Source organism: Robiginitalea myxolifaciens (assembly GCF_900115205.1).
In the GTDB taxonomy this organism is placed as follows: Bacteria; Bacteroidota; Bacteroidia; order Flavobacteriales; family Flavobacteriaceae; genus Robiginitalea; species Robiginitalea myxolifaciens.
On sequence record NZ_FOYQ01000001.1, the window covers coordinates 461,240 to 518,910 of the forward strand.

Sequence of the window (57,671 nt, forward strand, 5' to 3'; positions counted from 1 at the left end):
AGTGTAGATATCAGCGGGGTTAGTACAGATGATCAGACTCTAGGCCTGGCCGGTAATACGCTGACTCTTGAAAACGGAGGAACCGTAGACCTTTCTTCTTACCTTGACAATACCGACAGCCAAGATCTCGAAGCAGTACTGAACCAAGGAAATAATGCTGCTGGAAATCAAATTTCCAATCTAGCCAATCCTACTGCTGCACAGGACGCCACTACCAAAGACTATGTAGATAATCTGCCGCGGGTCTATATGGGTGTTTTCCAAATTACAAGTTCTGGGTTACAATCGATAACGGGGATTCCCTTTCAACCGAGCAGTATCAGTTTCCAGGCACACGCCAATGTAGACAGCTTTAATTTGAATGCTGACAATGGGATACGCAACAATGAAAGGGGCCTAGAAAACTCCTATGGAAGCATGAATGGTTTCGTTCAGGACACGGGTAGCGGCCTGAATCAGCAGGTAATCTATGTCGGAGGTCATGGTAATTCTATAAACGATATATCGCGATATGCATCGAATTCCCACTGTATTGGATTACGGTATGGAAATCAGAATGGGGATAACCTTGGCCTGACCACCGCGCGAGTTACTTCACTAAATTCGGATGGATTCACTGTTGAAGCAGATCAATTTGCCGATGGGGTAATCGTAATGTTTCAAGCCTACCGATAAACCATGAAACGCAATATCTACAACTATTTCGGCACGCTGATTCCGGTGTTCCTCCTATACTCAACGAGTTGGGCCCAGGAAGGGATAGCGAATTTTACCGATATCGAAATGCATGGGGCGGGATCGCTCGGAATTCATACGAATTTTGAGAACCATGCCTCCTTTGTCAATGCCGAAGGCTTGACCGGATTTTATGGCGGCACCGGTTCTATAAAAGTTAGCGGCTCTCAAATCCCCTATTTCTTTGATGTAGAATTTGCATCAGACCAGGGCGTGCGCCTGGAATTACCAGTAGAAATTGAGAACAATGCAAATCTGATTCGCGGCGATTTGCTCACTTCCCGTCAGGAACTCAATGGATACCCCTTATTTAATTTCGATTCCTTCTACACAGGAGAAAGTAACAGCTCCAAAGTAGATGGATTTGTACGGGTACACAACAAATCCTCCTTTGTATTCCCGGTGGGTAGAGCAGGGAAATTAAGGGTGGTGGAAATTGAATCGGACGCAATCAATGCAGAGATAACCTGTGCTTATTTCTACGAGAACCCGGCACTTTACAGCGGTTTTCTAACTCGGGATACGCCCAGGCCCTTCGATAACCGATCTACACTGGAAACCACGACCGGTTTGCGGGTGAGCGGACTTGAATTTTGGTTCCTCGATGCAGCTTTACCTTCGCGGGTGAAACTGACCTGGGATGAAATTAGCAATGTCAGTAGTCTAGCGCAGTTTCTCGATGACCTGCGGGTGGTTGGAAAAAACAAGGCTACCGGTCAATGGGAAGATTTGGGAAACACTGAAATCTCCGGGGGTAAGGATAAGGGCTGGATTATCTCCGAGACATTCCTGCCTCAGGATTATGCAATTATTACTTTAGGAGGAACCCGAGAAACTGAAGCCTACACTACTGTTAATCTCGACAACTACTATATCTCTCCAAATAGCGACGGTGTAAACGAGAACTTAAAACTGGATCTTACCACGGAATACCGGAATAATTCCATTCAGATTTACGACCGAAATGGCCTGATGGTTTATAAAAAAGATCAATATCAAGGGGAATTCGTGGGCATAGCCAACGTAGACATGACCTACAGGAGAAATTCAGGATTGGAATCAGGAATTTACTTCTACATCATTACCTTCCACGATCTGAGGGAGAAACACCACGGTTATCTATACCTGACCGATTAAAAGACTACTCACGCTATTTTTAGTAAATTCGGGTTGCGGATAATTGCGCAAACTATGAAGCGAAGAAAATTTATACAGCAAACCGGGATAGCTTCCCTTGCCTTAGGGCTACCCGCAGTGGATTGGGCAAATTCAGGATTGCGACCCCAGGAATTATTCTCTGAGGCAGAACTCATGGGAAAAGCAGACATTCAGCTATTTGGCGAAGGCATTCAATTGCGGGAGGAAGCCCACGATTCCTTTGTGGAGATGAAACGGGCCGCCTACCAGGATGGCATCGACATAAAAGTGGTAAGCAGTTTTCGGAGTTATGAACGCCAGCGACAGATCTTTGAGCGGAAGTACATCCAATTTACCGATGTCGATGGCCTGAGTCCTATGGAAGCAATCGATAAAATTGTGGAGTATTCCACAATTCCCGGTACCAGTCGGCACCATTGGGGTACCGATGTAGACCTGATCGATGGAAATAAACGTGCCGAAGGCGACGTACTGGTTGCCGAAAAATTTGAAGCGGGAGGACCTTTCGCAGACTTTAAGGCCTGGATGGACGAGCATAGCGAGGACTATGGTTTTTATCTGGTCTATACCGATGATCCGAAACGCCGCGGTTTCAAATTCGAGCCCTGGCACTATTCCTATGCCCCAATTTCAATTTCCATGCTGGAGGAAATGCGCCGGATTAACCTGGTGCGCATTATGGAAAAGGAAGATTTCGAGGGCAGCGAACACTTTACAACTGGTTTCCTCAGGAATTATATCCAGGATAATATTCTGGATATCAATCCTTCCTTACTTTAAGATTTTCGTACCTTAAAAGGCGTCTTAAATCAGTATTACCATGCGTAGAGGGAGTTGGAAAATCCGCATCTTTATCGGTCTGGCAATCGTAGCCTTTGCCTTTATTCAGCGCTGCAGCAATAAAGAAGAAAACCCCTATACGGGAAGGGTCCAAACCATTAATATGACCGCGGATCAGGAGATTGCCATCGGTTTGCAAACCGCCCCGGAGATGGCACAACAACACGGTGGGCTCTACCCGGATGAGCGCCTTCAGAATTTTGTAGACAATGTTGGCCGGCGCCTGGTCCAGAATAGCATTGCACGGGAAACCCCATACAAATACGACTTCCACCTACTGGCCGATGACCGGACCATTAACGCCTTTGCACTTCCGGGAGGCCAAATTTTTATCACCTACGCCCTGTTCGCCAGACTGAACGAAGCCCAACTGGCTGGAGTGCTTGGCCATGAAATCGGTCACGTAATCGGGCGTCATTCTGCGGAACGTATTGCCGAGAGCAGTTTTTGGAAAACCCTCTCCATGGGTGCCTCCGTTGGTGCAGATATGGGGAACGTGGTAGCCGGTATAGGTCAGAATACCTTACTGAGCAATGGTCGGGGCGATGAACTGGAGAGCGACGAGCTGGGGGTGGTATTTATGATTCAAGCCGGATATAACCCGGAAGAATTAATCGAAGTAATGCGGATTCTGGCGGAAGCAGCCGGCCCGAATCGCGTGCCGGAATTCCAGAGTACCCACCCGGATCCGGAAAATCGCATCGAGAAAATCCGGGAGGCTATCGAGAAATATCGCTCCTGAACGAATAAACGGTGACCCGACTTGGGCGCCTCGCCAATTTTTGTACCTTGGGAGTACCCAATTCTTATTACTTACCTTGATTTTAGCCCTTATAGCTGTGTCTAAACGAGAACAACTATATGGGAACACTATTACATTTTAAGGACATTTATACAGACGCTTTTGACGACCTGAAGCCAGGTGCGATCAAGATTATACTGAAAGGTTACTCTGTATTTTGCGCGATAATGCTCAGCATGGCATTTTACGCATTCATGTACCGGGTTTTTACCGGTTTCGACTTTTGATTACCCTTTTATGAGAACACTGCACCGGCCCTGAGAAAGCTGGTAGACTTTAACGATAAAAGCCCCGGCTGCATAGCCGGGGCTTTTATTTGACTGATGAACAAACCCGCTGGTTTCTTCAAAATTTCATAGCGCTTTTCTAAATCTGCTCCCCGAAAGGAGCTCTGGCATTTTTTATGCCTTCAATACTTTGGTAAAGAGTGCCTGTGCCTCCTTAGCCCCTGAAAGTTTGGCGTGATGGATCACATCGTGCCCTCCATCACAGCGAATCTCCGGATCCGCCCCATGCTTCAGCAACACTTTGGCGATTTCTACCCGATTATAGCGGGCTGCAAAAATCAATGGGGTTTTACCCAGGGATTTCTGATTGACATCTACCCCTGTAGCGAGTAAGGCATACACCTTTTCTTTGTCTCCCTTCAGGATAGCCTCACAAAGTGGGCTGAGGCGGGCCAGATCTAATTCCATAAAGGAATCATAGTGCGCGGCTTCAGTAAAATCGGCCGGTAGGACCACAGTATCAAAATTGTGGGTTAATACAGGAATTGCACTGCCCGGACCCTTTGGCACCTCAGCAGCAGTCAATGGCAGGGTCGCACAGCAAAGCAGCGCAACCCCTAAGGAAATTAATCGTTTCATGACGCGTCGTTTTTGATTGATGATTGATGATTGATGATTGATGATTGATGATTGATGATGAATAAGTAATTACTATATAAATATAGACGATGCCAATAGTAAAATGTTTCACGATTAACAGAACCCTAACTAAAGTTTAACACCTGAACTAAAGTTTGCCCTGTCGCTGCGGGACTTCCAATTAAGCTGTATTTTTGCATTATGAATCAGAAAGCCATCTTGATGATCCTCGACGGTTGGGGGATCGCACAGAATCCAGAGGTCTCGGCAATTGACCAGGCCCATACACCTTTTATTGACTCCCTTTACGACAATTATGCGCATGCTACCCTGCGGACGGACGGCATGAACGTTGGTCTGCCGGATGGCCAAATGGGGAATTCCGAAGTAGGACACATGAACCTGGGTGCAGGACGCGTGGTTTATCAGGACCTTGCAAAAATCAATAAGGCCGTTGCTGAAGACAGCCTTAAAGAGGAGGGCGTACTGCAAAAGGCTTTAACTTATGCGAAAGAGTCCGGGAAACCCGTACACTTTTTGGGATTGCTGAGCGATGGTGGGGTACACAGTCATATCGACCATCTGAAGGGTCTGATCAGCACTGCCGCAAAAGCGGGAGTCCCCCAGAGTTATATACATGCCTTTACGGATGGACGGGATGTGGATCCGAAGAGCGGCGCTGGTTTTGTGTCGGATCTTGTGAATTTCATCGCAGACAAACCTTGCGACCTGGCCACTATCGTTGGGCGGTATTACGCCATGGATCGGGATAAACGCTGGGAACGGGTAAAGGAGGCCTATGACCTCCTCGTAAATGGCAAAGGGAAACTAACCGCAGATGCCGTTACCGCCCTGGAAGAAAGTTATTCCACCGGGACCACAGACGAATTTATAAAGCCCCTGGCGATAAGTGCCTCCGGAGAGGCTCCGATCGCGACGATACAAGATGGCGATGTCGTGATATTCTTTAATTTTCGTACCGATCGCGGCCGGGAACTAACCCAGGTATTGAGCCAGCAAGCTTTCCCGGAATACGATATGAAGCCCTTAGACCTCTATTATGTAACCCTTACCAATTACGACGAAACCTTCAAGGGAGTACACGTAGTCTATGACAAAGACAATATCGAAAATACACTCGGTGAGGTGCTCTCCCGAGCCGGAAAGAAGCAAATCCGAATTGCGGAAACCGAAAAATACCCGCATGTAACCTTCTTTTTTAATGGAGGACGGGAAACCCCCTTTGAAGGGGAAGAGCGAATCCTGTGCCCTTCACCCAAAGTGGCTACCTATGACCTGCAGCCCGAAATGAGCGCTCCGGATATTCGGGATGCCATTGTGGACGAATTACAAAATGCCGAAGCCGACTTTGTCTGTTTGAATTTTGCGAATCCGGATATGGTGGGGCATACCGGCGATATGGCCGCTGCCATCAAAGCCTGTGAAACTGTAGATGCCTGTGCCCGGGATGTAATTAACGCAGGCCTGGCCAATGGTTACAGTACCCTGGTGATCGCTGACCACGGGAATTGCGACATCATGATCAACCCCGACGGCAGCCCGAATACAGCGCATACCACAAACCCTGTCCCCCTAATCCTGGTAGACCCGGATCGCAAACAAATCAAAGCAGGGGTATTGGGGGATATTGCTCCTACCCTGCTGGAAATAATCGGTGTGCCCGCACCTGAAGCCATGACCGGAAAATCCCTGATATGATTCGAAGTTTATTTTTGATTGGCATTCTGGGTATTCTTTTGCTTGGCTGCAAAGCGCAACCCAAGCACACTGCCGTTCGCATGCCCGATACTGAGAGTGATACCCTAATGCTCGTGGGCACGGCTTCCCTGGATTCTTTGGCGGTGGCTCCTTATTCGGGATGGTATCATGAGAACCGGGAGGCCTATGCGCCGTCGGATGAAAAAATAGAAGCCCTCAAACCGCTATTGAAAAAAGTCAAAATCCAGGTATTCCTGGGAACCTGGTGCAAGGATAGCAAGCGGGAGGTCCCTCGTTTTACAAAGATCCTGGAGGAAGCGGGTTATGATCCCTCCCGGGTCGAAGTAATTGCCGTGGATCGGGAAAAGATTGCTCCTGAGGAACATGTAGCTGGAATGTCGCTCATTAATGTTCCTACCTTCATTTTCTATAAAAACAAGGAAGAGCTCGGACGCATCGTGGAGTTCCCGATAGAAGACCTGGAATCTGATATGCTCAAGATCTTAAGCGGGGAGCCCTATCGCCACGCCTACGACTGGGATTAGTATATTTGCGGCATGGTTCACCTGAAGACTGCAGAAGAAATAGAATTGATGCGGGAAAGCGCCCTGGTGGTGTCTCGTACCCTGGGAATGATCGCCTCGGAGATCAAACCGGGAGTATCCGGCCTGTATCTCGACAAATTAGCCGAAACCTTTATCCGTGACCATGGGGCGGAGCCCGGGTTTCTGGGAATGTACGATTTCCCGAATACCCTGAATATCAGCCCGAACGCCCAGGTTGTCCATGGTATTCCCAACGACGAACCTTTTGAGGATGGAGACATCGTATCTGTAGATTGCGGAGCCCTTAAAAATGGCTTCTACGGGGATCACGCCTACACGTTTGCCCTTGGGGAAGTAGCTCCTGCTACCCTGAAACTTCTGGAGGTAACCAAAGCTTCTCTTTATGAAGGTATCCGCCAATTTAAGGCTGGTAACCGCGTTGGCGATGTAGGCTATACGATCCAACATTATTGTGAGTCCCACGGATACGGGGTGGTTCGCGAACTGGTAGGCCACGGCCTGGGGCGCAAACTTCACGAATCCCCGGAAATGCCCAATTACGGCAAACGCGGAAGGGGCAAAAAATTTCAGGACGGAATGGTCGTTGCCATCGAGCCCATGATCAATATGGGAACGCGACGGATCAAACAATTACGCGACGGTTGGACCATACTCACAGCCGATGGTCAACCCAGTGCCCACTTTGAGCACGACGTGGCCCTTATCGACGGTAAGCCCGAATTGCTTTCCACCTTCGGTTTCATTTACGAAGCGCTGGGGATTGAGTCCGATGAAGAAAAGGAATTTAGGCACAATGTACCTGCTTCTTAAGTCGTGAAAAAAATCTTCAAATGGGTATTGGGAATCGTGCCCAGGCCATTACTCATTCGCCTGAGTTATCTCGTTCGCCCGTTTTTTGCCCTGATATATAAGGGAGATCGGTATACCGATCCGATAGACGGGCGCAGCTTTCGCACTTTCCTGCCCTATGGCTATGAAGTGCAACGGGAAGCCGTCCTCTCCCCCTCTACCCTCAGTTTGGAAAGGCATCGCTTGCTTTGGCTGTATCTGGAACGAGAAACCAATTTCTTTACCCAACCTTCCCGCGTCCTGCATTTTGCTCCTGAGCAGTCCTTTTACAAGCGCTTTCGAAAACTCGAGCACACCGAATATTTGACTACAGATCTGAACTCCCCTTTGGCCGATGTACACGCCGACATCTGCGACCTGCCGTTTGCAGACAATTCCTATGATATTATCCTGTGCAACCATGTTCTCGAGCACATCCCCGATGATCGCAAGGCCATGCGGGAGCTCTACAGGGTTATGGCTCCGGGCGGATGGGGGGTATTTCAAATCCCCCAGGATCTAAAACGGGAACACACCTTCGAAGATTCAAGCATCACAGACCCAACGGAACGCCGTCGTATTTTCGGGCAGTACGATCACTTGCGGGTATACGGCAGGGATTACTTTGAAATTCTGGAAGCAGCCGGATTTCAGGTGGAGGCTGTGGATTATACCAAATCCCTGACTGCTGAAGAAGTCGAACGTTATCGCTTGGCCCAAGGAGAATTGATTCCCGTGGTGCGCAAACCGTTATCTGTTTAATCCGTTTCTACACGCTTTAGGAAACCCCTGGTCATATACTCCCGGGTTGTACCTGTTGAATCCAGGTAAATGATATACCCTTCGAGGTCTGCATGGTCTGCCAACAGGCCTTTTGTCGTTTCCAGATCCATAGCCATCCCGGCTGTGGCAAAGGCATCGGCCCGCATACAGGTTGGTGCGAGGACAGATACTGCCAGAACGTTTGAGTTCCGGGTGTATCCGCTTAAGGGATCTATGGTGTGCACGAATTTCTCACCCGTGAGGGAATCGATCCTGAACTTACGGTAGTTCCCGGAAGAAGCCATGGCAATGTCCGCCAAAGCCACTGTTTTCTTTATACTACGGGTGCCTTCTGCCTGTGGGTCATCAATACCAATGCGCCAGGGAGATCCATCTTCCGGATGATTGCCGCGAACGCGGACTTCCCCACCAACCTCCACCAGATAGTTTTCAACTCCGCGGGATTCCAGCAGGGTTGCCAGGCGATCAATCGCATACCCTTTGGCAATAGCGTTGAAATCGAAACGCAATCCCGGAGGGTTCATACGTACCGTGCCGTCGGAAAGTAATTCCACCTTGTCAAAACCTACGTATTGCAACAAGCTATCTACACGTGTACTGTCCATGGAAAGGGTGCCCTCGGGTCCAAAACCCCAGGCGTTGACCAGCACTCCTACTGTGGGGTCAAAATAGCCGCCGGTAGCGGAATACACGTAGGCCGATTCTTCAAAGACTTCGCGGAACATGGCATCGACCTGAATGGTAGTATCCCCCCGGTTGATTTTGCTGATGTCGGAATCCGGCCAGTAGGTAGACATACTCTGGTTAATTACTTCAAACGTGGAATCGATCGCCATCTGCATGGCTTCTGGGTTTTCGCTGAACTCCGAAGGGGTTGGGCCATAAAAAATGATCCCGTACCCTGTCCCCAGGGCCTCTCCTCCATAGGTGAATTTGCCTGTTTGGGTCGCTTCCGGTCCGCAGGCTACGAGCATCGCGCCCATCAGCACCGTTGCAACCAGCACACGAATCGGGAAGAAGCACTTATTGAATTTCGATAAGGCCATGGTAGTCTACGATATAGGGTTGATTCAGGTACACCGGCTCGTTACGGTTTTCTGCATTGGACAATCCCACACCGGCATAAAAGGTCCGTGCCTCAAATTTTAATGCGTGATCTTTAATTTTATCGAGAAGCTTCTCGTCGTAGACCGTTGGATCCTCCGGGAAGGGAACCGGCCGTACCACAATAAAATGCAAGTTCTTGTCCTTGAGACAGACAAATTGGGGATCCTGCTTCATGTCACTCTTAACCCCCATGAATTCAAAACCATCGGCCACCAACTGTCGCCCGACAATGTTCATAGCCAGGTTATGTAATTCCTGTTTGGATAATTCCTTCATCTGTTCCGGATTAAAAAAACCGATATGAGGTCATATCGGTTTTTAAGTTCAAAGTTCCTGGATTATCCTCCGAAATCGTCGAAGCGAATATGCTCATCCGGGATTCCAAAGTCCTCGCCCATTTTCTGAACCGCCTTGTTCATCAAGGGTGGTCCACAGAAATAGAGTTCAATGTCTTCAGGAGACTCGTGATCATTCAGGTAGTAATCAATCACAGAGTTGTGAATGAATCCTACGAATCCGTCACCGGGAGCATCCAAACTTTCCTTAACCTTCCAGTTATCTTCTTCCAGAGGCTCAGAGAGGGCCATGTAGAACTTAAAGTTCGGGAATTCCTTCTCCAGCTGCTTGAAGTGATCGATATAGAAGAGTTCGCGCTTGGAACGTCCTCCGTACCAGTAGGTCACTTTACGGTTTGTTTTCAAAGTCTTGAAGAGGTGGTACAGGTGGGACCGCATCGGTGCCATTCCTGCTCCTCCCCCTACATACAACATCTCGGATTCCGAATGGTTGATGAAGAATTCTCCATAAGGCCCGGAAATAGTAACCTTATCTCCTTTTTTCAGGGAAAAGATATAGGAGGAAGCTACTCCGGGGTTCACATCCATCCACCCATTCTTGGAACGATCCCATGGCGGCGTCGCAATACGTACGTTAAGCATGATCTCACGTCCTTCAGCAGGGAAGGAAGCCATGGAGTAGGCACGCTCTACGGTTTCCGGGTTCTTCATGACCAACGGCCAGAGGTTGAACTTATCCCATTCGGCCTGGAACTTGTCCGGGGAATCGTGTTCTTCCGGGTGGGCCGTAATGTCGATATCCTTGTAAGGAACCTCACAGGGAGGAATCTCAATCTGGATGTATCCTCCTGCCTTGTAGTTCATGTCCTCAGGAATTTCCACTACGAATTCCTTGATGAAGGAAGCCACATTGTAGTTACGCACCACGGTGCCCTCCCATTTTTTGATTCCGAAGACTTCTTCAGGAATGGTGATTTCCATGTCCTGCTTCACCTTTACCTGGCAAGCCAAGCGCGCGCCTTCGTTGAGTTCCCTCTTGGAGAAGTGGGGCGTCTCGGTTGGCAAGGCTTCCCCACCACCGGAGATTACGTGGCATTCGCATTGGATACAGGTTCCACCTCCACCACAGGCAGAGGGCAAAAATATTTTCTCACCACCCAGGGTAGACAATAAGGTGCTTCCCGAGGCTACTTCTACCTCCTTCTCTCCATTAATAGTTATGGTAACCGGCCCGGAAGGGGACAGCTTTTCCTTGGTGAAAAGCAGCAGCGCTACCAGAAGGAGGACCAGGATTAAAAATGCAATTACTGTGATCAGGATTGTTCCTGAAGTTGTCGCTAATAACATCTATTACGATTTTACGAGATCATTATACGATACGGCCTCACCGGCTTCGGCTGCCGCTTTTGTGGTTTGGTCTTCTGGATTGGTTGTTGTTTTATCTGCCTCAGGAGCGTAAGTCTCCGGAGTTGCCTCGACCTGTTGGGTAGCCGGCACCTCCACCGCCTGCTCTTCAGCTGCAGCTTCGTCTCCTCCGGTAAGCATTCCTCCGAAACTCTGGAAACCAATTCCCATGAGTCCGGTTATGATAAAGGTAATCCCTAAACCTCGCAGAGGTGGTGGCACTTTGGAATACCGGATTTTTTCACGGATCGCAGCAATGGCCAGAATTGCCAGGAACCATCCGATTCCGGAACTGATTCCATAGTTCACTGCCAGACCCAGAGAAGGGATCTCCCGTGCCTGCATAAAGAGCGATCCTCCCAGGATCGCGCAGTTTACTGCAATTAGGGGCAGGAAAATACCCAGGGAATTATACAGGGAAGGCGAAAATTTTTCCACCACAATCTCTACCAACTGCACCATGGTAGCAATGGTCGCGATAAAGAGGATAAAGGACAAAAAGCTCAGGTCGTAGCTGGCGTATTCTTCACCGAGCCAGGTCAGGGCTCCTTCCTGTAATAAATACTGATCTAACAGCCAATTCAACGGAACGGTCACCCCCAATACGAAGATTACCGCAGCTCCCAGGCCCACAGCCGTGCTTACCTTCTTGGATACGGCCAAATAGGAACACATCCCGAGGAATACGGCAAAGACCATATTGTCGATAAAGATTGACTTGAAAAATAATTCTACGTGTTCTAACATCTTACAGCTGCTTAGTTTTCTTCAATTAAGGCACGGTTGCGCGAACGTTGTACCCAGATAATTACACCTACCACAATCAGGGCCGCAGGGGGAATGATCATGAAACCATTGTTCTCGTATCCGGTGGAATATAAACCGGTTTTGGCGATGGGGTCTCCCAGCACAGGGATGCCGAATAGCGTTCCGGATCCCAGCAATTCTCGGAAAAACCCGACAATGATCAGAATCACCCCATATCCAAGGGCATTACCAATACCATCGAGGAAGGATCTCCATAACCCGTTTCCAAGGGCAAAGGCTTCGAAGCGTCCCATGATGATACAGTTGGTAATGATCAGACCCACAAATACCGCAAGCGTTTTGCTGAGTTCATAGGCAAATGCCTTGAGCACCTGATCCACGATAATTACCAGGGTAGCTACCACGATCAATTGAACAATAATCCGGATTTTGGAAGGGATGATATTCCTTAAGAGGGATATCACAACATTCCCAACCCCCATTACGAAGATTACCGAAATGGCCATAACCAGAGATGCCTTTAACTCGGCGGTAATGGCTAGGGCGGAACAAATTCCCAATACCTGAATGGTGATGGGGTTATTGTCGGCCAGCGGATCTAAAATGAGATTGGCGTCTTTTTTACTGAGTAGTGCCATATTATTGTTTTCTGATGGATTCGAGGTAGTTCTTGTACAGATTAACCGTCTGTGATATCATGGCGGAAACACCGTTTCCGGTAATGGTTGCACCGGCAAGGGCGTCGACTTCGTTATCGTCCTTATCCTGGTTCAGGGGATCGTTGTTTCCTTTGGCTACGTTAATCCCTGCATAACGCGTTCCGTCAAGGATTGACTCCCCGGAAAAATCGTCCATGAAGTAACGGGCTTTAATATTCGCCCCCAGTCCTGGCGTCTCTGCCTTGTGGTCAAAGTACACGCCCTGGACAACGAGGTTCTCGTCAATAGCGATGTGGCCCCAGATGGCATCCCAAAGCCCTTTTCCGTACATGGGAATAATATAATAGGTCTTCCCGTCCTTCTCACCAACCATGATTGGCAGTCGGGCATCTTCCCCGTTCTTAATCTTGGCGAGTTGTTGTTTCATGTCGATCAGGTAAGCCTCATCGTCTTCCAGGATTTGACCATTTTCCAGTACTAGCTGCTGCTTGATGTACTGGGTAAATGTGGCTTCAACTTCTGATTTGGCAACGAAGTTTACGGAGCCATCGTCGTCGTTCTCATTGACTCCCATGGCATAGAGGATATTCTGTTGCTTCTCAAAACGCTCGTTCTCCTTGATCATCGGTTTCAGACCCGATGCCAGGAAAGCGAGGATAGATCCCACCACTACCACCATGATACTGGCGAAGATGACGGTATAGACGTTGTTACTTGTGTTTATGGCCATAACTATGCAGTTTCAGCTTGTAATTCCTGGGCTATGCCATCCGTGGTTTTAGGCAGGATGGTAGCCGTTTTTAATCGTTTCAATCGTCTTTTAACATTGCCCTGGATAACATAGTGGTCAATGGTAGGAGCAAAGACGTTCATCAGGAGGATTGCGAGGAATACCCCTTCCGGATAGGCCGGATTAAATACCCGGATCATAACGGAAATAAATCCGATAAAGAAGCCGTAGATCCATTTACCCCGGTTGGTCTGTGACCCGGTTACCGGGTCGGTGGCCATATAAACAATACCAAAGGCCAGGCCTCCCACTATGAGGTGCTTCCAGAATTCAAAACTCATTAGCCCGTAGAAACTGCTGGTTTCTCCGATCCATCCCTGGGCAACTACTCCGTTAAATATTAGTCCCATAACCAGGGCACCAATCACGGCGCTGAGCATGATTCGCCAGCTGGCGATTTTACTGAAGATCAAAAACAGACCCCCGATCAGGATTAAAAAAGCAGAGGTTTCTCCGACAGATCCCGGGATGAATCCAAAGAACATGTCCGAAACGCTGTAATCGTATGAGGCATTCTGCGCCAGGGATCCCAGAATGGTTTCCCCACTAATAGCGTCCGGCGTACCTGCGCGATCAACGGCCTGGTGCACCCACACTTTATCCCCACTCATCCAGGTTGGATAGGCAAAGAACAGGAAGGCGCGAATGGTAAGGGCCGGGTTCAGGATATTCATTCCTGTTCCTCCAAATACCTCTTTACCGATAACCACCCCAAAGACAACAGCTACAGCCAGCATCCAAAGCGGTGTATCCACAGGGACAATCAACGGAACAAGCATCCCGGTGACCAGGTAACCTTCTTCCACCTCATGCCCTTTGATCACGGCGAAAATAAATTCAACGATCAATCCTACCGCATAGCTGACCACAACCAGTGGCATTACCTGGGTAAAGCCCAACCAGAAATTCTCCCAGGTCAGGAAGTTACCGAAGAGGTCAACCGTACGGGGAACTCCGTTAGCGGCGTCGATGGCAGCGTAGTACTGGTATCCCGTGTTGAAAAAGGAAAATATCAGTACCGGGATCAAAGCCATGATAACGGTATTCATCGTGCGCTTTAAATCATCTACGGCCCGTACATGGCCCCCGCTATGGGTGGTTTCGTCCGGTGTAAATAAAAAGGTGTGAAAAGCATTAAAGGCAGGTGCCATTTTCTTGCCCCGGAAACGGTGCTTGATAATGTGCATCCTTTTTTTCAATGTGAGTCTTTTGTCGCTCATAATTATTATCCTATTTCCTTGTGTAAAAGATCGAGTCCTTGTCGAATAATTTCTTGGTGCGGTTGCTTGGAAATACAAATGAATTCGGTCAGGGAGAAATCCTCTGGGATTACCTCATAAAGACCGAGCTGTTCCATTTCGTCTATATCCTGGTACATGCAGGCCTTGAGCAACTGCATTGGGTAAATATCCAGGGGGAATACTTTTTCGTACTGTCCGGTAACCACAAAAGCGCGGTGCTCTCCGTTGGTGTTGGTATCCAGATCGTATTTCTTGTTTGGCTGTAACCAGTGAAAGGTCAAGGCACGGGTAGTGGATACTTTATTGAATACCGGTTTATTCCACCCAAATAGCTCGTAATCGTCTCCTTCGGGGATTACCGAAACCGTATTGTTATAAAATCCGAGATGGCCATCGGGTCGCGATTTACTTCCGGTAAGTACATCTCCGTTGATTACCCGCATATTCTCTTCGTTCACGCCACTGGCGTAGAGGAAGGTCGAAATCTCAGCGCCAATTCGGGTGCTGTAATATTTCGGCGTCTTGACGCAGGAACCGGCCAGCGCAATGATACGCTCCGGATTGAATACCCCGGTAAGCAGGGCCTCCCCGATAATTACCAGATCGGCTGGGGAAACAGTCCAAACCCGCTCTCCTTTGTTGATCGGGTCAATTTTATTGATCTGGGTTCCCACTAACCCGGCAGGGTGCGGGCCGCTTACTACATGCTTTTCAAATCCAGATAGGGCATTGAATGGAGAATCTGCTCCTTTTCCGACACTCACGTGCACTTTGCCCGGAGTGAGTTTACCCAGCGCATCAATAGCCGCTTGCAACTCCTTCTCTTTACCCTTCAGGGTATAATTGATATCAGCAGCCAGCGGGGCAGTGACATAGGCCGAGATAAAGATAGCCTTCGGTTGGTCCTCAGGATCTGCAATCAGATCGTAGGGGCGTTGCTTGATGAAAGGCCAGCATCCGGAAGCCAGGAGGAAGGCACGCAAATCGCTCGCGTCTGCCTTTTCCAGGTCCAGTGGCTTGTGCTTTACTTGTTGCTGCTCTTTATCTGCGAGGATTTTGAGCTTGAGGATGCGACGGCGCGCTCCCCGCTCAATTTCCACGAGTTCCCCGCTAACCGGGGAAACAAAAAGCATATCGCGATTGTTCTTGTTGTAGAATAAGGCTTCTCCCGCCTTAACTTCCTCTCCTTCTTTGAGAAGCATTTTAGGAGTAAGTCCGTGAAAATCGTCGAGATTAATCACGTATACGTTACTGGAAACTGCTTTGGATGTGGAAAATTCTGCGGCGCCTACGAGGTTAATATTCAGCCCCTTTTTGATGCGGATGTCCCTGGACATATTGTAGTTGACCTTAGGTTAAAAAGTACGTGCAAAAATAGTGACAAATAGACTTAGATCATAATAATTGACCCATTTTTTGGTCATAGGTCGAAGGGAATTCCCCACCTTGTGTTTTTGTTTACCTTTGCCCTTGTAATTGGCCGAAAATGCGGACGAAAATTAAACAATGCTACCCTTTTTACCTGTGGATTTTACTCCTGTTGGGTAACTGTTTGGCGGCATGGGCCCAACCGATGGAGGAAGTAGCCCCACCTGAGCACATAAAGTCGGTAATTTTTACCGGTCCAACCGAGGACCAGTTTCCAATTATCCGCCTCGGGCAAAGCTTTACCCTGGAATTCGATGACCTCTCGGCCAGCGAACAGGATTTCTACTATAAAATTACCCATTGCGACTACGACTGGCAACCTTCCCAATTATTGAAGTCCCAGTACCTCAATGGTATGGATAACCAGCGGATCATTACCTATTCCAATAGTTATACCACGCTGCAGCCTTATTCGAACTACCGCCTGAGGATTCCCAATGAGCAGGTAGGCCTGAAGGTCAGTGGAAACTACATCATTGAAATTTTTAACTCGGTAGGAGAATTGCAATTCTCCCGGCGGTTTGTCGTTTATCAGGATCGGGTTCAGGTACCTGCCTTGGTAAGACGATCGCGGGATATTCAGTTTATGGACGAGAAGCAATCCGTCCATTTCCGCATTATCCCGACCAATATTCAACTGATCAATCCCAAGAAGGAAGTCCGGGTTGCCATCTTACAGAATTACCACTGGCCCACTGCCCTGTACGACATCGCTCCGCAATTTACCATAGGTACCGAGCTCGTTTACCGCTACGACCAGGAAACGGCCTTCTTTGGAGGTAATGAATACCTGAATTTTGATACCAGTGACCTGCGGGCGCCCACGGCTGCAATTTCACGGATCGAACTGGGGGATCTTTACGAGCATCACCTCTTTCCAAATCGCTATCGGTTTGATGTCCCTTATACCTATTTTCCAGACATCAACGGGGATTTTCGAATCCGCACGCTGCAGGGGAATGATGCCTCCCGGGAGGGGGAATATACCCGGGTTCATTTCCGCCTGCCCTACACCGGGATGATTGGCCTGGACAACGTTTACATTTTTGGGAAATACAACAATTACGAGCTGGAACCCCAGAATGCGATGACCTATAATTCCGAAACCGGAAATCTGGAAGGAATGCTCTTGCTCAAGCAGGGCTTTTACAACTTCAAATACGTTATCCAGCGCGAAGATGGTACTGTGGAGCTCAATGAGATTGGCGGGAATTTCCACTTTACTGAAAACACCTATACCATACTTGTATATTACCGCGATTTCGGGGATCTTTACGATGGTGTGATCGGTGTGGGCACCGCAAATTCGAGTACGATCAGCAACTAAACTTTCGAACCCATGAGCGATCAGGAATTCATGGACCAACAGGAGATCAGTGATGATCAGAAGATCCGGGACGAGCAGGTAGCCCTGGAGAACAAACCCGTTCGAAAAGCCAGCAGGTACCAGTTAAAATTCCGTGGGACGGAATGCCTGAACTGCGGACATCCCCTGGACCTGAGCGATCGTTTTTGCCCTCAGTGCGGACAAGCCAACAGCGTAAAAAAACTCGGGATGAAGGACTTTGTGGAAGAGTTCTTCGGAAGTATCATCGACTACGATTCCCGCTTGATACGTACCATGTCGGCCCTGGTGTTACGGCCCGGACGCATTACCCTCGACTATGTAAAGGGAAGGCGGATCTCCTACACGAATCCCTTTCGATTCCTCCTGAGCTTAGCGGTGATTTACTTCCTCTTACTGAGTATTGGCGGCGACTTCGGGGAATTGGATCGTTTGAACCTCGACGATAAGGTCAGTACGGCCGAGAGCGATTTTACCTTTACCCTGGAGAACACCGATAATTTGCCGGAAGAGATTCCTGCAGAGGCGCGAGCCGTGATGGATTCCCTGGGCCGCAAGGATTCTTTGAACCTGATCCAGCAATACGCCGCGGAGCAACGCCGGAAGGATTCCCTTTTAATCGCCAATCCCAAGGCCTATTTTGACCAGGTCGAAGGGGGAATGCTCGGCAGGTTGAGCACCAAGGCAAAGGCATTCTATAATCTGACGCACAAAGACACCATCTATACCTTCGAAGAAGCCACCGAAAAATACAAGCTGGAAGATACGGGAGAAAACAAGGTGAGCTTTGGCCTGGCGAAGTCCCTGACACGTGCCCTGAAGCAGCCGGGGAACTTTCTGGACGATCTCATCGCGAAGCTACCTTTTGCCACCTTCTTCTTTTTACCGGTATTCGCAGTCTTTGTTTATCTGGTGTACATCAGGAAAAACTATACCTACACCGATAATCTGGTCTTTTGTTTCCACAATCAGGCGCTCTTCTTTATCTTGCTGATCGTCAGTTTTTTGATCGACAGTATTTTCGGGATTGACTCAGCCTGGTTCTTCCTTTTGGCCTTTTGTATTTACCTGTACAAAGCCATGAGGAATTTTTATAAACAGGGGAGGTTTAAAACAATCTTAAAATACCTGTTTCTCAATACTGTTTTTGTTATTTTAGCATGGGTATCCGCAATTACCCTGTTATTAGCCAGCGTATTTACGTATTAGGTATGATTACACAAGTTACCAAAGGGATAAAAATCTCGGTCGATACCAGCTTCGAAGGCACCTTCTTCAAGAATTACAAGATGCACTTCGCATTTGGCTATACAATCACGATCGAGAACCAGAGTAAGGACTCTGTGCAGCTTACTTCGCGGCACTGGAGGATTTACGATGCCCTGAACGACATGGAGCTTCTCGACGGCGAAGGCGTTATCGGTAAAAAGCCGGTAATCCGCCCTGGGGAAACACATACCTATAGCTCAGGATGTCTGTTGGCCTCCCCTATCGGAGCCATGAAAGGCCATTATAATATGGTTAACTTCAGTTCTACGGAACAGTTTCGCGTTTATGTACCTACCTTCAAACTCAGTGCTCCCTTCGCACTGAACTAGTCTAAATCGCCGACGCGACTGACCCGGATTCCTTCCGCTTAATTCCTTTTTTTTGGGCCTGCCCTTTTCGTACCTTTGTGGCCCAAACGAAAACAAGAAACAGCGATCATGGCTAACGGATTTTTCAATGTCCCCCCGGCCTTTAATGAGCCGGTCAAAAGCTACGCCCCGGGTTCTCCCGAACGCGAAGCAGTACAACAACAATACAAAGCATATTACAACGGTCAGGCCGATATCCCCATGTGGATTGGAGGCGAAGAGGTGCGCACGGGTAACACCCGGGATATCGCTCCTCCGCATGATCACCAGCACAAGGTGGGTCAGTATCATTTGGCCGGGAAAGCCGAGGCCGAAAAAGCCATTTCAACTGCTTTGGAGGCACGAGACTCATGGGCTGCCCTTCCGTGGGAGGAGCGCGCTGCAGTTTTCCTCAAAGCCGCTGAACTGATTGCCGGACCGTACCGGGCCCGTATCAATGCTGCAACCATGATGGCCCAATCCAAAACCATCCACCAGGCCGAGATCGACGCGGCTTGTGAATTGATTGATTTCCTGCGCTTCAATGTGGAATTCATGGCAGGGATCTACAAAGACCAGCCAGAATCTGCCGAAGGGATCTGGAACCGTGTGGAATACCGTGCATTGGAAGGCTTTGTATACGCCATTACCCCGTTTAACTTCACCGCTATTGCCGGGAACCTTCCTGCATCTGCTGCGCTTATGGGAAATGCAGTGGTCTGGAAACCGAGCGACCATCAGGTGTTTTCAGCTCAGGTAATCGTCGAGGTATTCCGCGAAGCAGGTTTACCAGGCGGCGTAATCAATACAGTATTTGGCGATCCTGTTATGATCACCAACACGGTGTTGGAACATCCTGATTTCTCCGGTTTACACTTTACAGGAAGTACTCAGGTATTCAAGAACCTCTGGAAACAAATCGGGACCAATATCGAGCGCTATAAAACCTATCCGCGCATCGTTGGGGAAACCGGAGGAAAAGATTTCATCATTGCCCACCCGACAGCCCCGGTTGCTCAGGTGGCTACCGCCATTACTCGCGGCGCCTTTGAATTGCAAGGACAGAAATGTAGTGCCGCGTCACGTGTTTACCTGCCGAAAAGCACTGCGAATGCCATCCTGGATCGCGTGAAGGCAGATATTGCCTCTTTCAACAAGCCCGGTTCTCCGGAAGACATGAGCAACTTTGTCACTGCAGTAATCCACGAGGGAGCTTTTGACAAACTGGCCTCTTATATCGACAGGGCAAAAGCCGATGCGGATGCCGAAATTTTTGCTGGCGGTGGATATGACAAGTCTGTCGGATACTTTATTGAACCGACTGTAATCCTGACCACAGACCCACACTACGTAACTATGGAAACGGAACTTTTTGGTCCGGTGGTAACGGTATATGTCTATGAGGATGACCAATGGGAAGCTACGCTGAAGTTAGTCGATGAAACCTCGGAGTATGCCCTTACAGGAGCCGTGCTCTCAGGAGATCGCTACGCGATTGCCCAGGCTACCCGAGCCCTTGAGAATTGTGCCGGTAACTTCTATGTGAACGACAAGCCAACAGGTGCCGTAGTAGGACAGCAACCCTTTGGAGGAGCCAGGGCTTCAGGAACCAACGATAAGGCTGGTTCAGCTCAGAACCTGCTGCGCTGGGTGAGCCCGAGACTGATCAAGGAAACCTTTGTAAGTCCGGAGGATTACCGCTATCCCTTTTTAGGATAAGGCAGGTACACCACCTTCTTTGTTTCGAAGAACGGATTGTCAAATTCCTCGTTCAATGGGTAAATTTTAGCCTGGGGATATGGGGCCAGTTCTTCGGTGAGGTCGCCCCCTTTAAGATAGAGGATGCCACCCTGGCCATCCGGAGCAGGAGCCTTAATGCGATCCTTGACCCAGTGTACAAAGGTCGGCATGGCAGCCACCGCCCGACTGACCACGTAGTCAAATTTCCGGTCCATATCCTCGGCACGGATGTGGTGCGCTTCGGCATTGGTAAGTCCAAGGCCCTGGATTACGTCCTGGACCACACGGATTTTTTTCCCAATGGCATCGACCAGTGTAAAATGGACTTCTGGAAAGCATATGGCCAAGGGTATTCCCGGGAAGCCACCACCTGTTCCTACGTCCAGAATTTGCGCCCCGGCTTTGAATTGCCAAACGCGCGCAATCCCAAGGGAATGCAGTACATGGCGCAGATATAGTTCCTCTACATCCTTGCGGCTGACCACATTGATTTTGGAATTCCAATCCTGGTAAAGCGGGCCCAATTTTTCGAATTGCCGTTTTTGACTATCGGTCAATCCCGGGAAGTGATCGAAGACTATTTGAGGATTCATCCTTATCTTTGTAAAGAGTGCACAAAAGTACTACTAATTTCAGGGGGACAACCTTTAACATCCCTCAAGTATTAATGACACGAATTTCTACGTTCTAATTCTGGAACAAGTTTACACAAACATGGAACATTCCACTATTCGCTTTTCAAGAACAGAATCTGCCCAATTTTTCAGAACCCTCAATAAAAGGGTTAATGCATACTTCAAGGAGAACGGAATCAAAAAAACAGGTAACTGGAAACTCTACCTGAAGTCTGCTGTAATGCTCTCCCTCTTTTTTGCTCCCTATTTCCTGATCCTTACCCTGGGATTGCCGAACTGGGCCAACTTACTGCTAACGATCCTCATGGGTGTTGGTATGGCCGGGGTTGGTATGAACGTAATGCACGATGGAAACCACGGGACCTTCTCCTCCAAAAAATGGGTGAATAAACTCATGGGAGGAAGTATCTACATCCTCGCTGGCAACGTGTATAACTGGCAGGTACAGCATAATGTCCTGCACCATACCTACACGAATATCCACGAGCACGACGAAGATCTCGAGGCGGGCCGGATCATGCGTTTTTCAAAACATTCCAAATGGCGTCGTTTCCACAGGTTCCAGCACTATTATTCTATTTTCCTCTATGGGCTGCTGACCTTTAATTGGGCCATTACTACAGACTTTCAACAGATGTATCGCTACACCAAGAGAAAGTTGTCTTACGGGAAGTTTCCGAATCCTATCGTGAACTGGAGCGTGCTGGTCATTACCAAAATCATCTATGCCTTTATCTGGATCATTATCCCCATGCTTGTCCTGGACATCGCCTGGTATAAAGTATTGCTCGGGTTCTTTATCATGCATTACACGGCCGGAGTTATCCTCAGTGTGGTATTCCAGTTGGCCCATGTGGTTGACCATGCCGATATGCCCTTACCGGAAAAAGACGGTACCATGAAAAATAGCTGGGCCATCCACCAGCTCAAGACAACCGTTAATTTCGGTACAAAAAACCGGATTGTGAACTGGTTTACCGGCGGGTTGAACCATCAGGTAGAGCACCACATCTTCCCCAATATTTCGCATATCCACTACACAAAAATTGCCAAAATTGTGAAACAGACTGCCCGGGAATTTAATTTGCCGTACAACGAGTACAAAACTACCCGGAAAGCTATACTTTCGCACTTCAGACATCTCAAGGAGCTGGGTCAAAAACCCACCCTTCAAATGCAATAATCAGGCAAACCGACATGAAGGAACACTTATCTGACCGGATCAATGCAATGGCAACTTCGGCCACCCTGGCTATGGCCGCCAAGGCGCGGGAACTCCGCGGTGCAGGAAAAGACATTATTGGCTTAAGTCTGGGGGAACCCGACTTCAATATTCCTGATTTTATCAAGGAAGCCGCCAAAGAAGCCGTAGATCAGAACTACAGCAGCTATTCGCCCGTCGATGGGTATCAGGACCTGAAAGCCGCCATAAGCCGGAAATTTAAGCGGGATAACAAGCTCGACTACGGCCTGGATCAAATTGTGGTATCGACCGGTGCCAAACAATCCCTGGCCAACGTAGCCATGGTAATGCTCAACAAAGGCGATGAAGTAATCTTGCCGGCGCCATTCTGGGTTAGCTACAGCGATATCGTAAAGCTCGCGGAAGGGGTTCCTGTGGAAGTCCCTACCAGTATCGAGACCGATTTCAAAATGACGCCTGAGCAGTTGCGTAAGGCGATTACCCCCAAAACCAAAATGCTTTGGTTTTCTTCCCCCTGCAATCCCAGTGGATCGGTCTACAGCCAGGAGGAATTAGAAGGGCTGGTGGAAGTGCTAAAGGAACATCCGAATATCTACGTGGTTTCCGACGAAATCTACGAGCATATCAATTTTCGGGGAGGCCATGTCAGTATTGCTGCGATCGACGGCATGTACGACCGCACGGTTACCGTAAACGGGGTATCCAAGGCCTATGCAATGACGGGATGGCGAATCGGTTTTATCGGCGCACCGGCATGGATTGCAAAAGCCTGTACAAAATTCCAGGGACAAATTACCAGTGGTGCAAACGCCATTGGCCAGCGCGCAACCATTGCTGCCCTGGATGCTCCTCTGGAAAAAATTGCGTTCATGATCGAAAAGTTCCACCAGCGCCGGGACCTCATCCTGGGTCTGTTGGGGGAAATTCCCGGCTTCCGGCTCAATGTCCCTGAGGGCGCTTTTTATGTGTTCCCGGATATTTCAGACTATTTCGGCAAGACCATCAAGGGGACGACGATCGCAAATGCTTCTGATTTTGCACTATTCCTACTGGAAGAAGCTAATGTCGCCACCGTAACCGGGGAAGCTTTTGGGAACCCCAATTGTATCCGGATAAGTTATGCGGCTTCCGAGGATGAAATCAAAGAGGCTGTAGCGCGGATCAAGAAGGCGCTATCCTAGGTTCTTTTCCAGAAAGCTGGGGTCAGGAGGATCAGTACCGTAAAAAGTTCAAGGCGTCCGGCCAGCATTAAAAAGCCACACCACCATTTCGCAAGATCGGGCAGGCCACTGAAGTTATTCAGCGGGCTCAACGAACCAAATGCCGGTCCCACATTGCCGAGGGCAGAGGCGGCCCCTCCAATGGCGGATACGAAATCCAAGCCGAGAATCCCCAGTACAAAGGCCCCGATAATGAACAACAACATGTAGAGCACGAAAAAGGCGATGATGTTGTAAACGATGTGTTCGCTAACCGTTTTGTTGTTAAAACGCACCGGGATAATCGCACTGGGATGCAGGGTGCGTTTGAACTCCAGCAGACCATTCTTAATGATCAGGATATGGCGCATGACCTTGATTCCCCCTGAAGTGGATCCCGCGGATCCTCCGGCAAACATGAGTCCAAAGAAAAACACGGTCAGAAAGGGGGTCCAGGCCGTGAAATCGGCCGTTACGAAACCAGTGGTAGTTACGACAGCCAGTACCTGAAATAACCCGTGGCGAAAAGCACTTTCCGCTTCGCCCCAGACTTGCGGATGATACTCGGAAACCGGGACGTCGGCTCGGAAAAAAACGACAAGTGCCACCAGGATGGTGAACAGGAGAATAAAAATCCGGTAGAACTTAAACTCCTCGTCCCGCAATACTTTCTGAACCTTCCCCTTGAACGCAAAGTAACTCACCACAAAGTTGGTCCCCGCAAGAAACATAAACAGGATAATGATATACTGAATCAGCGGTTTATCCGACCAATACGCTATGCTGGCGTTCTTGGTGGAAAACCCCCCGGTGGAAAGCGTGGATAAAGCGTGGTTTATGGCATCGAAGAAGGACATGCCCGCGAGCTTGAGCAGGATGGTCTCCGCTACGGTATACCCCAGGTAAATAAACCATAGGCGCTTGGCCGTATCGGTGATCCGCGGGTGTAATTTATCCCCACCCGGGCCGGGTGCTTCGGCCGCAAAGAGCTGCATTCCCCCGATACCTAGGAGCGGTAATATGGCGATAGCCAGCACGATTATCCCCATACCCCCAATCCAATGCGTCAGACTACGCCAGAATAGCACACCTTCCGGAAGGGCCTCGATATCATTAAGGATAGAAGCTCCTGTAGTAGTGTACCCGGATATGGTTTCAAAAAAAGCATCAGTAACTGAAGGAATGGAATCCGTAAAGAGGTACGGCAACACCCCGGAAGCCGACATCACCAGCCAGCCAAAAGTCACGATAATATAGCCTTCCCTGCGCTTGACCTCTTTTTTGTGGCCACGGGTAAAATACATCGCCACAGTCCCGGCAAAAAGCGTAGTAATCGCCGCCAGGGCTATCTGGTAGGTAACTCCATCCGCATAGATCCCGCTGATCAGGGCCGCCAGTAACATGAACCCCCCATTAAAGAGGAGCAAGAGCCCCATCAGGTGAATAATGATGCGGGAGTTCAGACCCATCTAGATGAAAAGTTTTTCCACTTTGGAAATGGCGCTTGGCAAACAACAAACCACTACCCTATCGCCTTCAGCGATGCGGAAGTCTCCCAGGGCAATGATTCCCTTTCCTTCGCGGATAACGCCGCCGATAATCGCTGCGCGAGGAAAATCGAGTTCCTTGATCAACACCCCGTTTACCTCGGAAGAGCCCTTCACTACAAACTCCAGGATCTCGGCATTGAGGTTGTTCAGGCGGGTCAGGGCAACCACTTCCCCCTTGCGAATGTGCCGGAATATATTGTTGGCCGCCAACAGCTTCTTATTGATAAGCGTATCGACTCCAATAGAGTGGGAAAGCTGGAAGTAATCCATGTTTTCGACCAGGGCAATGGTCTTTTTGATGTGTTTGGATTTCGCTACCAAACAGGACATGATATTGGTTTCGGAATTCCCGGTTACTGCGATAAACGCATCCATGGAATCCAGGGATTCTTCCTCCAGCAATTCCACATTGCGGCAGTCCCCATTGATGACCAGGGCGTTGGGCAGCAAGTCGGCTACCTCAAAAGCCTTGATCTTATCCTTTTCTATGAGTTTGACATTGAATTTCTTATCGCAGAGATCCCGCGCCGCCTTAACACCTACCTTACTTCCGCCGAGGATCATGATATTGCGAATCTCCTCCTTCTTCTTTCCCGTTAGCTTGTAGAGCTCGTCTACCCCTTTGCGGTCGGTGATAAAGTACACCTGATCTTCCTCCATAAATTCGGTATCACCGCGGGGGATTAAGGTGTATTGGGTTCCACGCCGCTGCAAAGCAATGGGCATAAAATGCAACTCCGGGAATATCCGGGCGGCTTCTTTAACCATTTTACCTACAAAAGGAGCCCCTTTCGGCAAGCTAACCCCAACCATGATCAGGAGGCCTTCCTCGAACTCATAGGTGTCGTTGAAGGCAGACTGGTTAAGCAGCAACTGAATTTCCGAAGCTGCCAGTTCTTCCGGTGAGATAAGTTCATCGATCCCAAGTTCATTGAATTCGATTTCGTCTTTATACTCCACGAACTCTGTGTTGGAAATCCTGGCAATCGTTCGCCTGGACCCCAACTGCTTGGCAAGCATGCAAAGGGTAATATTTGTGGTTTCCGAGGAGGTTACCCCGATAACCAGATCCGCGCCTTCTACCTGGGCGTCGCGAAGGACAGATATACTGGTGGCATCCCCTTTCAAAACCCGTATATCCAAGTGGCTTTCGGCATAGGCAAGGCTTTCCTTCCGGGTATCGATTAAGGTGATGTCCTGAGATTCGTAAGAGAGTAGTTTAGCCAGGTGGAATCCAACCTCTCCGGCTCCGGCAATGATGATCTTCATTCAGTGGTGCATTGAATCCGGGAAAAGTAAAGCCCGGATTACGTCTTTTGCGCAGTGCAAAATTACGAAATTTCCAATTCTTACCGCTTTACAAGTCGTATCTTTGCACCCGTAAATACGGATGGTCCCCGTTACGCTAGAAAACACCTATGTCAAAACCAGTAGTCCCATATAAAGATTCCAAGCTCGGCAAGAAGCAGCAGGTACGCCAGATGTTCGATAACATCTCGGGTCGCTATGACGGGCTCAACCGAATTATCACCTTTGGAATAGACCAGAAATGGAGGAGGCGACTGGTTCGTTTGGTGGGTAAAACCAAGCCAAAAAGCGTTCTGGATATCGCTACGGGAACCGGAGACCTGGCCCTTGCCCTTACCCAAACAGGCGCTGATCGTATCGTAGGACTCGACCTGGCACCGGGCATGCTGGAAGTTGGCCGCAAAAAAGTCTCCGAAAAGAATCTGGACGCGCGCATTGAAATGGTACTTGGCGACAGCGAAGCCCTCGAGTTTCCCGACGCTAGTTTTGACGCTGCAACCGTGGCCTTCGGGGTACGGAATTTCGAGGATCTCGAAAAGGGATTAGCTGAAATTTACCGGGTACTTAAACCTGGTGGATTCCTGGCAATCCTGGAGACTTCAGTCCCCAGCAAACAACCCATGAAATTGGGCTATCGCATATATTCCAAGTACATACTCCCCCTAATGGGCAAACTCTTTTCACGGGAGGCTAGCGCATACCACTATCTTTCCGAGTCCGCAGCTGCCTTCCCAAGTGGGGAGAACTTCAACAATATTTTGGGCAAAATCGGGTTTATAGGTATGAAACATCGACCCCAAACCTTCGGTGTTGCTGCGATTTACACCGCCACAAAATAGGGCATGAAGCACATCCTGACTTTTTTCCTGGCACTGGTCTGCCTTAGCGCCAGCCAGGCTCAATTTAAAAAAGACCCCATCCTCAATTTGCAGAATGAGGACAAGCGCCTGTTGAATTGGGGCTATTACCTGGGCTTTAATTCCTTCGACTTTAAATTCGAATACCGCAACGACTTGCCTATCGTGGAGGTGGAAACCAACCTGGGGTTTAATGTAGGCCTGATCGGGGAATTGCGATTGAACGAGTTTTTAGATGTGCGTTTCGAACCCGGCCTGTTCTACAGCAAACGATTACTGACATTCCCCAGCGCTCCTATGGACGACCAACTGCGGGAAGTAAATTCCACCTACATCAGTTTTCCATTGCTTTTAAAAATGAGTGCCAGACGCTTCGGCAACTGGAAGCCCTTTGTGATTGCAGGAGGAAGCACGGCGATTAATCTGGGAGCCAATGAAGCCTCCTTAGACGACAACAGCAGTGGTAATTTCAGGATGAAACAGCAGGTCTACGCCTATGAATTGGGCTTTGGAATTGACTTTTACCTGGAATACTTCAAATTCTCCCCGTCGATCCGGGGCGTCTTTACCCTCAACAATGAGCTGGTGCCAGACGTGGATCCAGCCAGTCCCTGGACCGGAAACATCGAAGCGATGCGTACCCGGGGTATCTTCGTGAATTTTACTTTCGAATAACGCTACCGACGCAGCTCGTAGAGCAGTATACCGGCAGCCATAGCCACGTTGAGGCTTTCCGCCTTTCCGTGGGAGGGTATGGCAACTGTTGCCGAGAGGTGCTCTCGTACCTGAGCCGACACGCCGTGGGATTCACTTCCCATTACCAGTATTCCTTCTTTCCCGAAGGCTAATCCAGGGGCAGCTTCCCCCTCCATACTGGCCCCTATTGCTGGCAGGCCACAGGTGCGAAGGAACTCAGGTAATTCCACAGCATGCACGCGTACCCGCGCCAGGGATCCCATGGCAGCCTGGACCACTTTTGGATTATACGCCTCCACAGTATCCTGACTACATAATAATTGCGGGATTCCAAACCAATCGCAAAGTCGAATCAAGGTGCCTAAATTACCGGGATCCCGCACCCCATCCAGGGCCAGGGACCAGCCTTCAAGAACAGGCTTCCCGATATCCGGTACCGGGAAAACCCCTAAAACTTCATTGGGTTGCACCAGAGTACTGATTTTGTCCAACTCCGTCGGGGTAATTGCCTGTGCGTCCGGATAATTTTCAGGATTCACGCTATACAACATGCGGGGTTGCCAGCCTGCTTCGAGGAACTCCCCAACGACCTTGGGACCTTCGGCCAAAAACAAGCCCTCCTGATTTCGGTACTTTTTTTGATGTAAGCGCTTTATAAATTTTAATTCGCTTTTGGCAACCATCCAAATAATGTAATTTTGGTTTTTATGAAGGTCAGGGTACCTGTTGTCTTTCGCTCCCCAAAAATAGGGCTTATTCTACTGGGGGCCAGCATTTGGTCTTGCAATACCCTCAAGCGCGTTGCCCCCGACCAGCAATTGCTCACCCAATACAAGATTTTTACCGACAGTACCGAGGTACGGGATCCTCAGGTCCGCGATCTGGTCTTGCAACGGCCCAATGCCAAAATTGCGGGTATCCCCTTGCGCCTCCATCTGTATAATATGGCCAAGCAGGACGCCGATTCCTCCTTTCAGGCCTGGCTTTACGCCAAAGAAGGCCGGAAGGACCGTTGGGAAAAGCTGCTTTCCAGGAAACAGGTAGAGCGCATGGGCGAATCCTTCCTGGTCAGTGGATACAGCCGTTGGCTGAAACGCATCGGAGAACCCCCAGCCGTTATCGATACCAGCATTACTGAAAAGTCCTTGCAGCGCCTCCAGGCGTACTACTACAATAGGGGATATTTTAATCAGGAAGCGGATTTTGAGGTAAACCCGACCAGTGATCGACGTGCGGAAGTCCTTTATCGCCTGAAATTGGGGGAACCCTACCGGATCGACTCCCTGAGTTGGCGGATTTCTTCGGCCGATGTGGACTCCATTTACCGGGAGTATCAGGATGCTTCCCGGGTCAAGGCCGGCAAGCAGTACGATCTGGTGGATTTTACTTCGGAACGGGAACGCCTGACCCAGCTATTCCGCAATCGCGGTATCTGGAATTTCCAGGAAAGCTCGGTCAATTTTGACATCCTGAGGGATACCACCAGTCGCCAGGATCAGTCCATGATGGTAGAATTGGTTATCGACGACCAGAGGCGCCGTGGCGATAGTGTCATCAGCACCCAGCCCTATCGGGTTCGGCGGATGGGAGATATCAACGTATTTGCCGACTACGACGTGCTCAGCGGGGAACAAGGCCTAAAAGTTGTGCGGGAAGGGGATCTCACCATCTTTTACCGGGACAAGCTTAAATATAAACCGCGCACCCTGGCCAATACCATAGCCATGCGCCGGGATAGTGTATACCGGGATATTGATCGCCTGCGGACCTATAGGCAGATCACCAACCTGAATACCTTCCGTTATCCCAACATTGAACTGATCGAATCCGGGGATGATTACCTGGACGCCAACATTTATCTCTCCGCACGTCCCAAAAACTCCCTGGGGGTGGATTTTGATCTTACGCATTCTAACATCCAGCGTATCGGTGTCGGATTGGGGGTTTCGCTAATTACCCGGAATGTCTTTGGCGGGGCCGAGACGTTGAGCCTGTCGGGCAGGGGCAGTTTCGGGTTGCTTAGCGACGATATTCAGGGTGAAGATTTTTTCTCTGAATTCGGTGGTGACATCAACCTTAATTTTCCGCGGATCTGGTTAATGCCCTTTGTAAACAACAAGAACATTATTCCCTACTACATGCAACCGCAAACGCGGGTATCCCTGGGGGCAAACTTCCAGAAGAACATTGGGCTGGACAAACAAACCTTCAACAATATCCTGGGCTATAGCTGGTCCCCCGACGACACCAAGAACAACCAGTTGGAGTTGCTTAATGTGGAGTTCGTGCGCAATGTAAACATAGACCGGTTCTACGATGTGTACCAGAGTACCTACCAGCGCCTGGACGATGTGGCCGATGACTTCGAAGATAATCCTGCCGTAGCTGGCTTTTATGAGCCGGACCCTGACAATCCCGATGAACTCGTGCTGACCATTCCTGAGGGCACTGCAGGCTTTACCGAAGAAGTTCTTGTTAACGGTTTGGTACCTACCAATTCGGATACCTATGCAGAGGTATTCCGAATCGAGGAGCGCCGGCAGCGTCTGACGGAAAATAACCTGATTTTTGCCTCAAATTTTACCCATACCAAGAACACCAAAACCGACATCAACGACAATAGTTTTTACCAGCTGCGTTGGAAGTTGGAAAGTGCGGGAGGGCTGCTTTCGGCCATTTCGAGTATTTTCCCTTTTGAAGAAAACGATCAGGGTCAAAACCTGGTTTTTAACGTCCCCTATTCCCAATATGTCAAAGGGGAAATCGACTATATCCGCCACTGGTCCCTGAGCCAGGACAACACCCTGGCCTTCCATTCGTTTGTTGGCCTGGCCGTTCCCTTTGGCAATGCAGATAACATCCCTTTTGTCCGTTCTTATTTTGCAGGGGGATCCAACGATAACCGCGCCTGGTTTCCCTATTCACTGGGGCCCGGCAGTACCCGGAACCTCAACGACTTTAACGAAGCAAACTTCAAAATTGCCCTGAACCTGGAATATCGCTTCCCCGTAGTAGGCGACCTGAAAGGCGCTATTTTCTCCGATTTGGGGAATATCTGGAACCTTTGGGACAACGAGGAAGATCCTGCAGCGACCTTCAGCGGCTTCGATTCCCTGCAAGACATTGCCCTGGGTACGGGCTTTGGTCTGCGGTACGATTTTACCTATTTTGTTTTTCGCGCTGATTTGGGATTCAAGACGTACGATCCGTCCAAACCTTTGGCGAATCGCTGGTTCAGTGAGTATAACTTTGCCAATTCCGTACTTCAGATCGGAATTAATTATCCGTTTTAAGCGGTATTATTCTTATTTTTGCCCCGAACCAACAGCATAATCTAAGACCAATAAAGAATGGCTCATTCCATTAAACCCGGCGTTGCAACGGGAGATCATGTACAGGAAATATTTAATTACGCCAAGGAAAAGGCATTTGCCCTTCCCGCTGTAAACGTAATCGGATCGGATAGTATTAACGCCGTAATGGAGACGGCTGCGAAGCTCAACTCCCCGGTTATTATCCAGTTTTCGAACGGGGGTGCCCAGTTCAATGCGGGTAAAGGACTCTCGAATGAGAATCAGCAGGCGGCTATTCAGGGTGCAATTGCCGGCGCCAAGCATGTCCATCAATTGGCGGAGGCTTACGGGGCAACTGTAATCCTGCACACGGATCACTGCGCCAAGAAATTACTTCCCTGGATCGACGGTTTACTCGACGCCAGTGAAGCACATTACAATGCCACTGGAAAATCCTTGTTTTCCTCCCATATGATCGACCTTTCTGAGGAGCCTCTGGAGGAGAATATCGAAATCTGCAAGGAGTATCTGGCCCGCATGAGCAAAATGGATATGACCCTGGAAATTGAATTGGGGATTACCGGAGGAGAAGAAGATGGCGTGGATAATACCGACGTAGACGACTCCAAGCTGTATACCCAACCCGAGGAGGTGGCCTATGCCTATGAGGAACTTTCCAAAGTAAGTCATCGTTTTACGATTGCCGCGGCCTTCGGAAACGTACACGGTGTATACAAGCCGGGTAACGTGAAACTTACCCCAAAAATCCTGAAGAATTCCCAGGAATACATCTCTGAGAAATACAAGGTGGAGCACAACCATATCGACTTTGTTTTCCACGGAGGTTCTGGTTCTACCCTGGAGGAAATTCGGGAAGCCATCGGATATGGGGTGATCAAAATGAACATCGATACGGATTTGCAATACGCTTTCCTGACCGGAGTTCGCGATTACATCCAGGGAAAGGCAGCTTACCTGCAGTCCCAGATTGGAAACCCGGAAGGCGACGACCAACCCAACAAGAAATACTACGATCCCAGGGTTTGGCTTCGCGAAGGGGAAAAAACCTTTATCGACCGCCTGACGAAGGCCTTCGAAGATTTGAATAACGTAAATACGCTTTAATAAGCGCTCAATATAACGCCCGTGACCCGGGCGTTCTGTTTTATACAAGCAGAAGGCTACGGGTAGAGCGACGAGAACTAAAAACACCGATCATGTCCTGGTTTAAACGCAAGGAAAAAGGAATACAAACAGCCACAGAGGAGAAAAAAGACACCCCCAAGGGGCTCTGGTATAAGTCCCCTACAGGTAAGATTGTCGAAAGTGAGGAGTTGGCAAAGAATTTTTATGTCAGCCCTGAGGACGACTACCACGTGCGCATTGGCAGTAAGGAGTATTTCTCCATCCTCTTTGACGATAATAATTTCACCGAACTCGATCAGGGGCTCAAGTCCAAGGATCCACTGAAGTTCGAGGATACCAAAAAATACACGGATCGGCTGAAAGCCGCGGAAAAGAAAACCGGACTCAATGATGCGGTGCGTACCGCCGTTGGTAAATCCATGGGTCGCGATTTGGTAATTGCCTGTATGGATTTCAGCTTTATCGGAGGATCCATGGGAAGTGTTGTAGGTGAAAAAATTGCCCGCGCCATCGATTATGCAATCGCGCATGAATTGCCCTTTATGATGATCTCCAAGAGTGGGGGCGCCCGAATGATGGAAGCCGCGCTTTCGCTGATGCAACTGGCAAAGACGTCGGCCAAGCTGGCACAGCTTTCAGAAGCAGGCTTGCCTTATATTTCCCTGTGTACTGATCCTACCACCGGGGGGACTACGGCTTCTTATGCCATGCTCGGAGACATCAATATCGCCGAGCCGGGAGCTTTAATTGGCTTTGCAGGTCCTCGTGTAGTTAAAGAGGCTACCGGGAAGGATTTACCGCCCGATTTCCAAACAGCTGAGTTTGTCAAAGAGCACGGGTTCCTGGATTTTATCGTTCACCGGCGTGAACTGAAAAAGACGGTGAATCGCTACCTGGACCTGATTCAGAATAAACCACTGAGAAAAGGATTGCTGGCAGACGCTTAGGACCCGAAACAAACAATAATAAAACAGCCTGTTCCCGTATTTTCAGAAGCAGGCTGTTTCTCATTCTATGGAGATTTCCTAAACCTTAGTAAGTTTAGTAGAGGCCTATCGCCGGGCACGACGTAAGCGGATCTCCTCTTCGGTACCATTGGGCAGGGTAAGGGTTCCGAATCCATCGCAGCTTCCATCACCAAAATTGAGTTCGGCTTGCTGACCATCACGGCTGAGCTGTAACAGACCACTCACAATAAAGCGGCAGGACCATTCCCTTCTCAAGGATTCGAGTACAGTGCGCTCGAAAGTGTGTCCCTGACGGTTAATAAAGGTCCTGGAGCCGGTAATCAAGAAGACATTGTCGGCCCAGAATCCACTACCAAACCCTTCGATCCATTCCCGGGTTCGGTTCCCGGTCCAGCTCGCGGTGGCTCCGTCGGGCCATTCTGCCGAAAAGGCGGCCTCAAAATCGGACTGGGGCACCCCATTTTCATTCATACGCTGGCGGAACAGGCTGGCCTCACCGGCAACGGCAATCCCATTAAAGGTAAACCCGGCTAATTCCAGGGTTCCGGTGCGCGTAGCAGCTTCAGCATCCTTGGATAGGGTCATCAGGATCATGCCGGTCAGGACGTTTCCGTTGGGTAGTTCACATCCCATTCCAAAATCGATAGTCTTCTCCACCGAAGTATCGGTTACCACTGTGGTAATGGTGACACATTCGGGAAAATACCCCGAGTCGGCAATTCCCTTGCCGGAGGCGGAAATTTCGTCCTGACCCATGATCTCATCGCCCAGAAAAGCGATCTCTTCGGTAATCCAGTCGCTTTCATCGGCCTGTTCGAGAGAAGCAGTAGTAAATACCTCGGCATCGGCCGAGATTTCATCTCCGGCATCTTCCTTCTCACAAGATCCGAGGGTAATCCCTGCTACCAGGAGCGGCAGCAGCATCCATTTAATTTGAGGCTTTTTCATAACATTTTACATTTTTGTTAACACTAATAGGATCGTTGCGGGGCGTAAAAGGTTTAATCCCAAATTGTGTTTTTCGACGAAATGCGATCCGCAACTACTTGAAATCAATGCTTTAGCCCTTGAAGAAGAATTGAAAATCTTATCGGGTAACTGAAAAATATTCCTATCTTTGCGCCCGGATTGAGCGTCAGTCCGGTACATAAAAATCATTTACAACAATATTGGCATGTATTTATCAAGTGAAGTAAAGAAGGAAATCTTCAAGAAACATGGAGGTTCCGAAACAAACACAGGTTCTACAGAAGGACAAATTGCGTTGTTCACGCACCGCATCAACCACCTGACCCAGCACCTTAAAGCGAATCGCAAGGATTTTAACACCGAGCGTTCTCTGGTTAAACTGGTAGGTAAGCGCAGAAGCTTGCTGGATTACCTGAAGAAAAAGGATATTGAGAAGTATCGTTCTTTGATCAAGGAACTCAATATTCGTAAATAAGTTTACAAAACAGGGGAACGAATTCGTTTCCCTGTTTTTTTATAGCGGCTCGCCGCACAAAAGGTGGTGCTAAAATCACCACAGAAGCTTCCGGTTTTTCATTGGTCGACCTCGCAACACAACAACGACTAATGTTTAACATGTCCCGCAACATCTTGGGACTTAATACCATTTTATGATTCCAAAAGCTTTTAATGAGGTCATCGACCTGGGCGATGGTAGGGAAATTACTATCGAAACAGGAAAATTGGCCAAGCAAGCTCACGGCTCTGTCGTGGTCCGTTCAGGAAACTGTATGCTGCTTTGTACAGTAGTTTCCAATTACCAGGCCGCCGATGTGGATTTCCTTCCACTTACCGTAGACTACCGTGAGAAATTCGCCGCTTCCGGGCGTTATCCGGGAGGATTCTTTAAGCGCGAAGCGCGACCAAGTACCGGAGAGATCCTGGTAATGCGCCTGGTAGACCGGGTACTGCGTCCGCTCTTCCCTAAAAACTATCACAGCGAAACGCAGGTGATGATTCAATTGATGTCGCATGACGAGGAGGTTATGCCCGATGCAATGGCCGGACTGGCAGCATCTGCGGCTATCCAACTCTCCGATTTTCCATTTGAATGTGCGATCTCAGAGGTTCGCGTAGGGCGGGTAAACGGAGCATTCGTGATCAACCCAACCCGCGAACAACTCAAGGATTCCGATATCGATATGATTATCGGTGCCTCCGCCGACAGCGTAATGATGGTCGAAGGGGAGATGAGTGAAATTTCCGAGGAGGAAATGACCGAAGCGATCAAGTTCGCGCACGAGGCCATAAAAGTTCAGATCGACGCACAGTTGCGCCTGGCAGAACAAGTGGGCCGAAAAGAAGTACGCGAATATGCTATTGAAGAGGAAGACGAAGACCTTATGACCAAGGTTCACGGCATGACCTACGATAAAATCTATGCCATTGCCAAAGCCGGATCTTCCAAGCACGAGCGCAGTGCTGCCTTCAGCGAAATCAAAGAGGAAGTACTGGCTTCTTTCAGCGAGGAAGAACTCGAGGAAAAAGGCCACCTGGTTAAAAAATACTTCTATAAAGCAGAGAAGGAAGCGATTCGTAACCTGACCCTGGATGAAGGAGTTCGTCTCGATGGCCGTAAGACCGATGAGATCCGCCCGATCTGGTGTGAGATTGATTATCTGCCTTCTACCCACGGTTCCTCCATCTTTACACGTGGGGAAACTCAGGCCCTGGCTACGGTAACCCTGGGAACTTCAAGGGAAGCCAATATCATCGATATGCCCTCCTTTGAAGGAGAAGAGCGCTTCTACCTGCACTATAACTTCCCTCCGTTCTCAACTGGAGAAGCCCGACCAATCCGCGGGACATCCCGACGGGAAATCGGTCACGGAAACCTGGCACAACGCGCTTTATCCCGCATGGTACCTGAGGACTGTCCGTACACCGTACGGGTAGTATCCGAAGTACTGGAAAGTAACGGTTCCTCATCCATGGCAACGGTTTGTGCCGGTACTATGGCGATGATGGACGCAGGGGTGCAACTGCACAAACCCGTATCTGGTATTGCGATGGGTCTGATTTCAGACGCAGAAACTGGAAAGTATGCGGTGTTATCCGACATCCTTGGCGATGAAGATCACCTGGGAGATATGGACTTTAAAGTTACGGGAACTGCAGATGGAATTACAGCCTGCCAAATGGACATCAAGATCAAAGGCCTCTCTTATGAGATCCTGATCCAGGCCCTCAAGCAAGCTCGCGATGGACGTCTGCACATCCTTTCTAAACTTACCGATACAATTGCTGCCCCTCGTGAGGAAGTAAAACCTCATGCTCCGAAAATGGTTACCCGTATTATTCCTAATGAATATATCGGAGCCGTTATCGGTAAAGGTGGCGAAGTGATCCAGGAACTCCAGAAAGAGACCGGAACCACTATCGTTATCAACGAAGATCCGGACACCGAAGAAGGAATCGTAGAGATTTTGGGAACCGATCAAAATGGAATCGATGCCGTACTGGCCAAAATCGACTCCATCATGTTCAAACCGGAAGAAGGTAGCGTTTACGAAGTCAAGGTCATTAAGATCCTTGAATTCGGAGCCGTAGTAGAATATATGGACGCACCTGGAAACGAAATCCTGCTGCACGTTTCGGAACTCGCCTGGGAGCGAACCGAAAATGTGGAAGATGCTGTTTCCATGGGAGACGTTTTCGACGTTAAATATATGGGAATCGATTCGCGCACCCGCAAGGAGCGCGTATCGCGTCGTGTGCTGATGCCGAAGCCGGAAGGCTGGCAAGATCGCCCACCCCGCCGTGAAGGTGGCGGAGGTCGCGGTGGAGACCGGCGCGGGGGTGACCGTCGTGGCGGAGATCGCCGCGGAGGTGGAGACCGTCGTGGCGGAGATCGCCGTGGAGGCGGCGACCGACGCGGTGGAGATCGCAATCGGGACTAAACTTTCGTCCAAATAGCTAAAACCCCTGTTCTCAGGGGTTTTTTTATGCCGTTTAACGAAATAGAGCACTTTTTATAACCGTTTTGTAACATTCTGCGATTTTCTCCGTATAAGTATATGCAGCGGTATAAATTTCAATAGTACCCCCGCTAAAAGGAAAGGATCGCACATGAGACAGTTAAAGATTACAAAGCAGGTAACAAACCGGGAAACTGCTTCCCTGGACAAATACCTGCAGGAGATTGGAAAAGTAGACCTGATTACCGCCGATGAGGAGGTAGAATTGGCCCAGCGCATCAAGGCTGGCGACCAATTGGCTCTGGAGAAACTCACCAAGGCCAACCTGCGTTTTGTGGTATCTGTGGCCAAGCAATATCAAAACCAGGGACTTACCCTTCCCGATTTGATCAACGAAGGAAACCTGGGACTGATCAAGGCTGCTCAGCGCTTTGACGAAACCCGGGGATTTAAATTTATCTCCTATGCCGTTTGGTGGATTCGTCAGTCTATCCTTCAGGCTCTTGCTGAACAATCCCGTATTGTCCGACTGCCGCTGAACAAAATCGGTTCGATCAATAAGATCAACAAGACCTTTGCCTTCCTGGAGCAAGCGCATGAGCGTCCGCCTTCGGCAGAAGAAATTGCAAAGGAGCTGGATATGACCGTAGAAGACGTGAAACAATCCCTGAAAAACTCAGGCCGTCACGTATCCATGGATGCCCCCCTGATCGATGGGGAGGATTCCAACCTCTACGATGTCTTGCGCAGTGGGGAATCTCCGAATCCTGACAAGGAACTCCTGCACGATTCCCTGAGAACGGAAATTGAGCGCGCTCTGGAAACCCTCACACCAAGGGAAGCCGATGTTATTCGTCTTTATTTTGGTTTGGCCGGGCAACATTCCATGACTCTGGAGGAAATTGGAGAGACTTTTGACCTGACACGCGAGCGCGTACGCCAGATCAAAGAAAAAGCTATTCGCAGGTTAAAGCATACCTCGCGAAGCAAAATATTAAAGACTTACCTGGGCTAACAGCAGCGGGCCTTTAAGGCGCTCGTACCCAGGAAAAATGCAACTGTTAAATTCCTATTAAATTGGAAATTTGGTACAAAAGTTGTATTTTTAACCTTGACAGCAGTTTATCATGACTGTTCGTTTTTTGATTGATGAATAAACTCCGGCTGATTACCGGAGTTTTTTCATTTATAGCCTTTGCTAAGGTCTTTTCCCTTTAAAATTTTGCCGTACATGGCCGATCAAAAAGACAACCAAGACCCTTACAAAGTGCCCAAGGGTACGCGTATTGGCCATGTACACCTCAAAGTATCCGAGCTGGCGCGCTCCTTAAGATTCTACCAGGATTTACTGGGATTTCAAATAACCCAGCAATATGGAGATCAAGCCGTTTTTCTCGCCTCAGGAGACTATCACCATCACCTTGCCCTAAATACGTGGCAGAGCCTGGGCGCACCGCCTGCCCCAAAGCGATCGGCCGGTCTATTCCACCTGGCGATACTATATCCTACCGAAGAAGCGTTGGCCGGTATTTTTAAACGTTTGCGGGAAGCGGATTAGCCGCTCACCGGGGCTGCGGATCACGGGGTTTCCAAAGCGCTCTATCTCGACGATCCCGATGGGAACGGTGTAGAATTATACTGGGATCGACCTGAAAACGAATGGCCTCGCAGTCCGGAGGGAGAACTCGACATGTATACCCGTCCATTGGACCTGGGAAAACTTTTGGCCAAGGCAAACGGGTAAGCCCTTGAAAATAGCGATCTAAAAACCGTATTTTTGAGAAACACCTAATGCATCTCCCATGAAGCAACCCCTGATTGCCCCATCCCTGCTCGCTGCTGATTTCGGCAACCTGCAACGCGATGTTGAACTGGTTGAGGCCAGCCAGGCGACCTGGCATCATATCGATGTTATGGACGGGGTATTTGTTCCCAATATATCTTTTGGAATGCCTGTCATCGCTGCCATAGGGAAGCATGCCCGAAAACCTTTGGATGTGCATCTGATGATTGTGGACCCGGATCGGTATATCGATGCCTTTGCCGCATTGGGAGCACACGTGCTCACGGTGCATTATGAAGCCTGCACGCACTTACACCGAACGCTTCAGGCCATACACCAGGCGGGCATGAAAGCTGGGGTTGCCCTGAATCCGCATACCCCGGTACAGCTATTGGAAAACGTACTCGATTATGTAGACCTGGTTTGTATCATGTCGGTAAATCCCGGGTTCGGGGGGCAGAAATTCATTCCGGAAACACTCACAAAAGTTGCCGACCTCAAAGCCATGATCGAAAGGCGTAATTCGAATACCCTCATCGAAATCGATGGTGGCGTGACCCTTGAAAATGCGCCGGAATTGCTCAAAGCAGGGGCAGATGTTCTGGTCGCGGGCAGCACGGTATTTGGGGCAGCGGACCCTGAGGCCACTATTGCCGCATTATCTGCAGTAAGCTATGGAGGGTAATCCCGATTTTGATATCATCATCGTCGGCGGTGGCCCTATTGGGATTGCCTGCGGGCTGGAAGCCCAAAAAAATGGTTTGTCCTATGTAATTCTGGAAAAAGGGCCCATCGTGAATTCCCTGTTTAACTATCCGGTAAACATGCAGTTCTTCTCCTCCTCGGAGCGCCTGGAAATCGATGATATTCCCTTTATCAGTAAAGAAGCCAAGCCCAAACGGGATGAAGCCCTGGAGTATTACCGGCGTATCGTAACCTCAAACAAACTCAATATCCACTTGTTTGAACGGGTGGAAAGCATTCAGAAAAACGACTTGTTTCGGGTGGTTACCGATAAGAATGCGTATTCTTCCCGCAAGGTTATAATAGCCACCGGCTTCTACGACCTGCCAAACATGCTGGGGGTTCCGGGGGAAGAGCTACCCAAGGTAAGCCATTATTATAAAGACCCGCATTTTTATGCCAGCCAGAAACTAGCCGTTGTTGGCGCAAGCAACTCGGCCATTGATGCTGCCCTGGAATGCTGGCGGAAAGGGGCTGAAGTCAGTCTCATTATCCGGGGGCCGGAGGTGGGTCAACGGGTTAAATACTGGGTCAGGCCAGACATCATAAACCGGATCGAAGAAGGCAGTATAAACGCCTTGTATAACAGTGAGATCATCGAAATCCTCCCGGAGGAAATCCGGGTCCGAACCCCGGAAGGTGAAAAGCGCCTGGCAAATGATTTTGTACTTGCACTAACGGGATACCAGCCGAATTTTGACTTTCTGGTCAATGCCGGGATCGCCCTTTCTGAGGATGAAAAACGCATCCCACAATACGATCCCGATTCCATGGAAACCAATGTTTCCGGCTTATATCTGGCCGGCGTTATTTGCGGAGGAATGGAAACCCATAAATGGTTTATCGAAAATTCCCGGGACCACGCAAAGCGGATCATCCGCCATGTATTAACCCTTCAGGACTAGGCGCGTATGAAGGCACGCATCCTGTATATCGTCCTGGTTACAGGTTTGCTGCTTTTCTCTTGTGACGAGCAACCCGATCCCCTGCTTACACCACAGCGGGGACAAACCATTGTCTTTCTCGGGAACAACCTGGCTGCCCGGATGAATCACTATGGGTTCTTTGAGGCGGCATTACAGCAGCACTATCCCGATAGTATGCTGCGATTACGGAATATGGGAGACGGGGGTAATACGCCGGGCTTCCGACCGCACTCTGGCAGGGATTCGGCCTGGGCCTTCCCCGGGGCAGCAGCACTTCTGGAAGACTTGTATCCCAATTCCGGGAGCAAGGGACACTTTGAAAGCCCCGATCAGTGGTTGGATCGCCTCGATGCCAGCGTTATCCTGGCGTTTTTCGGATACAACGAAGTCTTCCGACCGGACGGCTCAGAAGCTTTAAACAGGCAGGAATTAGAAGCCTTTATTCGGCACACCCTAAACCAACGATACACCGAAAACGCTCCTGCAGAACTTGTGCTTATTTCACCAGTGGCCATCGAAGCTCGGGAAGACCTCCCCCAAATGCCTTCGGCGGATTCCTTAAACAAGAAGTTGGAAGCATATACCCGTATGATGCGTGAGGTAGCCGCAGCACAGCAGGTCAAATTTCTGGATGTCTTCCACCCTTCGCAGTCCTGGTATAAAGACAGCCAACCCTTAACCCTGGATGGCTTACAGTTTAATCAGTACGGGGCACAAAAGTTTGCCGCCTTCCTTGCAGAACGCCTCTATGGAATCCCCGCTGCATCTGCAACATCTGCAGATCTACTGGAGCTCGTGCGAGAAAAAAACTGGTTTTGGGAAAATGATTTCAAGATTCCCAACGGGGTTCATGTCTTTGGTCGTCGCTACGATCCGTTTGGCCCCGATAATTATCCTTTTGAACTGGAGAAAATAAGGCAGATGACAGCCAACCGCGATACCGCAATCTGGCAAGCCGCCATGGGTAATTCCTATGACCTCGAGACAGCCGACGCGGCCACCACTCCCCTGCCCGAAGTCGTTTCCAACTACAAACCGCAGGGGTACGGCCATGGCGGAGGATACCTGTACGGACAGGATGCTTTGGATTCCTTTACGCTTGCCCCGGGTTACGAGATCCAGTTGGTAGCCTCAGAAGCCGATTTTCCCCTGCTGGCCAATCCGGTTCAGTTGTCTTTTGATAATGCCGGCCGGCTTTGGGTGGCCACCATGCCTGCTTACCCGCATTACAAACCCGGGGACCCCATGCCCGACGACAAACTGTTGATTCTCGAAGATCTCAACGGCGATGGCCGCAGTGATTCCGTACGTGTCTGGGCCGATAAATTGCATTTACCCGTTGGTTTTGAACTAACAGCAGACGGGGTGCTGATTTCCCAGGGTACCCACTTGAAACGCTTCAGGGATACCGATGGCGATGACAAAGCCGACCAACGGGAAATTTTGCTAAGCGGCTTCGACGATCACGACACCCACCATGCGATCGGAGCCTTTAGCGCCGACCCCACAGGGGCAGTATATATGGCGGAAGGCGTTTTCCTGCACACCAATGTGGAGACCCGCTATGGGCCGGTACGAGGCACCCATGGCGGATTCTATCGCTATGAACCTAAATCCGGCTACCTGGAGCGAACAGCACAACTCCCGATACCCAATCCCTGGGGGATTGCCTTTGATTCCTGGGGACAACCCTTTTTCCTGGACACTTCGGGCCCTGCCCTGCGCTGGATGAGCCCCGGCAACTTAAAATCGGAATACGGAAAATTCCTCCCCAATCCTCCTGATCTGATCCCTGATTTACAGAAAGTACGGCCCACGGCGGGACTGGAATTCGTTTCGAGCGACAATTTTCCAGAAGAAGTCCAGGGCGATGTGCTCCTGGGGAACAGCATTGGCTTCCTTGGAATTAAACAGCATAAAGTAGTGGAGGACGGTACCGGCTACAAGCTGGAATTCAGACAAGACCTGCTCAGGAGCTCAGACCCCAATTTCAGGCCTGTGGATCTGGAGTTTGCCCCTGATGGCAGCCTCTATGTAGTAGACTGGCACAACACATTGATCGGTCACATGCAACACAACGCCCGGGATCCGTACCGGGACCACAGCCACGGGAGAATCTACCGGATTGTATATACCGGAAATGATTTGCAAGAGCCGGCCACAATCGCCGGTGCGGACATTCCTGAACTATTAGCGCTACTAAAATCGCCCCAGGACCGTACCCGATACCGGGCACGCAGAGAATTAAGAGGACGGGATCCCTTACAAGTAGGTGTAGCCTTGAAAGCCTGGATTGGAAAAGTGGGTATGGAATCCAACGACGAACACCATTTTTTGGAAGCGTTATGGGTAAGTGCCGGAACCGGTAGGATAGATCCAGACCTGTTGCGTAAAGTACTGAAGGCTCAGGACCATCGTGTTCGGGCAGCTGCGGTACGGGTATTGCGCTATTCGGCACATCAGCTACCCGATGCAAAGGCCTTATTGCTACAGGCCGCTGCCGACCCGCATGGCAGGGTACGTTTGGAAGCTATGGGTGCTGCCTCCTGGTTGGGAGATGCCGATATGCAGGAAATTATAAATGCCGTGGCCAAGTCGGGGGTGGACGAATGGATCAATCCTGGGTACTTGCTGCTGCAGCATCGTTTGTCCGGAGACCGCGGAAATCCCCCGGACTCCGAGGGTAATGAAGAAAATACCAGGGCCACAACCATCCCGGAGCACCTAAACCCAACGGATAGCATCGCCTATGTAGCCGGCCGGGAGGTGTATCACCGTGAGGGATATTGTGCAACTTGCCACCAGGCCGATGGGGCGGGCCTGCCAGCCGCTGGCTTCCCCCCGCTTCAAGGAAGTGAATGGGTAACCGGGGATTCGCAGCGGCTTATAAAACTAACCCTGAAAGGCATACAAGGGCCGATAATTGTAAACGGGAAAAACTATCCCGGACAAGTACCCATGACCGCCTTTGAAGGCCTGCTCACAGATATGGAAATGGCCGCCGTGCTCACCTATGTCCGCAATGCCTTTGGCAACAAGGCTACCCCGGTAGACCCGCGTGAGGTCCGGGCCATCAGGGCCGAACTCAAGGACCGCAAAACTTTTTACACGGCAAGTGAGCTGGAATAAATTAAAGCAAAAATCGATGTTTAAACAGCCTTCCTTTTTCCTGATCCTATTCATAGTTGCCGGGCTGCTTTCCTGCCAGAGCAAGAAGGAAGAGCCGCAAACCGAAATCTCAGCAGTTCCGCCGAAAATTGTTTTTGTAATCGGTGACGAAGAGTATCGCTCGGAGGAGTCTATGCCGATGCTGGCCGGAATTCTGCGGCGGGAACTGGAAGCCGAGATCAGTCTGTGTTATCCGCTGGATAGTGCAGGGTACATCGATCCCAATCGACTGGATAATATCGCGGGATTGGCTGCCCTGGATTCTGCCGACCTCATGGTCCTCTTTACCCGTTTTCGGGTGTTGCCTCCTGACCAATTGAAACACATCCTCGATTATGCGGAATCCGGGAGACCTATGGTTGGATTTCGCACAGCTACTCACGCCTTTCTGTACCCGGATAGTTCGGCTTATACCCACCTGAATGCGGAATGGCCGGCCAAGGTTTTCGGACAGCAATGGATAACCCATCACGGCCATTTCGAAGATGGGAAGATTCCCCTTACCGCGGTCCGTCCCGATACAACGGTGAGCCATCCAATCCTCAAGGGGGTCAGTCCTTTCCAGGCGTATTCCTGGCTCTATCATGTAGATGGAGGCGACTGGCAATTGCAGGGGGACAGCAAGCCACTGGTTTTCGGACGTGCCCTTCGCTCAGGACACGAAGCTGCCGGGCGATTGGCTCAATTCCCATTGGATAATCCGGTAGCCTGGACCAAAACCTATTCGGGTGATAGCGGGAACGTATCCCGGGTATTTTTTACCACCTTGGGTCATCCCTATGACTGGCGCAATCCCAATATGCGGCGCCTGGCCCTGAACGGGATTTACTGGGCCCTGGATTTGCCTGTTACGGATAGCCTGGATGTAGCCTATGCCGCCCCTTACCTACCCAACAACTCAGGATTTGGCCAAAAGTTCAAGCAAGGGCTCAAACCGGAGGATATGCCAATCGTAGTTGGGGACGGGCAATAATCCTTCACCCGCTCCCGGGCGAAATTCACAACAAAATCCTTTAAAATTCACTAAATCCCGGAATTTCTCGTTTGTATTGGCAAACCAATAGTTATGAAACGACTGATATTCGGAGTATTTGCTCTCTTCTTCACTGGAGGCATTCTGGCCCAACAAGGGGTAAAACTAGGGGGAAACGTTAGTTTACCAATTACCGAGGAACTCAACGACCGGGTTGGTTTGGGTGTGGGCCTGGATCTGGGGTATATGCATGCCCTGGGGGAGCGCGTGGATCTCGGTGTAATGACCGGGTTCATTCACGGGTTTGCCGAAAAATACGAGGTTGGCGGAGCCGACCTTCCTTCAGTTCAATTCATTCCTGTGGCGGCTAGTGTCCGGCTCTGGTTGTCCAATTCATTTTCCTTAGGTGGAGATGGGGGTTATGCCCTGGGACTCGCCGATGAACACGAAGGTGGGGTATACCTCAAGCCGATCGTCGGTGTTTTACTCGGTGCCCAAACGGAGATTAACCTATCCTATACCCAGGTTACCGGCGATATTTTCGACTGGTCTACCGTGAACTTCGGGATTCTCTACACCTTCCCCCAGAAATACAGAACGCGATACTAAGTACCGCGTCTGTTCTCATTGTTTTCAGCAGCTCGCTATCCGATAATCCGGCGATCCTCCTGAGATCCCACAAAGGGTTGATGGTAATAGCGCTTGCCCGCCTTGCGATACATTGCATTGGCCAACGCACCCATTACCGGGGGTAAGGAAGGTTCTCCGAGTCCGGTAGGATCAATACCATTATCCACAAAGAATGTCTCAATCTCACGTGGTGCCTCGCTGTGGCGGATTAAGCGATAGGTGTCAAAATTATCCTGTTGGGGTTTCCCATCCTCAAAAGTTAGTGCACTAAAGGTGGCATGTCCGATTCCATCGACGATACCCCCTTCGATTTGATTGCGGGCACTAAGCGGATTAATCACGATTCCGCAATCGACAGCGCACCAGATCTTATCGGCTCTGGGCACCCCCGCATTCATTTCCACATCCAGTACCTGAGCCACATAGGAATTATGGCAATAATAGGCCGCCACCCCGCGCTTCTCGGCATTCGGGCTGCTGGAATCCCAATTTGATTTGTCACGAACGAGTCGCAACACGCCCGCATAACGCTCGGGATCGTAGTCATTCTTTTCAGGATCACCTACAGGATCATTGATGGAGCGATCAAAAAGTTCCAGGCGGAAGGCAATCGGATCCTTCCCAGCGGCTTCGGCAACCTCATCGAGGAAGGCGTTTTCCACCCCCGCCATAAAATTCGAGGTGGGAGCCCGCCAGGCTCCTGTAGTAACTTCTGTACGAAGCGTATGGCCTTCAGAGAGGTAATTCTCTACTGCTCCGGCCGGAAAACGGTTGGCAAAATAACCGCCATCATTCGTGCCCGCAGCGCGCATATGCCAGGCGATTAACTTACCATCCGCATCGAGTCCTGCGCGATAGCGCACCATGTAGGACGGTCGATAGGTTCCCTGGGTCATGTCGTCCTCCCGGCTATAAACCACCTTAACGGGTGCCTGGATCCGTTTGGAAATAACGGCCGCCTCTACCGCGAATGATCCATACAGCCTCCGGCCGAAACCACCTCCCATACGGGTCATCATGATATCGATGTTCTCTTTTGGCATCTCCAGGATGCCCGCCAGGGTATTTTCCAAATACTCCGGGGTTTGAATAGGACCCAGCAACTCCGCCTTGTCGGCGGTAACATGGGCAAAGAAATTCATAGGCTCCATGGTGTTATGAGCCAAATAGGGAGCGCTGTACGTCTTTTCTACGATGGTGGCGGCCCGGGCAAAGGCGGCTTCCGGGTTGCCATCTCTTCGACCAGGGTTATCGGGCGCCTGCTCCAGGAGTTTCGCCAATTCGGTGTTGTGGTATTCCGTGCTTTCCAGTGGACCATCGGCTTCCCATTCCGCCTGAACTGCCCGCTTGGCCTGCATGACTTCCCAGGTAGAATTGCCAACGATTACCAGCATCTCAGGAACATGGCCGCCATCGGACCACTGAAGCTCCGCACCCTCTGGATAAACCACCTGGTGGAAGGCGTCCTGAATTCCGGGCATGGCTTTGATCTCCTCGAGGTTAGCGCTTTTGAATTTTTGCCCAAAGGCAGGGGGATGCACGACCATCGCAATCCGCATGTTGTCGCGATCCACATCGAGTCCGAACAGGGGCTGGCCGGTTACGATTTTCTTCCCGTCCACATTTTTCCGATCTGTCCCGATGATGCTGAATTCACCGGGTTCCTTCAGCACGACCTCCTCAGGTACTTCCAGGGCGCCTGCGGCTGCTGCCATTTCGCCATAGCCAGCACTATTCCCACTACCTTCATGACTAATCATACCGGCTGCGGTAACAATTTCGCCTACGGGTACCTGCCAGGCGTTCGCCGCCGCTTGTTTGAGCATTTGACGCGCTGTGGCTCCCGCTAAGCGCAAGCCCTGCCAACCCTGGCGAATCGACTGGCTTCCTCCTGCCAGTTGCCGGGTAAATATATCCGTGTTCAGCGGCGCTTGCTCCACGAGTACTTTAGCCCAATCCACGTCGAGCTCATCGGCCACGATCATGGGCATTGCGGTTTTTACATTCTGTCCGATCTCCGGGTTGGGCGACATTATAGTTACCAGGCCATTGTCTCCAATTTTGAGGAATCCATTTATATCGAACCAGGAATCCGGCATTTGCAAGGCGGCTTCCATAGCTGCTTCATCTTTGCAGGATGCCAACCAGCTGAATCCCAGTACGAGACCCCCGCTTGCCAAACCGGTGTTCCGGATAAAGGCCCGTCTTCCAAAAGTTGTTTTCACTAAAGTCATAATAGTATCTTTTTAGGCGTTGCTCCCGGCCTCGGCAGCTCGTTTAATGGCCTTTTTAATTCTCACATAGGTTCCGCATCTACAGATATTTCCATTCATCGCAGTTTCGATCTCCGAATCGCTTGGGTACGGGTTTTGGGCAAGTAAGGCAGAGGCATTCATAATCTGCCCTGCCTGGCAATAGCCGCATTGGGGTACATCTTCCTCCAGCCATGCCAATTGTACTGGATGATCCCCATTTTCGGACAAGCCTTCTATGGTTGTCACTTCCTTATCGCCGATTGAAGAAATCGGCAGGGAGCAGGATCGGACAGCCATCCCATCCAGGTGGACGGTACAGGCCCCGCATTGGGCAATTCCGCAGCCAAATTTGGTACCTACGAGCTTAATGTGGTCCCGGAGCACCCAAAGCAGCGGCGTGGACGGATCTACCTCAACGTCACGTGAGGTCCCGTTAATTTTTAGAGTGTAAGTTGCCATGGAAAGTAATTTTGTTAGAAGTTAAGGATTATTCGCTTTTGGCACTTGGTTTTACCAAAGTTTAACGCATCCCTGAATTGCCCTTAGCGAACAAGGGAAAACCGTAGAAAGGGCAACATCCGCATTGGCCGATAACCCGCCACATCGTATCTTTCCGGTATTTAGTAAAGTGTCTTCATGGCTACCCTACCCCGTATCGTAATTGTCGGCGCCGGTTTCGGCGGAATAGAACTGGCAAAAGCACTCAAATATACCAAGGCCCAAATAATCCTGGTCGACCGCAACAACTATCACAATTTCCAGCCCCTGATGTACCAGGTGGCGACGGGGGGTATGGAGCCGGACAGCATTGCCTATCCCGTGCGACGCATCTTCAGGATGCAGCATAACCTCACTTTTCGAATGGCCGAAGTTACCCTTGCAGACTGGGAACGCAGCAAATTACATACTACCATCGGAACCATTCCCTATGACTATTTGGTAATCGCCACAGGGAGCACGACGAACTACTTTAATTTTGAACCTCAGAAAGACGAACTCCTCACCTTGAAATCCGTTCCGGATGCGCTGAACATCCGCAGCTATTTATATCAGAACCTGGAGAAAGCCCTTGCCGATTACAGCGGGGAATCGCTGGAGGAAATAATGAATGTCGCTGTAGTGGGGGGTGGCCCTGCAGGCATTGAACTCGCAGGGGCCCTGGCGGAAATGAAAAAGCACGTTATCCCCAAAGACTTTCCGGACCTGGACACCTCTCGAATGAGCATTAACCTCTACCAAAGCGGAGATCGGGTTTTAAATGCCATGTCGGAAGCTGCCTCTGCCAATGCCCTGAAATACCTGCGGGAACTAGGGGTTAATGTACATCTGAATTCCCGGGTATCGGCCTATGAAAACGATTGTGTGATGCTGGAGGACGGCTCCTGTTTTCCAACGGACACGGTTCTGTGGACAGCAGGGGTATGTGCTGCACCGATAAAAGGGCTTCCAAAAGAAGCTTATGTCGGAGGGAATCGGCTGCAAGTCGATGCGATTAACCGGGTAGAAGGAACTAAGGAGGTTTTTGCCATCGGAGACGTAGCCGCCTGCATTACAGAGGATAACCCCCGTGGACTTCCCATGCTTGCCCCGGTGGCTCAACAACAAGGGAAGCATCTGGCCAAAAACCTGAATCGACTGCTGCGCAAAAAAGAAACGCGCCCCTTTACTTACAGGGATAAGGGAGTTATGGCTACTGTAGGCCGGGCCAAGGCCGTAGCCGATTTACCCTTTGTGAAATTGCGCGGGAGCTTTGCTTGGTTTATCTGGATGGGTGTTCACGTTTTTTCCCTGGTAGGTTTCCGAAATAAACTCTCGGCCTTATACCAATGGGCATTCAATTATGTGAGCTACGACAGACCCCTGGGCCTGATTATCCGTCCGTACCGGCGGGAAACCAAAAACGAAAATTCAGAATGAAGACAAGTACGCAAATAAAAAAGCGCCTGGCGCTATTGATCCCGGCAGTGATGCTGCTGGGGTTTGTGCGCATTTGCGCCCAGGATGCTACTACTGCTGCACCAACGCCACCTGAGGAATACCGACTTGTGGTAGAAGGATTTGACTGGGGACCGGCAGTAAACAAAGTTATCCTGAATTATCGGGAAGAATTAACCAACCTTCCGGAGGGAACCTTTACCGTTGAAGCGAGGCGGTCTTCTGAAAAAACGGAATTGCCGGAAACCCTGCGCTCCGGTATACGGGAAGTAATCGGCACCTATATCTCCGACTATCGGGGAAATCGCACAAACAGCGGTAATTACCTGACCCTGGTGCTCAGTGTAGGCCCGAACTTGCCGTTGTCCTCGCCCTTTCATTATCTGTTCACACCGGAGATTCAGGGAAACATATGGATCGATTATCAGGTTCGTGTTACCCATAGCTCCGGAAAGCGCATCTGGAACGTAAAGACAGGCAGGTTCTTACCTCAGGCCGATCGCTTTGAGCTGGACAAACAATTCGAATACGAGCCCGGGAAGACGCTGACCTATGCCGACTATACCCCTCCAGCTAGCGATGGAAAAAAACCATTGATTATCTGGCTGCATGGCGGAGGTGAAGGAGGAACCGATACAACGGTGCCGCTGTTGGCGAATCGGGCTGCGAATTATGCTTCTCCCGAAATCCAGCGGATCTTTGGCAGCGCCTACGTCCTGGTCCCTCAAACACCGACCTTTTGGATGAATCGGCCTGGGGGTGGATACACGACCGGGGAGGTAGAGGATATTTACAACGAAGGCCTGATGGCCCTGATTATGGATTATGTGCAGGAGCATCCTGGTATTGATCGCGACCGGATCTATCTTGGCGGATGTAGCAATGGGGGGTATATGACCATTAAATTAATGCTGAAGCATCCGGACTTTTTTGCAGCGGGCTTCCCAAGTGCCCTGGCGTATTCCAATGAGTACATTTCGGATCAGGAAGTAGAAATCCTAAAGGATCTTCCTATTTGGTTTATCCATTCGACCGATGACCCGGTGACACGACCCGAAACTACCGTGGTTCCGCTTTACAAACGATTGATGGATGCCGGAGCCAAGAACATCCATTTCTCTTACTATAAACACGTAGTAGATATTACCGGACAATACGGGGGGAAAGACTTCTATTACAACGGACATTTCTCCTGGATCTATTCCCACGCCAATCATGCCGCTCTCGATTTCGATGGAGAACCCGTGACCGTAGACGGTAAACCCGTAAAGGTTATGGAATGGCTGGCGGCCCAAAAGCGCTGAAGGCCGAGTTGCTCAGCGGAGTTAATGTATGCGGGAATACTAATCTACAGAAGCATATACTGCCTGTAAGAGACGTTCGGAATTTATGAATCCGCTGTCGTAGGCGTCGTCCCACTCCGCAGTTAATCCCATAGACTGTACCTCTTCCAGGGTTTTGCCAGCGTCCTTGGCGGCCTTGACGCGGTCGCGTATCAGGCGTACCATATCGGTATAAACCTGGAGTTCCTTTTTGGAGGAAACAGGCCCGTGTCCTGGAATAATACGCGTCTCTTCATCTACAATGGCAAGAGCCATCCCTAAGTTGGAAACCAGGCCATCGATATCTCCACCAGAACCCAGGTCTATATAAGGGTAACCACTGATAAAATTATCGCCCATATGGATAACATTAGCCTCTGGAAAATAGACATAGGTATCGCCATCGGTATGGGACGGCTTTACATACATCAAATGCATGCTGTTGAGGCTATCGAGGTGGATCGTCATTTCCTCATTAAAGGTCAGCTGTGCCAGGGCAATATGAGGGGACCCCGGAACAATGCCACGTTCCCCACGGTCCTGCGGAGTGCTCATCCGCTCCCTTACCTGCCGGTGTGAAATCACTATTGCGCCTTCACGAGCAAGGTTGGCATTTCCTCCGGTATGGTCGCCATGCCAATGGGTATTAACCACAAATTTCAGGGGCTTGTCGGTCAGGCTCCTGATCTCAGTCAGTATCTTCTCGGAAAGCGGTCCGAATTGATCGTCTATTAAATAGGCGTACTCCTGCCCCAGGGCAAGGCCCATATTTCCACCTGCACCATATAGGACATATATCTGATCCTTTAGTTGTTCGCTCCTGATTTCCACGTTGTCCCAGTTGCGCTGGGCGTTGAGGGATGAAATACATAGGATTCCCAGGAGTAGTTTTAAGACTTTCATAGTGGGTGCTTTTATTGGGTCGCATTATTTATTTCCAGAAAGCGCCGATCCCCTTTAAAGGTAACCACTTCGATTCTGGTGGTATTTTCTGGGGAATAGCTTAACCAGCGTGAGGTACTTCCCAGATAGGTATTGCCATATGTGAACTCAACCTTACGCCTGCCACCATCCGTATCATAGATCACTGCATAGGCGTCGTCGGCGTTTACTTCAAGGGAACTCAAGCCGGTTTCATTGTAAGAATGAATCTTTATTCCCTCGTTATTCATTCCGCTCACCACAATAGGCGTCTGATCGGCTAATCGCAGCAATGCAACCCCTTTAGCACTTCCTCCAAGCATAAGCCCACTTTGTGCAGCGGAAACTACCCGGAAGCCTCCCCTGCCATCCCCCAGGAGACAGTATCCAATTGAGGCATCGTTCTGACCAATAAAAGGTTCTATGTCGTATTGATTGCCACTAACCAATAGGTCCAGGTTTCCATCGCCGTTAAAGTCGGCAGGCAACATCCCGAATACCGTAGAAAACTGAACTTCTGGCGGTAAAGTTTTAAGTACAAATTTTCCGTCACCCAGATTTTCGAGATAGGCCGAAGCGAAGGTATACGCCCTGAGCTTTTCTGCCTTGTCCAGCCCAATGTCGGCCCGGACTTCTTCAAAGTCGGCATTGGCGTAATTGTCGTAGTTCAGGTAGGTCCCTTTCATAGCGCTGATTTGGCTGATCAGGATATCGCGGGTATGAATAAGGTGCTCCTCCCCTTCCCGAAAGCAACTAATGAGCGGATCTATCTTTCCATTGCCATCAAAATCCCCTACATAGATGGTAAGGGGTTCTTCGGGAGAACTTTTATAGTCGCTGTTCAAACCGAAATTCCCGAGGACATAATCCATGTCGCCATCGGCGTCGAAATCTCCAGGTACAATACTGTTCCACCAGCCACTGGTAAACTCAAGACCGTTGGAGCTGCTCACGTCCTCAAAATTGCCATGGTCATTCTTCAGGAAGGTTATTTCCATAAATTCCCCGACCAGGATCAGATCCATCCACAGGTCATTATCAAAATCCGTCCACAGGGCATCTGAGATCATTCCCAATTCCCGGGTACCTAAAACTTCCTGAGTAACGTCCACAAAATTTCCATCCTGGTTCTCAAGCAGAAAACTTTCCGGGCTTCGCGGGTAAAAACCATTGATCACCCTTCCCGCGATGAAAACATCCAAATCCCCATCCTGGTCGTAATCCGCAAGGGAAACGGCACCACCCCGTGATTTTCTCTTGAATAGTTCGGCACAGGTGAAATTCCCCTGGCCATCATTGTAGTAGACCACATCTGTAAAATTCATTAAAGCCATTTCTTCAATGCCTCCCCCATCTATGGAAATTAAATCCAGGTCACCATCGCTATCCAAATCAGCGAGCACAACGCCCATATCCTCCCGGGGTCCATTACAGGTCATTATTTGATAGCTAAACGAACCATCATTTTGCTGTAAATAGAAGGCACCCGGTTTTTCCTTTGTGCCCCCTACATAAAAGTCTTCCAAGCCATCGCCATTGATATCGCCCACAGTAACCCCAGGCCCAAGTGAAGTATTCATCTTCAGCAGCGTAGACTGCAGTTTAAACTCATTAAAGTCATCTTCATTATGAATGTAATTGACCCCAAGCTTACTGGCTACTTCCGTAAACAAAGTTGTATTGCTATTTGGAAGTCCCTCCCCAACAAATTGCTTCAGGGGATTTGAAATTGCCTCGGCATCCTCACGTCTTACCTGTAAATTTTGATTGACCTCCACCTCATAAAGTACCTGCTGCTTACCGTCATTCCAAAGAATCCTCAGGGAATCCAGTGCACGGGTCTTGCCTAGTCCAAAATGGATTCCACTTTCCATTGTTGAGAGATAACCCCTGACCGAATTACTGAATTTGTAGAAAACAGTATCCCCCGAATATGCCCATAATTTGGTGCCGGAAATGTCGCCATGGGCAGCATCCAGTAGATCAACAGTGAGATAGGCCTTACCGTCATCGGCGTCCTTACGCTCTCGGATCGTATTTCTGTAGAGACTTGCAGGATCATCAATATTATTGATCACAAGGTCTAAATCCCCGTCGTTATCCAGATCGGCATAGGCAGCTCCATTGGAATACAAGGGTTTTTCCAGCCCCCACTCCATTTTTTTATCCGTAAAGGTCAGGTCCCCGTTGTTCTTATATATATAATTCGCAAGCTTGATCTCCGGAAGGCCTTCGATCCTGATCAGTTCGTTCTTTATGAGCTCTGACTCATCGGCATACTTTGCTGGTCGCTGCGTATAATCCTGATAATCAAGGTTGGTAATGTCTCTGCGGTATCCGTTCGTTATAAATAGGTCATTCAGGCCGTCGTTATCGAAATCTGCAATCAGGGGCGCCCAACTCCAATCCGTATTATGGATCCCGCTGTACTGTCCGATTTCACTAAAGGATTGATTGCCATTGTTGAGCTGCAAGGTGTTGCGAACAAATTGTGGGGTATATCCAAGGCTTAAATTCCGAAGGAAAACATCACGACTCGGCTTAATCACTGTCTGCTTTATTCGCGAATTACTACTGGGAAACATGTCAACAGTAATCATTTCGACCTGGCCGTCATTGTTTAGGTCGCCCAGGTCATTCCCCATCCCATTATAACTGGTATGCTTGAGGTACTCGCCAATTTTGTTGGAAAATGTACCATCCTGATTATTGACCCAAAGCAGGTCATCGGTAAGGAAATCATTGGATATATACAGGTCCGGCCAACCGTCCTCGTTAATATCGCAAAGGCTTACCCCCAGGCCAAAACCCTCTTCAGTAATACCTGCCTCCCGGCTTATATCCGTAAAACTTCCATCTCCATTGTTTCGGTATAACCGATCAGTACTGGTTGCACTTCCATCGCTTATTTTCATTCGGGAAGTGTTTCGGTTAAAATTGACAAGCGCATTGGTCAGGACGTATAAATCCCGATCTCCGTCTTTATCAAAATCGAAAAAAACGCTTTGTACGCTAAAGCCAGTATCGGCTATGCCGTGCTCTGCGGCCATTTCTTTGAAGGTGCCGTCTCCCTGATTCACATACAGCTCATTGGCCCATTTCTCGGCAGGCCATTCTCTTAAGCCCCCATGACTAACGTAGATATCCAAATGGCCATCGGCATTGATATCGGTTAGCGAAACCCCGTTAGACCAACCTTTGGAGTCAATACCAGAAGCTTGTGTGACATCTTCGAACTTCCAATCCCCACGGTTAAAGTACAGCCTGTCTGCTACCTGATTTCCGGTAAAATAAAGGTCCTTTAACCCATCTTTATTAAAATCTCCCACGGCGACTCCACCTCCGTTGAACATATACTCAAAATTGAGGATGTTCACTGTGTCATCCGGGGTAAGGCGGTTGTTGAAATCTATCCCGCTTACTTCCTTTGAAACTAATTCAAACAATGGATCTTCTTTCGGGGCCTGAGTTTCGGTTTCGCAGGAGGATAGTAAACCTCCAAGAAATAATCCCAGAACCATCCCCCGAATAGTTAGTCTATAGCTACGCATTTCCAGATTTATACATTTTTGAAGGGTATCCCCGTAGATTTGTATCAGACTTTAATGTTGCTTACAAATAAAAGGAAACTTATAAACTCATGGGTTAATCCATCCCATCTAATTCCAGAGGTTTTTAAGTATTAAAAGGTCTATAGGGTTTTCCTGCTGAAAAGCTCTATTCCGGAATTGATAGAAATTCCCGAGTATGATGTCCGTATCCCCATCCCCATCCATGTCTCCTTTATCCATGACCAGCCAATTTCCTTTCGCTGAAAGTGGGGTTGTCTGAGCTGCGAACGCTAAGTTTTTCCCGCCCAGGTTTTCAAGGTAAACAAACCCGCGCTGAGGATCTGCCTGAAAATCGGGAAAAAATGCCATTGCTGCCAGATCAAGATCCCCATCCTTATCAAAATCCTCTACCAACACCCTGGTTGCCCCGTGCATAGGGAAAAAGTAGCTTTCCTCAAACTGATTTTCCCCGTCGTTTAGAAAGATCCGCACGCCATGATAGGGTTTCAATACTATGGAATAATCGGCATTATCTCCATTTGCAAGGATAACGTCCAGGAATCCATCCGCATTGATATCTGCCAATTCAAACCAACTCGAACCGAATTCCGGCGTAAACTGAAGGGCCTCCTCTATTTCAAAATTCAGCTCCTCCTGCTGATATAATATTTTCATTCCTTCCCGCGCCTGTCCGAATAAGGCCAGGATATCCTTCCGACCATCGTGATCCAGATCGGCAATGGCCACCTTGATACATCCGGGGAGGCTAACCAATTCCCGCTTCTCGTATTCCTCCTCTATATTTCCCGAAGGCTGGTTAGACCGCTCAAGTAAGGTAAGTGCGCCGAAGTTGTTGCCGAATTCACTGATAAGGATTTCTTCCTGTCCATTATTGTTTAAGTCTTCAATATGGGTAAAAACAGGCCTGCGAAGGTTTCCGGCCAGGGTATCTATAGCACCCGCCGTGATCCGAAGAAGATGTCCACGAGCTAAATCCGAAGGGCCCAAATAACCAATTAGGGTCACATAATCGGAATCGTCCCGTCGAAAGGTTGAGACCACCGGAGAACCATATTGCGTCCTTGGGTCCAGGTTTTCTGAGTGTCTGTAACTACGTCCGAGCGCGTCGCCTATCCAAAAGGCTTCCCGAAGTGAGTCAAAAGAGAGGCTGGTAATAATCCCATGGCTTTTATTTTGCTCCACGGTATGGATTTCCGCTTTGAACTGCTCTAATTCTGCTACCTCCTGTTTGGTTATTTCAGGTAAGGCGTCCGGAGCCTGAGCTAATATGTACGCTGTTAATTGTGCCTTTTGAAGACTGTCTAATGCGGGAGCTCCTTGCAGGTTCCACATCTGCGGAAGCACCGTTTCGGCCCAAATCCGCTTTGGTAAATGCTGAGGATCCGGGAGCATATGACAGGAACCGCAATAATTCTGATACGCTGATTGCATTTCTGCCTGAGCTTTACTCCTGGAGTCAGGCAAGCAATTGGATAGCGAAATCGCTACTGGTAAAAGCAATGCTAGTTTTATGGTTCTGCCAACTCTCAAAATTTTTCCTCCTAAAGTCTTCAATAAGACTAAAAAAAACAGGGCGCTTAAGACGCCCTGTTTACTTTAGCTAAACTCAAACTAAAATTGCAAGTAATCCCGGAATTTTAATATCCTGGATTCTGCTCTAATACTCCCTGACTTAAATCAATTGAAGTTAAAGGAATAGGTAAGAGATCAAAATGAGGCTGATAAGCATTCATTTTAGGACCAAAGTTCCCGATGGTTCGTGTTTCATTGGTCACGTACTCTGTGATGACGTCACCAGCAATTCCCCATCTTCTAAGATCGAATAAGCGGTGACCTTCCATCCCTAATTCAACACGTCGCTCAAATCGAACGGCTTCAATTGCAAAGGCGGCATCCGGGAAAGAAGGATACAGACCAACCTGATAATTGGCTGCAGGACCGCTTCCATCAATAGCCTGAACAACTGAGG

At 49.5% G+C, this 57,671-nt stretch carries 51 protein-coding genes (1 of these 51 cut by a window edge); 31 read left to right on the forward strand and 20 right to left on the reverse strand.

The features are described 5' to 3' along the window. The 5 genes from BM318_RS14355 to BM318_RS14360 all read left to right on the forward strand — a co-directional run. The coding region (locus BM318_RS14355; RefSeq protein ID WP_394333320.1) for a hypothetical protein at nt 1–675 on the forward strand (675 nt) is incomplete at its 5' end. 3 nt (nt 676–678) lie between these two features. Further along, a complete protein-coding gene (locus BM318_RS02035; RefSeq protein ID WP_092980251.1) occupies nt 679–1,872 on the forward strand; it encodes a T9SS type B sorting domain-containing protein in 1,194 nt (397 codons plus the stop codon). Nucleotides 1,873–1,926: 54 nt separating this feature from the next. After that, nucleotides 1,927–2,673 (forward strand): M15 family metallopeptidase, encoded by a 747-nt coding sequence (locus tag BM318_RS02040; RefSeq protein WP_092980253.1) that lies wholly within the window; start codon nt 1,927–1,929, stop codon nt 2,671–2,673. Nucleotides 2,674–2,713: 40 nt separating this feature from the next. Beyond that, nucleotides 2,714–3,475: a M48 family metalloprotease gene (locus tag BM318_RS02045; protein WP_092980255.1), complete on the forward strand. Its 762-nt coding sequence runs from the start codon at nt 2,714–2,716 to the stop codon at nt 3,473–3,475. Nucleotides 3,476–3,594: 119 nt separating this feature from the next. Then, nucleotides 3,595–3,762 (forward strand): DUF6747 family protein, encoded by a 168-nt coding sequence (locus BM318_RS14360; RefSeq protein ID WP_177218240.1) that lies wholly within the window; start codon nt 3,595–3,597, stop codon nt 3,760–3,762. A gap of 174 nt (nt 3,763–3,936) precedes the next feature. On the opposite strand, the gene BM318_RS02050 is transcribed toward BM318_RS14360, so the two are convergent. Beyond that, nucleotides 3,937–4,401, reverse strand: coding sequence for an ankyrin repeat domain-containing protein (locus BM318_RS02050; RefSeq protein ID WP_092980256.1), 465 nt, complete (start codon nt 4,399–4,401; stop codon nt 3,937–3,939). A 201-nt stretch (nt 4,402–4,602) separates the two neighbouring features. Between BM318_RS02050 and gpmI the strand changes: the two genes are divergently transcribed. Genes gpmI through BM318_RS02070 form a run of 4 tightly spaced genes read left to right on the forward strand, consistent with a single transcriptional unit; the run spans nt 4,603 to nt 8,276 of the window. Then, nucleotides 4,603–6,120, forward strand: coding sequence for a 2,3-bisphosphoglycerate-independent phosphoglycerate mutase (gpmI, locus tag BM318_RS02055; protein ID WP_092980257.1), 1,518 nt, complete (start codon nt 4,603–4,605; stop codon nt 6,118–6,120). Continuing rightward, complete coding sequence (locus BM318_RS02060; RefSeq protein ID WP_092980259.1) at nt 6,117–6,665, forward strand: thioredoxin family protein; 549 nt, start codon at nt 6,117–6,119, stop codon at nt 6,663–6,665. Before gpmI ends, BM318_RS02060 begins: the two co-directional genes overlap by 4 nt. A 12-nt stretch (nt 6,666–6,677) precedes the next feature. Beyond that, nucleotides 6,678–7,496, forward strand: coding sequence for a type I methionyl aminopeptidase (gene map / locus BM318_RS02065; protein ID WP_092980260.1), 819 nt, complete (start codon nt 6,678–6,680; stop codon nt 7,494–7,496). A gap of 3 nt (nt 7,497–7,499) precedes the next feature. Then, complete coding sequence (locus BM318_RS02070) at nt 7,500–8,276, forward strand: class I SAM-dependent methyltransferase (protein WP_092980264.1); 777 nt, start codon at nt 7,500–7,502, stop codon at nt 8,274–8,276. Here BM318_RS02070 and BM318_RS02075 read toward each other — a convergent pair. The 8 genes from BM318_RS02075 to BM318_RS02110 all read right to left on the reverse strand — a co-directional run bounded on the left by BM318_RS02075 (nt 8,273) and on the right by BM318_RS02110 (nt 15,899). After that, a complete protein-coding gene (locus BM318_RS02075; protein WP_245759714.1) occupies nt 8,273–9,343 on the reverse strand; it encodes an FAD:protein FMN transferase in 1,071 nt (356 codons plus the stop codon). The two genes, BM318_RS02070 and BM318_RS02075, sit on opposite strands and share 4 nt — an antisense overlap. Then, nucleotides 9,321–9,680, reverse strand: coding sequence for a Na(+)-translocating NADH-quinone reductase subunit F (locus BM318_RS02080; RefSeq protein WP_092980266.1), 360 nt, complete (start codon nt 9,678–9,680; stop codon nt 9,321–9,323). The genes BM318_RS02075 and BM318_RS02080 overlap by 23 nt, the downstream gene beginning before the upstream one ends. 62 nt (nt 9,681–9,742) lie before the next feature. Further along, nucleotides 9,743–11,047, reverse strand: coding sequence for an NADH:ubiquinone reductase (Na(+)-transporting) subunit F (gene nqrF, locus BM318_RS02085; protein WP_092980269.1), 1,305 nt, complete (start codon nt 11,045–11,047; stop codon nt 9,743–9,745). A 3-nt stretch (nt 11,048–11,050) separates the two neighbouring features. Further along, nucleotides 11,051–11,851: an NADH:ubiquinone reductase (Na(+)-transporting) subunit E gene (nqrE, locus tag BM318_RS02090; RefSeq protein ID WP_245759715.1), complete on the reverse strand. Its 801-nt coding sequence runs from the start codon at nt 11,849–11,851 to the stop codon at nt 11,051–11,053. An 11-nt stretch (nt 11,852–11,862) separates the two neighbouring features. Beyond that, nucleotides 11,863–12,510: an NADH:ubiquinone reductase (Na(+)-transporting) subunit D gene (locus BM318_RS02095; protein ID WP_092980271.1), complete on the reverse strand. Its 648-nt coding sequence runs from the start codon at nt 12,508–12,510 to the stop codon at nt 11,863–11,865. A gap of 1 nt (nt 12,511) precedes the next feature. After that, a complete protein-coding gene (locus tag BM318_RS02100) occupies nt 12,512–13,261 on the reverse strand; it encodes a Na(+)-translocating NADH-quinone reductase subunit C (RefSeq protein ID WP_092980273.1) in 750 nt (249 codons plus the stop codon). A gap of 2 nt (nt 13,262–13,263) precedes the next feature. After that, complete coding sequence (locus BM318_RS02105) at nt 13,264–14,541, reverse strand: NADH:ubiquinone reductase (Na(+)-transporting) subunit B (protein ID WP_092980275.1); 1,278 nt, start codon at nt 14,539–14,541, stop codon at nt 13,264–13,266. A 5-nt stretch (nt 14,542–14,546) separates the two neighbouring features. Continuing rightward, entirely contained in the window at nt 14,547–15,899 is a 1,353-nt protein-coding gene (locus BM318_RS02110; protein ID WP_092980277.1) for a Na(+)-translocating NADH-quinone reductase subunit A, read from the reverse strand. A gap of 149 nt (nt 15,900–16,048) precedes the next feature. Here BM318_RS02110 and BM318_RS02115 point away from each other — a divergent pair, with 149 nt between their 5' ends. The 4 genes from BM318_RS02115 to pruA all read left to right on the forward strand — a co-directional run bounded on the left by BM318_RS02115 (nt 16,049) and on the right by pruA (nt 20,670). Continuing rightward, complete coding sequence (locus BM318_RS02115; protein ID WP_092980279.1) at nt 16,049–17,317, forward strand: type IX secretion system plug protein; 1,269 nt, start codon at nt 16,049–16,051, stop codon at nt 17,315–17,317. A gap of 12 nt (nt 17,318–17,329) precedes the next feature. After that, on the forward strand, nt 17,330–18,544 hold the full coding sequence (locus BM318_RS02120; RefSeq protein WP_245759716.1) for a DUF3667 domain-containing protein: 1,215 nt from the start codon (nt 17,330–17,332) through the stop codon (nt 18,542–18,544). Between the two features lie 2 nt (nt 18,545–18,546). Continuing rightward, nucleotides 18,547–18,933 (forward strand): Co2+/Mg2+ efflux protein ApaG, encoded by a 387-nt coding sequence (gene apaG / locus BM318_RS02125; RefSeq protein WP_092980280.1) that lies wholly within the window; start codon nt 18,547–18,549, stop codon nt 18,931–18,933. Nucleotides 18,934–19,041: 108 nt separating this feature from the next. Then, entirely contained in the window at nt 19,042–20,670 is a 1,629-nt protein-coding gene (gene pruA, locus BM318_RS02130) for an L-glutamate gamma-semialdehyde dehydrogenase (RefSeq protein WP_092980281.1), read from the forward strand. On the opposite strand, the gene rsmG is transcribed toward pruA, so the two are convergent. After that, the gene (gene rsmG, locus BM318_RS02135) at nt 20,652–21,284 is read right to left on the reverse strand and encodes a 16S rRNA (guanine(527)-N(7))-methyltransferase RsmG (protein ID WP_092980283.1); all 633 of its coding nucleotides are present in this window, start codon (nt 21,282–21,284) and stop codon (nt 20,652–20,654) included. The two genes, pruA and rsmG, sit on opposite strands and share 19 nt — an antisense overlap. 121 nt (nt 21,285–21,405) lie before the next feature. Here rsmG and BM318_RS02140 point away from each other — a divergent pair, with 121 nt between their 5' ends. Together BM318_RS02140 and BM318_RS02145 are read left to right on the forward strand one after the other, a co-directional pair. Then, nucleotides 21,406–22,509, forward strand: a complete 1,104-nt coding sequence (locus BM318_RS02140) for a fatty acid desaturase family protein (RefSeq protein ID WP_092980284.1) — start codon at nt 21,406–21,408, stop codon at nt 22,507–22,509. Between the two features lie 14 nt (nt 22,510–22,523). Then, a complete protein-coding gene (locus tag BM318_RS02145; protein WP_092980286.1) occupies nt 22,524–23,711 on the forward strand; it encodes a pyridoxal phosphate-dependent aminotransferase in 1,188 nt (395 codons plus the stop codon). Here BM318_RS02145 and BM318_RS02150 read toward each other — a convergent pair. Both BM318_RS02150 and trkA read right to left on the reverse strand, forming a co-directional pair. Further along, nucleotides 23,708–25,198, reverse strand: a complete 1,491-nt coding sequence (locus BM318_RS02150) for a TrkH family potassium uptake protein (RefSeq protein ID WP_092980287.1) — start codon at nt 25,196–25,198, stop codon at nt 23,708–23,710. The genes BM318_RS02145 and BM318_RS02150 overlap by 4 nt on opposite strands. After that, nucleotides 25,199–26,548 carry a Trk system potassium transporter TrkA gene (gene trkA / locus BM318_RS02155; protein ID WP_092980289.1) on the reverse strand — a complete coding sequence of 450 codons (1,350 nt, stop codon included), beginning with the start codon at nt 26,546–26,548 and terminating at the stop codon, nt 25,199–25,201. A 149-nt stretch (nt 26,549–26,697) separates the two neighbouring features. Between trkA and ubiE the strand changes: the two genes are divergently transcribed. Both ubiE and porT read left to right on the forward strand, forming a co-directional pair. Continuing rightward, nucleotides 26,698–27,426, forward strand: a complete 729-nt coding sequence (gene ubiE, locus BM318_RS02160; protein WP_092980292.1) for a bifunctional demethylmenaquinone methyltransferase/2-methoxy-6-polyprenyl-1,4-benzoquinol methylase UbiE — start codon at nt 26,698–26,700, stop codon at nt 27,424–27,426. A gap of 3 nt (nt 27,427–27,429) precedes the next feature. Beyond that, entirely contained in the window at nt 27,430–28,119 is a 690-nt protein-coding gene (porT, locus tag BM318_RS02165; protein WP_092980294.1) for a type IX secretion/gliding motility protein PorT/SprT, read from the forward strand. A gap of 2 nt (nt 28,120–28,121) precedes the next feature. Here the strand turns inward: porT and BM318_RS02170 are convergent, their stop codons facing one another. Beyond that, nucleotides 28,122–28,823: a TrmH family RNA methyltransferase gene (locus BM318_RS02170; protein WP_092980297.1), complete on the reverse strand. Its 702-nt coding sequence runs from the start codon at nt 28,821–28,823 to the stop codon at nt 28,122–28,124. Nucleotides 28,824–28,847: 24 nt separating this feature from the next. Here BM318_RS02170 and tamL point away from each other — a divergent pair, with 24 nt between their 5' ends. From tamL to accD, 3 genes are all read left to right on the forward strand, one after another. Further along, nucleotides 28,848–31,433: a translocation and assembly module lipoprotein TamL gene (gene tamL / locus BM318_RS02175; RefSeq protein ID WP_092980299.1), complete on the forward strand. Its 2,586-nt coding sequence runs from the start codon at nt 28,848–28,850 to the stop codon at nt 31,431–31,433. 57 nt (nt 31,434–31,490) lie between these two features. Then, a complete protein-coding gene (gene fbaA / locus BM318_RS02180; RefSeq protein ID WP_092980300.1) occupies nt 31,491–32,558 on the forward strand; it encodes a class II fructose-bisphosphate aldolase in 1,068 nt (355 codons plus the stop codon). A 92-nt stretch (nt 32,559–32,650) separates the two neighbouring features. Continuing rightward, entirely contained in the window at nt 32,651–33,526 is an 876-nt protein-coding gene (gene accD / locus BM318_RS02185) for an acetyl-CoA carboxylase, carboxyltransferase subunit beta (protein WP_394333321.1), read from the forward strand. Nucleotides 33,527–33,631: 105 nt separating this feature from the next. Here accD and BM318_RS02190 read toward each other — a convergent pair whose 3' ends face one another. Beyond that, nucleotides 33,632–34,495 carry a hypothetical protein gene (locus BM318_RS02190; protein WP_092980303.1) on the reverse strand — a complete coding sequence of 288 codons (864 nt, stop codon included), beginning with the start codon at nt 34,493–34,495 and terminating at the stop codon, nt 33,632–33,634. A gap of 226 nt (nt 34,496–34,721) precedes the next feature. On the opposite strand from BM318_RS02190, the gene rpsO reads away from it, so the two are divergent. The 9 genes from rpsO (at nt 34,722) to BM318_RS02235 (ending at nt 45,676) form a co-directional block, all read left to right on the forward strand. Next, nucleotides 34,722–34,991, forward strand: coding sequence for a 30S ribosomal protein S15 (gene rpsO, locus BM318_RS02195; protein WP_092980305.1), 270 nt, complete (start codon nt 34,722–34,724; stop codon nt 34,989–34,991). A gap of 175 nt (nt 34,992–35,166) precedes the next feature. Continuing rightward, on the forward strand, nt 35,167–37,455 hold the full coding sequence (locus BM318_RS02200) for a polyribonucleotide nucleotidyltransferase (protein ID WP_092980307.1): 2,289 nt from the start codon (nt 35,167–35,169) through the stop codon (nt 37,453–37,455). A 169-nt stretch (nt 37,456–37,624) separates the two neighbouring features. Beyond that, nucleotides 37,625–38,488, forward strand: coding sequence for a sigma-70 family RNA polymerase sigma factor (locus BM318_RS02205; RefSeq protein ID WP_092980309.1), 864 nt, complete (start codon nt 37,625–37,627; stop codon nt 38,486–38,488). Nucleotides 38,489–38,704: 216 nt separating this feature from the next. Then, the gene (locus BM318_RS14470) at nt 38,705–39,031 is read left to right on the forward strand and encodes a VOC family protein (protein WP_245759717.1); all 327 of its coding nucleotides are present in this window, start codon (nt 38,705–38,707) and stop codon (nt 39,029–39,031) included. 244 nt (nt 39,032–39,275) lie between these two features. After that, a complete protein-coding gene (gene rpe, locus BM318_RS02215) occupies nt 39,276–39,941 on the forward strand; it encodes a ribulose-phosphate 3-epimerase (RefSeq protein WP_092980311.1) in 666 nt (221 codons plus the stop codon). Next, a complete protein-coding gene (locus BM318_RS02220) occupies nt 39,931–40,905 on the forward strand; it encodes a YpdA family putative bacillithiol disulfide reductase (protein WP_092980313.1) in 975 nt (324 codons plus the stop codon). The genes rpe and BM318_RS02220 overlap by 11 nt, the downstream gene beginning before the upstream one ends. A gap of 6 nt (nt 40,906–40,911) precedes the next feature. Next, the gene (locus BM318_RS02225) at nt 40,912–44,055 is read left to right on the forward strand and encodes a PVC-type heme-binding CxxCH protein (protein WP_092980314.1); all 3,144 of its coding nucleotides are present in this window, start codon (nt 40,912–40,914) and stop codon (nt 44,053–44,055) included. Nucleotides 44,056–44,071: 16 nt separating this feature from the next. Further along, nucleotides 44,072–45,067, forward strand: coding sequence for a ThuA domain-containing protein (locus BM318_RS02230; protein WP_092982031.1), 996 nt, complete (start codon nt 44,072–44,074; stop codon nt 45,065–45,067). Nucleotides 45,068–45,160: 93 nt separating this feature from the next. Continuing rightward, nucleotides 45,161–45,676, forward strand: a complete 516-nt coding sequence (locus BM318_RS02235) for a hypothetical protein (RefSeq protein ID WP_092980316.1) — start codon at nt 45,161–45,163, stop codon at nt 45,674–45,676. A gap of 35 nt (nt 45,677–45,711) precedes the next feature. On the opposite strand, the gene BM318_RS02240 is transcribed toward BM318_RS02235, so the two are convergent. Both BM318_RS02240 and BM318_RS02245 read right to left on the reverse strand, forming a co-directional pair. Next, entirely contained in the window at nt 45,712–47,931 is a 2,220-nt protein-coding gene (locus BM318_RS02240; RefSeq protein WP_092980319.1) for a xanthine dehydrogenase family protein molybdopterin-binding subunit, read from the reverse strand. A 12-nt stretch (nt 47,932–47,943) separates the two neighbouring features. Beyond that, nucleotides 47,944–48,411, reverse strand: coding sequence for a (2Fe-2S)-binding protein (locus BM318_RS02245; RefSeq protein WP_092980322.1), 468 nt, complete (start codon nt 48,409–48,411; stop codon nt 47,944–47,946). A 177-nt stretch (nt 48,412–48,588) separates the two neighbouring features. Here BM318_RS02245 and BM318_RS02250 point away from each other — a divergent pair, with 177 nt between their 5' ends. Then, nucleotides 48,589–49,869 (forward strand): NAD(P)/FAD-dependent oxidoreductase, encoded by a 1,281-nt coding sequence (locus BM318_RS02250; protein ID WP_092980324.1) that lies wholly within the window; start codon nt 48,589–48,591, stop codon nt 49,867–49,869. Continuing rightward, the gene (locus BM318_RS02255) at nt 49,866–51,191 is read left to right on the forward strand and encodes a prolyl oligopeptidase family serine peptidase (RefSeq protein ID WP_092980326.1); all 1,326 of its coding nucleotides are present in this window, start codon (nt 49,866–49,868) and stop codon (nt 51,189–51,191) included. Before BM318_RS02250 ends, BM318_RS02255 begins: the two co-directional genes overlap by 4 nt. Before the next feature lie 39 nt (nt 51,192–51,230). Here BM318_RS02255 and BM318_RS02260 read toward each other — a convergent pair whose 3' ends face one another. The 4 genes from BM318_RS02260 to BM318_RS02275 form a co-directional block, all read right to left on the reverse strand. After that, entirely contained in the window at nt 51,231–52,112 is an 882-nt protein-coding gene (locus BM318_RS02260) for an MBL fold metallo-hydrolase (RefSeq protein ID WP_092980328.1), read from the reverse strand. A gap of 11 nt (nt 52,113–52,123) precedes the next feature. Beyond that, nucleotides 52,124–55,681, reverse strand: a complete 3,558-nt coding sequence (locus tag BM318_RS02265) for a VCBS repeat-containing protein (RefSeq protein WP_092980330.1) — start codon at nt 55,679–55,681, stop codon at nt 52,124–52,126. A 108-nt stretch (nt 55,682–55,789) separates the two neighbouring features. Beyond that, complete coding sequence (locus tag BM318_RS02270; protein ID WP_143099899.1) at nt 55,790–57,133, reverse strand: FG-GAP repeat domain-containing protein; 1,344 nt, start codon at nt 57,131–57,133, stop codon at nt 55,790–55,792. Between the two features lie 206 nt (nt 57,134–57,339). Further along, nucleotides 57,340–57,671: the 3' portion of a RagB/SusD family nutrient uptake outer membrane protein gene (locus BM318_RS02275; protein ID WP_092980334.1), read on the reverse strand. The gene runs 1,396 nt beyond the window's last position; only the last 332 of its 1,728 coding nucleotides appear in the window; its start codon lies beyond the right edge, outside the window — the gene reads right to left on this strand; the stop codon is at nt 57,340–57,342.

Excerpts from the sequence above, each read along its gene's own strand:
- rsmG (WP_092980283.1), bottom strand. The coding sequence starts at position 21,284 with ATGAATCCTCAAATAGTCTTCGATCACTTCCCGGGATTGACCGATAGT.
- BM318_RS02240 (WP_092980319.1), bottom strand. The coding sequence starts at position 47,931 with ATGACTTTAGTGAAAACAACTTTTGGAAGACGGGCCTTTATCCGGAAC.
- BM318_RS02200 (WP_092980307.1), top strand. The coding sequence starts at position 35,167 with ATGATTCCAAAAGCTTTTAATGAGGTCATCGACCTGGGCGATGGTAGG.
- BM318_RS02120 (WP_245759716.1), top strand. The coding sequence starts at position 17,330 with ATGAGCGATCAGGAATTCATGGACCAACAGGAGATCAGTGATGATCAG.
- map (WP_092980260.1), top strand. The coding sequence starts at position 6,678 with ATGGTTCACCTGAAGACTGCAGAAGAAATAGAATTGATGCGGGAAAGC.
- BM318_RS02080 (WP_092980266.1), bottom strand. The coding sequence starts at position 9,680 with ATGAAGGAATTATCCAAACAGGAATTACATAACCTGGCTATGAACATT.
- BM318_RS02230 (WP_092982031.1), top strand. The coding sequence starts at position 44,072 with ATGTTTAAACAGCCTTCCTTTTTCCTGATCCTATTCATAGTTGCCGGG.
- BM318_RS02045 (WP_092980255.1), top strand. The coding sequence starts at position 2,714 with ATGCGTAGAGGGAGTTGGAAAATCCGCATCTTTATCGGTCTGGCAATC.
- BM318_RS02255 (WP_092980326.1), top strand. The coding sequence starts at position 49,866 with ATGAAGACAAGTACGCAAATAAAAAAGCGCCTGGCGCTATTGATCCCG.
- BM318_RS02190 (WP_092980303.1), bottom strand. The coding sequence starts at position 34,495 with ATGAAAAAGCCTCAAATTAAATGGATGCTGCTGCCGCTCCTGGTAGCA.
- BM318_RS02035 (WP_092980251.1), top strand. The coding sequence starts at position 679 with ATGAAACGCAATATCTACAACTATTTCGGCACGCTGATTCCGGTGTTC.
- BM318_RS02260 (WP_092980328.1), bottom strand. The coding sequence starts at position 52,112 with ATGAAAGTCTTAAAACTACTCCTGGGAATCCTATGTATTTCATCCCTC.
- BM318_RS02150 (WP_092980287.1), bottom strand. The coding sequence starts at position 25,198 with ATGGGTCTGAACTCCCGCATCATTATTCACCTGATGGGGCTCTTGCTC.
- tamL (WP_092980299.1), top strand. The coding sequence starts at position 28,848 with ATGAAGGTCAGGGTACCTGTTGTCTTTCGCTCCCCAAAAATAGGGCTT.
- ubiE (WP_092980292.1), top strand. The coding sequence starts at position 26,698 with ATGTCAAAACCAGTAGTCCCATATAAAGATTCCAAGCTCGGCAAGAAG.
- trkA (WP_092980289.1), bottom strand. The coding sequence starts at position 26,548 with ATGAAGATCATCATTGCCGGAGCCGGAGAGGTTGGATTCCACCTGGCT.
- BM318_RS02235 (WP_092980316.1), top strand. The coding sequence starts at position 45,161 with ATGAAACGACTGATATTCGGAGTATTTGCTCTCTTCTTCACTGGAGGC.
- BM318_RS02220 (WP_092980313.1), top strand. The coding sequence starts at position 39,931 with ATGGAGGGTAATCCCGATTTTGATATCATCATCGTCGGCGGTGGCCCT.
- BM318_RS02245 (WP_092980322.1), bottom strand. The coding sequence starts at position 48,411 with ATGGCAACTTACACTCTAAAAATTAACGGGACCTCACGTGACGTTGAG.
- BM318_RS02075 (WP_245759714.1), bottom strand. The coding sequence starts at position 9,343 with ATGGCCTTATCGAAATTCAATAAGTGCTTCTTCCCGATTCGTGTGCTG.
- BM318_RS02270 (WP_143099899.1), bottom strand. The coding sequence starts at position 57,133 with ATGCAATCAGCGTATCAGAATTATTGCGGTTCCTGTCATATGCTCCCG.
- gpmI (WP_092980257.1), top strand. The coding sequence starts at position 4,603 with ATGAATCAGAAAGCCATCTTGATGATCCTCGACGGTTGGGGGATCGCA.
- nqrF (WP_092980269.1), bottom strand. The coding sequence starts at position 11,047 with ATGTTATTAGCGACAACTTCAGGAACAATCCTGATCACAGTAATTGCA.
- BM318_RS02105 (WP_092980275.1), bottom strand. The coding sequence starts at position 14,541 with ATGAGCGACAAAAGACTCACATTGAAAAAAAGGATGCACATTATCAAG.
- pruA (WP_092980281.1), top strand. The coding sequence starts at position 19,042 with ATGGCTAACGGATTTTTCAATGTCCCCCCGGCCTTTAATGAGCCGGTC.
- BM318_RS02205 (WP_092980309.1), top strand. The coding sequence starts at position 37,625 with ATGAGACAGTTAAAGATTACAAAGCAGGTAACAAACCGGGAAACTGCT.
- BM318_RS02060 (WP_092980259.1), top strand. The coding sequence starts at position 6,117 with ATGATTCGAAGTTTATTTTTGATTGGCATTCTGGGTATTCTTTTGCTT.
- BM318_RS02250 (WP_092980324.1), top strand. The coding sequence starts at position 48,589 with ATGGCTACCCTACCCCGTATCGTAATTGTCGGCGCCGGTTTCGGCGGA.
- BM318_RS02145 (WP_092980286.1), top strand. The coding sequence starts at position 22,524 with ATGAAGGAACACTTATCTGACCGGATCAATGCAATGGCAACTTCGGCC.
- fbaA (WP_092980300.1), top strand. The coding sequence starts at position 31,491 with ATGGCTCATTCCATTAAACCCGGCGTTGCAACGGGAGATCATGTACAG.
- BM318_RS02265 (WP_092980330.1), bottom strand. The coding sequence starts at position 55,681 with ATGCGTAGCTATAGACTAACTATTCGGGGGATGGTTCTGGGATTATTT.
- BM318_RS14470 (WP_245759717.1), top strand. The coding sequence starts at position 38,705 with ATGGCCGATCAAAAAGACAACCAAGACCCTTACAAAGTGCCCAAGGGT.
- nqrE (WP_245759715.1), bottom strand. The coding sequence starts at position 11,851 with ATGTTAGAACACGTAGAATTATTTTTCAAGTCAATCTTTATCGACAAT.
- BM318_RS02040 (WP_092980253.1), top strand. The coding sequence starts at position 1,927 with ATGAAGCGAAGAAAATTTATACAGCAAACCGGGATAGCTTCCCTTGCC.
- rpe (WP_092980311.1), top strand. The coding sequence starts at position 39,276 with ATGAAGCAACCCCTGATTGCCCCATCCCTGCTCGCTGCTGATTTCGGC.
- BM318_RS14360 (WP_177218240.1), top strand. The coding sequence starts at position 3,595 with ATGGGAACACTATTACATTTTAAGGACATTTATACAGACGCTTTTGAC.
- BM318_RS02140 (WP_092980284.1), top strand. The coding sequence starts at position 21,406 with ATGGAACATTCCACTATTCGCTTTTCAAGAACAGAATCTGCCCAATTT.
- BM318_RS02225 (WP_092980314.1), top strand. The coding sequence starts at position 40,912 with ATGAAGGCACGCATCCTGTATATCGTCCTGGTTACAGGTTTGCTGCTT.
- BM318_RS02050 (WP_092980256.1), bottom strand. The coding sequence starts at position 4,401 with ATGAAACGATTAATTTCCTTAGGGGTTGCGCTGCTTTGCTGTGCGACC.
- BM318_RS02095 (WP_092980271.1), bottom strand. The coding sequence starts at position 12,510 with ATGGCACTACTCAGTAAAAAAGACGCCAATCTCATTTTAGATCCGCTG.
- accD (WP_394333321.1), top strand. The coding sequence starts at position 32,651 with ATGTCCTGGTTTAAACGCAAGGAAAAAGGAATACAAACAGCCACAGAG.
- rpsO (WP_092980305.1), top strand. The coding sequence starts at position 34,722 with ATGTATTTATCAAGTGAAGTAAAGAAGGAAATCTTCAAGAAACATGGA.
- porT (WP_092980294.1), top strand. The coding sequence starts at position 27,430 with ATGAAGCACATCCTGACTTTTTTCCTGGCACTGGTCTGCCTTAGCGCC.
- BM318_RS02170 (WP_092980297.1), bottom strand. The coding sequence starts at position 28,823 with ATGGTTGCCAAAAGCGAATTAAAATTTATAAAGCGCTTACATCAAAAA.
- apaG (WP_092980280.1), top strand. The coding sequence starts at position 18,547 with ATGATTACACAAGTTACCAAAGGGATAAAAATCTCGGTCGATACCAGC.
- BM318_RS02115 (WP_092980279.1), top strand. The coding sequence starts at position 16,049 with ATGCGGACGAAAATTAAACAATGCTACCCTTTTTACCTGTGGATTTTA.
- BM318_RS02100 (WP_092980273.1), bottom strand. The coding sequence starts at position 13,261 with ATGGCCATAAACACAAGTAACAACGTCTATACCGTCATCTTCGCCAGT.
- BM318_RS02110 (WP_092980277.1), bottom strand. The coding sequence starts at position 15,899 with ATGTCCAGGGACATCCGCATCAAAAAGGGGCTGAATATTAACCTCGTA.